The following is a 56585-nucleotide window of genomic DNA, read 5'->3' as shown; positions in this document are numbered from 1 at the left end:
AGTTGTCTTTTGTTTTCATTCGGTTATCAACAAAATAGATGACCGAGCCATACGTGATGACGATGATGATAATCCATCCCGTCCAATCCGGCAGCATCCCCGATTTGAACAGGGCAAAGGCGGGGATGAACACATAAGTTAGGTAGTCGATGATCAAATCTAACAGCACGCCGTCATAGGTGGGAAAGTTGGTTTTCACGTCATACCGGCGGGCAAGCGGGCCGTCTATGCCATCAACCACCAGCGCCACGACCAACCACCAAAACATCTCGCTCCAGTTGCCGTCAACGGCGGCAAGCATGGCCAGCATTGCCAAAACCGCGCCGGTTGCCGTGAACAGGTGGACCAAAAGGGCCTTGATTTTCAATGTCATAATGGGGGTTGCCTTACTGGTGATGGGGTCACGCGCGCGGGTGCGCCTTTGCGTATACTTCCATTAAACGGGCGGTATCAACCGCCGTATAGGTTTGGGTGGTCGATAGCGAGGCGTGGCCAAGCAGCTCTTGTATTGCACGCAAATCCCCGCCCGCGCTCAGCAAATGGGTCGCGAAGGAATGGCGCAGCGCATGGGGGGTGGCTGTGGCAGGCAGGCCAAGCTGGGCGCGCACCTTTTCCATCGCGGCCGAAATCAGGCGTGGGTTCAGTGCGCCGCCGCGCGCGCCGAAAAACAGCGGGCCGGTGGGGGAAATGTCATAGGGGCACAGGCGCATATACCGCGTCACAGCATCTTTGGCGGCGGGCAGAACCGGCACCAGTCGCTCTTTGCCGCCCTTGCCTGTGATGCGCAAAACATCGGGCAGGGGCACGGCGGCGCCGGTCAGGCCCAAGGCCTCGGATATCCGCAGGCCGCAGCCATACAGCAGCGTCACAACAGCGGTATCACGGGCAGCCACCCATTCTTCACGCGCGTTATCGCCAACGGTATCAAGTACTTGCATCGCAGCATCTTCGGCCAACGGCCTTGGCAGCTTGCGCCGGAATTTGGGTGCGCGGGTGGATAGGGCGGCGGTTGCATCCATGCCTTCACGGTCGGCCAACCACGCGGTAAAGCCTTTGACCGCCGACAAAGCCCGCGCCAAAGACCGTGCGCCAACACCGCGCCCGCGCTCATGCGCCATCCAAGCCCGCATGTCGGTTTGTGGCAGCGCGATCAGGCCGCGCAACCCCTCGGTTCCGCCACGATGCTGGGCAAGAAAGGCAAGGTAGCCTGAAATATCAGTGGCATAAGCCTTGAGCGTGTTTTCCGCCGCCCCATCCAAGGCGCGCAGATGGTCCAACCATTCCGCCAACGCGCTGCGGGCAGCGGGCGAAATGGCAAGGCTCATGACAGCCAGCGGCGCATTGTCCGCTCAAACACACCCGCGAAAAAGGCCAGAAGATCAGTGCCTTGCGTGGGTTTGAAATGATGCGGGTCTTCGGCCCCCATGACCAACATGCCCGGCAAACGGCCTTTGCCGAAATCCAGCCGCATCAGCGCCTCGGATCGGATCCAGCCCGCGCGTTCGCCGTAAAGCGCATCTGACACCGGCACGACTTGGCGCAAGGTCACGGCGCGTTGCGACACGTTGCGCCCGCCCGCGATATAGTCGGTGACAAAGCCCGGCTCGGCTACATATAGCACCTCGCCCAGTTTGCGCAGGGCAGGGTCATCCGCGCTTTGCACCGATTCCAACACCAAACGCACACAATCAACGCGCAGGGTTTCCATCACATCCGTGCTCAGGCTTTGCAGAAATTCCTGAAATGTCAGCGGGTCAAGCATTTGCAATATGGCGCGGTGTACCTGATTGGTACCGGCCAAGTTTTCATAGGCCGCAGCTATAACCGAGCGGTGCGTGTCCTCTAGCCGGTCAAGCCGCGACTCTAACCGTTCCATCGCAATGCCGCGCAGATCGACGATGTTTGACCCCATAGCGCGTTCATTCGCCGCAATCAGCGCGCGCATGACGTCTTGGTCGTCAAGAATTTTCTCGGGCTCGGCAAGCAGCCGGTCCCGTATGTCCTGTTCAATCATGTGACTGCCTCGTCATTTTTGCCGATGTATAGCAGGGCTAGGGCATGTTTTCCCTAAGTTTCTGGCGAACGGCTGCATTTCCTGCGGCCATTGGGGCAAATCTGCCATGAAACACATTGGGCCGGGGGCACAAATCCCCGGCCCATGATGATAATTCCCAAGGAATTAGAGAATCTTTTGACCGGTTTTCGCCCAGTCTTTCATGAACTGGTCAAGGCCTTTGTCGGTAAGAACATGACCGGCCAAGCTTTTGATAACGCTGGGTGGTGCGGTCATGACATCGGCACCGATCAGCGCGCATTGGGTCACATGGTTGGCCGTGCGGATCGAGGCCGCAAGGATTTGCGTGTCAAACCCGTAGTTGTCATAGATCGTGCGGATGTCGGCGATCAGGTCCAACCCGTCAAGGTTGATATCGTCGAGGCGGCCAATGAACGGGCTGATGAATGTGGCACCGGCTTTGGCCGCGAGCAGCGCTTGGTTGGCCGAGAAGCACAGTGTTACGTTAACCATATGGCCTTCGCCCGACAGCACTTTACAAGTTTTCAAACCGTCCCATGTCAGGGGGACTTTCACCGTGATATTTGGCGCGATTTTCGCCAGTTTGCGGCCTTCGGCGATCATCTCATCGGCGGTCAGTGCCACAACTTCGGCGGAAACGGGACCGGAAACGATGTCACAGATTTCCTTGGTAACTTCCAAAATGTCACGGCCGGATTTCAGGATCAGCGATGGATTTGTCGTAACCCCATCGACCATGCCAAGGTCGTTCAGTTCGCGGATTGCATCCACATCGGCGGTATCAACAAAGAATTTCATGGCGTGCGTCCTTTGGGTGTTGTTGCGGTGTCTGCGGGTGTAATAGCGCAAGTGACGGGCCAGCGAAAGAGAAGGGTTTCTCCGTGGAGAAAGTGTTTTGGCAAGCGGGAGAAGTGATCGGCGTGGCCGTGACTGAAAGCTTTGGCCGCAGCCTTGGGCCGTTGTTGGATTACAAAGCGCCCGAGGGTGGCTGTGGTTTGGGCGACTTTCTGGAATTGCCTTTGGGCCCGCGCAAGATTTTGGGCGTGGTCTGGGGGGCGGGTGTTGGCGGTGTTGATCCTGCCAAGCTGCGGGCGGCCTATCGCGTATTGGACGTGCCGCCGATGCGCGATGAGATGCGCAGCTTTCTGGCCCGCGCTGCTGACTATACGATGACCCCGCTGCAAGCGATGCTGCGGCTTGCCACCCGCGCGCCGGGGCTGGACAGCCCGCCTTCGACCCGCCGTGTGTACAGGCTGGGGGCGGGCGAGCCGGCCCGCGCCACCGATGCCCGCGCCAAGGTGCTAGAGGTACTGCGCGACTATGGCGGGCTGTCTTTTACCCTGTCGGAACTGGCTGCGCAGGCGGGTGTAACGGCCTCTGTGATTAAGGGCTTGGTCAAATCGGGCGTCGTGCTAGAGGAAGACGCCCCGCGCGATGTGCCCTACCCAAGGCTGGACCCCGAGGCGATGGTGGTGCGACTGGCGGGCGACCAGATTGCGGCGGGGGATGCCTTGGTGGCGTCGGTAGCGATGGGTGGCTATTCGGCGACCTTGCTAAAGGGTGTGACAGGTTCGGGCAAAACCGAGGTGTACCTAGAGGCCGTGGCCGAGTGTTTGCGCCAAGGGCGGCAGGCGTTGGTTTTACTGCCGGAAATCGCGCTGACATCGGAATTTATCAATCGGGTAGAGGTGCGCTTTGGGGCCCGCCCCGCCGAATGGCACTCGGGTGTCACGATGACCGAACGGCGGCGGCTGTGGCGAATGGCGGCGAATGGAGGTGCGCAATTTGTGGCCGGCGCGCGGTCGGCGCTGTTCTTGCCGTTTCAGGATTTGGGGCTGATCGTCGTCGATGAAGAGCACGACACCTCCTATAAGCAAGAGGAAGGTGTGCTGTATAATGCCCGCGATATGGCCGTGCTGCGGGCGGCGATTTGCGGGTCGGCGATCGTTCTGGCCTCGGCTACGCCCTCGTTGGAATCTTGGGTCAACGCAGCCTCGGGCAAATATGGGCGGCTGGATTTGGGCGCGCGGTTTGGCGTGGCCGAGATGCCGGATATGCGCGCGATCGATATGCGGGCCGAGAAACTGCCCTCAACCCGCTGGATCTCGCCCACCTTGGAAAAGGCGGTCAAGTCGCGGGTCGCTGCGGGTGAGCAATCGTTGATTTTCCTGAACCGGCGGGGCTATGCGCCGGTGACGCTGTGCCGTGCCTGTGGTGAGCAGGTTGGCTGCGATGATTGTGACGCGCGCATGGTCGAGCACCGGTTTTTGAACCGGCTGATGTGCCATCAATGTGGTGCTACGAAACCGATGCCCGATGTGTGCCCAAGCTGCCAAGTGGCAGGCAAAATGGCCCCCGTGGGGCCGGGGGTAGAGCGGCTGGCCGAGGAAGTGGTGGCGCTGTTCCCCGAGGCGCGGGTTGCGGTGCTGTCGTCGGATTTGTTCGGCTCTGCCCGCGCCTTGAAAGAGCAGATTGAGGCGATTGCGGCAGGTGCGGCGGATATTATCATCGGTACCCAGATCGTGGCCAAAGGGCATAACTTTCCGTTGCTGACGCTGGTCGGCGTGATTGATGCCGATCTGGGGCTGACGGGATCGGACCTGCGGGCCGCTGAGCGGACGTTTCAGCTGATGCGGCAGGTCGCGGGGCGTGCGGGTCGCGCCGATAAACCGGGGGTCGCGATGATGCAGACCTTTCAGCCCGAACACCCTGTGATCCGCGCAATCCTCGGCGGTGATGAAGAGGCGTTTTGGAAGGCCGAGGCGGATGAGCGCCGCATGGCAGGCGTGCCGCCTTATGGGCGCATGGCGGGGATTATTTTATCGGGGCCAGAGGTGGGGCCGGTGTTTGATGTAGGCGCGGAACTGGCGCGCCGCGATGGGCCGTTGCGCAAAATCGGCGCGCAGGTTTTCGGGCCCGCGCCCGCCCCGATCGCCCGCGTTCGGGGGCGGCATCGGGTGCGGTTGTTGGTAAAGGCTGAAAAAGGTGCTGCGATTCAGGCAGCGATATCAGAGTGGATTTCGCAGGTTCGGCTGCCCAATAACGTGCGGCTGGCGGTTGATATTGATCCGCAGAGTTTTTTATAAGCTCAGCTGCGCAATGCCCGCGCGGCCTAATTTTCCGCGGCGGGCAATTCTTTGGATGTAAATGCGACCGGACCAAGGTTTGTATCCCGGAACGCATCACGATGCTTCAGCCGCCCCCCTACGCGTACCGCTCTGCCGTCAGCCCATCGAACGAAATCTCGGGCGGCTTACCCAGCACCACATCGGCCACAGCGCGGCCTGATCCGCAGGCCATTGTCCAGCCCAGCGTGCCGTGGCCGGTGTTCAGGAACAGGTTGTCATAGCGGGACGCGCCAAGGACGGGGGTGCCGTCGGGGGTCATCGGGCGCAGGCCGGTCCAGCCTTCGGCGCGGCTCAGGTCGCCGCCCTTGGGGAACAGGTCTTCGATCACATGGCGCACGGTATCGGTGGCGTGGGGGCCGAGGCGGTTGGAATAGCCCGCGATCTCGGCGGTGCCTGCCACGCGGATACGGTCGCCGAGTCGGGTAATCGCGACTTTGTGGGTTTCGTCCATGATGGTGGATTGCGGGGCAAAGGCGTCATCGGTGACGGGCAGGGTGACCGAGTAGCCTTTGACCGGATAGACGGGCAAACGGATGCCTGTGGGTTTCAGCAATCCCGCCGCATAGCTACCGAGCGCGCAGACATAGGCATCACCAGTGATGCGGCCCGCCATTTCAGTCTCAATCCCTGCGACGCGGCCATTTTCCACCACGATTTCGCGGATGGACTGGCCGTATTGGAATTCGACCCCCATCTCGGCGCATTTTTCGGCGAGTTTGGTGGTAAAGATGCGGCAATCACCGGTGCGATCTGCCGTCATGCGCAGGCCACCGACGAATTTATTGCGAACCTCGGCCAGTGCCGGTTCCACAGCGATGCAGGCATCACGGCCAAGCACCTCAAACGGGCTGTCGTATTCGGTTAAAATGTCTTGGTCGGCCTTAGAGCCCTTCATCTGTTTGGCGGTGCGGAACAGTTGCAAGGTGCCTTGCTCGCGGCCATCGTATTCGATGCCAGTCTCTGCGATCAATTCCGGCATAACATCGCGGGAGTAGTTGGAAATGCGGACCATGCGGCCTTTGTTGATGCGGTAGCTTTCCTCATTACAGTTGCGTACCATGTCATAGCCCCATTTCCACATTGTCGGGCTTATGAGGGGCCAGATGAACAACGGGCGGCGCTTCATAAACAGCCATTTCACGGCTTTGACAGGGATGCCGGGGGCAGCCCAAGGCGAGGTCATGCCATAAGACAGCTCTCCCGCGTTGGCGTAAGAGGTTTCCAAGCCGGGGCCAAGTTGGCGGTCAAGCACGGTCACCTCGGCCCCTTGTTTGGCGAGGTAATAGGCGGTGGTCACACCAATAACGCCCGCACCCATCACGACAACTTTCATATCCGTCCCCTTTTTGTGTTTGGGGTAGGATGCGTCGGGTAGCTGCAGGTTTCAAGCCACCGCGCGTTGGCCGGCTTGGTCGACGATGAAATCGGTTAACATTGCGCCAATCCACATGCAAAAGAGTGCCAACCAAGCAGTTCCTGCAAAGATCGACCCGCCGGTGACGCCCGCACCAATGGCACAGCCGCCCGCGAGCATTGCGCCAAAGCCCATCAGGACGGCACCGATCATCGCGCGGCGCATGTTGCCTGCGGTATCAAACCCTTCAAACTTGAACTCTCGCCCCCAAAGCGAGGCCATGAATGCGCCGATTACAACGCCAGGCACAAGGCCAATGTCAAATTCCAGCACAGGGTTGGGGGTCAGGAAAAACATCAGCGTGTTGGCCGAAGGGCCGGAAAAGGTGGCCGAGGTGATAGAGACCGGCTCAAACGCCACCTGCGCGAGGGAATAGGTAAGCACCCAGCCCGTGGCGACCGCAAAGCCTACGCCAGAGGCAAAGATCAGCGTGCGGGCCGAGATTTTGTTTCTGTACGAGACGATAAGCGCGAGGGCTGCGAGGGCAAGGCCAAGCAGCAGCCCCGAGATTGCGGGCAAATGAAGCATGGCCAGCAGATCGACATTGCGCCCACCGGGGGTGACCCAAAGCCGGGCAAGGTAATCGCGTAGCGGCGCAAGCATACCGTGCAGTGACATCTGTGCGACCACGGCGAAAATCAGGCCCGAGACGATCGAGCGCAGGTTGCCCGTAGCGGCAAGAACGAGAAGGCGGCCAGAGCAGCCGCGCGCCAACACCATGCCGACGCCAAAGATCAGCCCGCCGATGACCGCGCCCGACCAAGACCCCGCAACCGCCATCATCCGCGCGTCATCGCTGTTGAACAGGCCGAAATGCCGTGCGCCTTGGACCCAGACGAGCGCGGTGGAAAAGGTTAGCAACCAAACCGCCACGCGTGGCCCCATCTGGCCACGGGCGAATTCGACGGTGGCGGCGCGCAGGCAAAACTTGCTGCGCTGGGCGGCGATGCCGAAAATCAGGCCGGTGATCAGGCCAAACAGCGCGGCGGTGGGGGATTCGCCGATACGGTCAATCAGGGGGATCAGATCCATGCGATGCTCCTTATGGTGGGTGCCATATAGAGTGGTTTGAATATGTGTAACATGATGCAGATCATATTGGTACAATTTCATGCTGGATCGGTTGCGAAAACCGGAATAAGGGAAAGGAATGCGCCTTACCTCGGTTCCCCTTTCCGCAACTGTTGGCCTGCCGTTTTGGCGGCGGCCGGTGTTTTTGCTGTGCCTGATGGCGGCGGCGATGCCCATTTCCTTTGCCACTTGGTCGGCGCTGCTGAACAATTTTGTCATTGAGGCGGCGGGCTTTACGGGCGTTGAGATTGGCTGGCTGCACACGGTGCGCGAGATTCCGGGCCTGTTGGCTGTGGGCGTGATCGCCGTGCTACTGGTGCTGCGTGAGTAGGTCTTGGCCGTGGTGATGCTGATACTGCTGGGGGTGGCCACGGCGGTGACGGCGTATTTCCCCAGCTTTGGCGGCTTGCTGATGGTGACAATGCTGTCATCCATCGGGTTTCATTACTATGAAACGGTGAACCAAAGCCTGCAATTGCAGTGGATTGATAAGAAGGTCGCACCACAAGTGATCGGCAAAATCTCGGCCGTGGGGGCGGGGGCGTCACTGGTGGCCTACGGGTTGATCGTGGTGACGTGGCATTGGTTGGATTTGTCGTATAACACGGTGTTTATGACGGCGGGCTTGGTGACAATTGCGATTGCGATTTATTGCGCGCTGGCATTCCCGCAATTTGCCGCCCCGAACCCTCAGAACAAATCGATGGTGCTGCGGCGGCGCTATTGGCTGTATTATCTGATGCAGTTTATGTCTGGCGCGCGGCGGCAAATTTTCGTGGTGTTTGCGGCCTTTATGATGGTTGAGCGGTATGGCATGGACGTGCGCGCGCTGACGGCGCTGTTTATGGTGACCTATCTGGCCAATATGCTGATCGCGCCGACGATTGGCCGCTGGATCGCGCATTATGGCGAACGGCGGATGCTGGTGGTCGAATATGCGGGGCTGACGGCGGTGTTTATCAGCTATGGCATGCTCTATGTCTATGCGTGGAGCTGGCATGTGGCGGCGGTGCTTTATGTGTTGAACCATCTGTTTTTCTCAATGGCTTTCGCGATTAAGACCTATTTCCAGAAAATCGCCGACCCTGCCGATATTGCGCCCACGGCGGCGGTAGCCTTTACCATCAACCATATTGCGGCGGTGTTTTTGCCCGCGGGGCTGGGGTATTTGTGGATCATATCGCCCAAAGCGGTGTTTGCGCTGGCGGCGGTGATGGCGCTGGTGTCGATGCTGCTGGCGCTGTTGGTGCCGGATGAGCCGGATGATGGAAATGAGACGATTTTTTCCAAGCGGAATTTGGCCAAGGCGCACGTGGCATTGGGCGAGGCATAGCGCGTGTCCCGGCGCGAGACTTGCCCCCATACTTGACGGCGCGCGGCGGCAGGGCTAGGCCGTTGGCAACTTATATGAGGTTTGACCATGCCCACCTATACAGCCCTGACCACCCTGATTGGCCAAGATGCCGCCGAAGCCCTTGCCGAGGCGATGGAGCGGATGGACCCCGAACCAACGGGCGTTGGCGTGTTTGAGATCGAAGACGATAGCGGGCTGTGGGAAGTGGGCGCCTATTTCCTCGAGGCGCCAGATCAGGTGACGCTTGAATTGCTGGCCGTGGCGTTTGAGGCAAAGTCTTTTGCCGTGTCGGAGCTGCCCGAGGTGGATTGGGTCGCCCATGTGCGGCGCGAGCTGTCACCCGTCGAGGCGGGCCGGTTCTTTGTCTATGGCAGCCATGACGCCGACAAGGTGCCAACCGAGCCGGGCCGCGTGCCGTTGCAGATTGAGGCCACAGTCGCCTTTGGCACCGGCCACCACGGCACGACCTTGGGCTGTTTGCGGGCGTTTGACAGGCTGATTGACCAAGGGTTTTCACCTGCACGCGTCGCAGATATTGGCTGCGGTACGGCGGTGTTGGCGCTTGCGGCGGCACGTGTGCTGCCCGATGCGCTGATCATTGCATCCGATATTGACCAAGTGGCGGTTGATGTCGCGCGGGCCAATATGGCGATTAACGAGCTGGACGGCCGTGTGGAATGCCTTGAGGCGGCAGGGTTTGACCACCCGCGCCTGCGTGAGGCGGCACCCTATGATTTGGTATTCGCCAATATTCTAAAGGGTCCGCTGGTCGAATTGGCCCCGCATATGGCGCGTCATATTGCCGAAGACGGGCTGTGCATTCTGTCGGGGCTGCTGGTGGTGCAGGCCGAGTCGATTGAAGCGGCCTATCACGCCGAAGGCTTTGTTTCCGTTGCCCGCGAAGATCTGGGCGAATGGTCGGCATTGGTTCTGCGCCGGAAATAATCGGTCAAATTGGGGCCAAAATAAGGCCATAAAGGGCCATTTTTCTACGAATTTATCTTATTTCCGCCTGATTCTAAGCGCTCCATGGTTTTTATGGGGCGTTTTTTTTGGTGGTAATTATGTTTGATCCAAATTTTAAGGATTTTAATGAACGCGTCGGCCGTCTGAAGGCCGTACATGCGCAAGGCCATGGGTTTGACGCTGCGGGCGTATTAGGGCGGGCACAGTTTCGCCGGTCGCAGCGCAAGAACCGTTTCAGATTAGTGATGCCGATTGTGTTGGTTTTGACTGCGGTTTTCGCGCTGAAAGGGTCTATTTATTATTTCGTCGGCGCAGGCCCTTATGAGACTCGGCTGGTGGCGTTGCAACAGGGTGAGGGCTTTGGTAAACTGGGGGCCTTGTTGATGGCACCTGATCGCGCGACGCTCTGGGTCTCGGAGGTATTGCGCCGCAGCTTGCAAAAACGCAGCTGAGTCGGGCGATACTTGCGACGATAAAATATCAAAAAGGCCGCACTCCCAGATGGAGGCGGCCTTTTTATTTAGGCACCGCAGGGGCGCAAGTTCTACCAATCATACAGGCCAGAAATCAAAAACGATTCTGTGCTGCGATGCTTGCGATGTCGCCGCGCGACAGGCCGATATCATCCAGTTCGCGGTCGGTCAGTTTGGCCAAAGCGTTGCGTGTAACGCGGGCATCATTCCAAGAGATTGCATCGCTGGCAATATTGCCGAAAAAGCGAACAATGTTGTATGTGGCGATTGCGCCAAACGGTGCGGCGCGGGTTGTTTCGAAAGCGGCCATTGCCGTAGTCCTTTTTGTAAACTGCTCAATTATGAAGCATTGTGTTTCCTTGACTGGCAGATAGGCCTGCTGCGACTGCAAAGCAATTGGTTGAAACCGCATGGCCGAATTGCAGTTTGCGCATGGCTGATTGCCGCAATTTCGCCATATTTCATTGTGGGTTGAAGAAAGCGTCGCTTTTGACGGGCAAAGTGTCGAATGTTGTGCGGTTGCAGCAATTTTGCGGGGCTCGGCGTGGGCAGCATGGGGGCTTGACGTGCGCGCGGAAACCACTTTGCGGATGTTCCCTATTCGTGCTATTCGCATTTTAACGAATAAAAAGAGGTTGGCATGCGGGTAATGGGCATTGATCCGGGGTTGCGAAACCTTGGTTGGGGGGTGATTGACGTCGCCGGATCGCGGTTAACCCATGTCGCCAACGGGATTTGCCATTCAGCGCCCAGTACCAAGGGGGGGGCTGAGTCGGGTGATCTGGCCGCGCGGTTGCTAAGCTTGCACAGCCAGTTGACCGAGGTGTTGCGCGAATTTGCCCCGGATGCGGCGGCGGTGGAAAATACCTTTGTGAACAAAGATGCGGTGGCGACGCTAAAGCTGGGCCAAGCGCGGGGCATCGCGTTGCTGGTGCCGGCGCAATTTGGTATTACGGTTGGCGAATATGCCCCCAATGCGGTGAAAAAGACGGTCGTCGGCGTCGGTCATGCAGCCAAGGCGCAGGTTGACCATATGGTGCGCATTCACTTGCCGGGGGTGGTGATTGCGGGACCCGATGCCGCCGATGCCTTGGCGATTGCGATTTGTCATGCGCATCATATGCAAAGTGCTGGCCGTTTGCAGGCCGCGTTGAAAAGGGCAGCAGGATGATTGGTAAGATTGCAGGGCGGCTGGAGTATCGCGGGGCCGACCATGTGTTGGTTGATGTGCGGGGGGTGGGGTATATCGTCTATGTCTCCGACCGGACGCTTGCCGCGATGCCGCGCGTAGGAGAGGCCGTGGCGTTGTTCACCGAGCTGCTGGTGCGCGAGGATTTGCTGCAACTGTTCGGCTTTCCGACGATGCTGGAAAAGGAATGGCACAAGCTGCTCGTGACCGTGCAAGGCGTGGGCGCCAAGGCGGCGATGGCGGTTCTGGGCACCTTGGGGCCAGAGGGCGTGGCGCGGGCGATTGCGTTGGGCGATGCCAAGGCCATTCAGGCCGCCCCCGGTGTTGGGCCTAAAATCGCGCAGCGGGTGGTGCTGGAGCTGAAATCCAAAGCGCCTGCGGTAATGGCGATGGGGGCTAATCCGGCCAGTATGGTGGGGGCGGTCGAGGATGATGTGATCGAACCTATGGCCGCGCCAAAAAGGGCAGCCAAGCCTGATGATGGTGCCAAAGCTGTGGCGGCCTCTGCGGCGGCAGGGCGGGCTGCGGCAAGCGCCGAGGCGCTTTCGGCCTTGATCAACCTTGGGTATCAGCATGGCGATGCGGCGCAGGCCGTGGCGCAGGCAGCGGGTGAGGCCCCCGAGGCGGGGACTGGCTTGCTGATTAAGGCGGCGCTGAAGCTGCTGGCGCCGAAGGGATAAGACATGGAGCCTGATCCCACTTTGCGCCCCGAGGGGCTGCCCGAAGATGCCGACCGCGCCTTGCGCCCGCAGGTGTTGGAGGAATTCGTTGGCCAAGCCGAGGCCCGTGCCAATCTGCGCGTTTTTATCGAATCGGCGAAAATTCGTGGCGAGGCGATGGACCACACGCTGTTTCACGGCCCGCCCGGTTTGGGCAAAACCACCCTTGCGCAGATTATGGCGCGGGAATTGGGGGTTGGGTTTCGCATGACCTCGGGGCCCGTTCTGGCCAAGGCGGGGGATTTGGCGGCGATTCTGACCAATCTTGAGCCGAATGACGTGCTGTTTATTGACGAGATCCATCGTCTGTCGCCAGTGGTTGAGGAAGTGCTCTATCCCGCGATGGAAGATTTCGCGCTGGATTTGGTGATTGGCGAAGGGCCTGCCGCGCGCACGGTGCGGATTGATTTGCAGCCGTTCACTTTGGTCGGTGCCACTACCCGTTTGGGCCTGCTTACTACGCCACTGCGTGACCGTTTCGGCATTCCAACACGGTTGGTGTTTTATACCGAAGACGAGCTGGACCTGATCGTCACCCGTGGCGCGCGGCTGATGGGAATTCCATCCGACCCCGAAGGCACGCGCGAGATTGCGAAACGCGCGCGCGGCACGCCAAGGATCGCGGGCCGGTTGCTGCGCCGCGTGGTGGATTTTGTGTTGGTTGAAGGTGACGGGCGGCTGACGCGGGCGATTGCCGACCGCGCGCTGACGCGGCTGGGGGTGGATCATCTGGGGTTGGATGGGGCCGATCGCCGCTATATGTTGTTGCTGGCCGAGCATTACGCCGGCGGGCCGGTGGGCGTGGAGACCATTTCGGCGGCACTAAGCGAGGCGCGCGATGCGCTGGAAGAGGTGATCGAGCCGTATCTGCTGCAGCAGGGGCTTATTCAGCGAACGCCGCGCGGACGCATGCTGGCGGCGCGGGCTTGGCGTCATTTGGGGCTGGACGCGCCAAGGCCGCCGGGGCAATCGGATTTGTTTGAGGCGAAATGAGGCGATGATGCAGGTGAATGAGGTTGAGGCGCTGTTCTCGCGCGGCGATGGTACGTATTTGTTTGCCCGCTGGGGGCGGCCGATTGTGCCGGTGGTGTTTGGCGTGTCTGAAGAGACACTGTCAGTGGTCAAGGGCGCGGTCGAGGCGGTCGTGGCACTGGCGGGACATAAGATGGCCGAGACCGACCCCGAGCTGGGCGCGAACCTTATGGTTTTCTTTTTCACCGATTGGGCCGAGCTGCGGGCGGTGCCGCGTTTGGGCGAGATGATCCCCGATTTGGACGCGCTGACGCACCGGCTGGAAGATGCGGGCGCAAATCAATACCGCAGTTTCAGGTTTGAGCCGAATGGCGCGATCAAGGCGGCGTTCGTATTTGTGCGCATGGATACCGAGTTGGCAGAAGTGCCGGCCGAAGTGCTGGCGCTGAACCAAGCGGCGCAGGTGATTTTGTTGTGGTCGGATGTGGCGTTCCGCGCGCAATCACCGCTGGCAAAGGCAGGGGATATGGTGGTGCTGCGGCCCGAAATTGGCGCGTTGATCCGCGCGGGCTATGACAAAACAATGCCCGCTGTCGCACAGGATGCCAGCCATGCGCTGCGGTTGTGGGCGCGGATTGGGGCGGATGCGGGCGCAGAACCGGAGGCTGCTCCACAATCTTAGCCGCGGCAGCCGTGCCTAGGTCAGGGTAAGTGTTGACGTCTTGGAATGGAATGGTTGGCGTGATGCCGCGGTGTGACAGGGTTTCGGCAGGAGGTTGCGATGGGACATCAGTTTGATTTGCGGGTTTATTATGAAGATACGGACCTTGCGGGTATCGTATATTATGCGAATTATTTGAAGTTTATCGAACGGGCGCGCAGCGAATGGGTGCGCACGCTTGGCGTTGACCAAGCTGCATTGAAGGCGCGTGACGGCGTGGTTTTCGCGGTGCGGCGGGTTGAGGCGGACTACCTGCAACCGGCTGTTTTCGATGATCTACTGCAGGTGCGGACGGTTTTGTTAGAATTAACAGCGGCGCGGCTGGTGATAGAGCAGGCCGTATATCGTGGAGATGTGCGCCTGTTTGAAGCGAAAGTGGTGCTGGTGTGTTTGGCAGGCACAGGGCGGCCTGTGCGGTTGCCAAAGGGCCTGCGCGAAAGGCTTATTTCGGGCTGACACAGTTGTGACTGCTGTTTTGGCGGGATTTTGCCCGCCCTCGCGATGATCTATTGGCATTCCCCTTAAAAAACGGGTAGAATCAACGATACCAAGGTCGGCAAACGGCCCAAATAAAAAAGAGCAGGCGATATGAACACGGAAACCCTTGCGGCGGCGCAGGAGATTGACTTCTCACTTTTGGCGCTTTTTGCGCGTGCGACGCTGACTGTTAAGATGGTCATGCTGATGCTTTTGGCCATGTCTTTTTGGTCTTGGGCAATCACGATCAAGAAACATATCGCCTTTCGGTTGGCGCGCAGCGAGTCTGCGGTGTTTGATCAGGCCTTCTGGTCGGGTGAGCCGCTGGATGAGCTGTTTGAACGTATCGGGTCCGAGCCTGTGGGCGCGTCTGAAAAGATTTTTGCCAGCGGGATGCTGGAATGGCGGCGCAGTCACCGCGATGATGGCGGGCTGATTGCCGGCGCGCAGGCGCGGATTGACCGCAGCATGGACGTAGCGATTGCCAAGCAAAGCGAGCGGTTGAACAACGGCCTGTCATTTTTGGCGACCACGGGGTCTACCGCGCCGTTTATCGGGTTGTTCGGTACGGTTTGGGGTATCAAGCACGCGTTTGAACAGATTGCTGTAAGTCAGAACACCAGCCTTGCCGTTGTGGCCCCCGGTATCGCCGAGGCGCTGCTGGCTACGGGTATTGGCCTGATGGCCGCTATTCCGGCGGTTGTGTTTTACAACAAGTTGAACGCTGATAGCGAACATATCATCGGTGGATACGAAGCCTTTGCCGATGAGTTTTCGACCATTCTGTCGCGCCAGTTGGACGCTTAGGCCATGGGCGCGGGTGTTATTGGAAAATCGGGCGGCGGAGGCGGGCGGCGCGGACGGCGGCGCGGCAAATCGGCTGCGATGTCGGAAATCAACGTGACGCCGTTTGTCGACGTTATGCTGGTGCTGATGATTATCTTTATGGTCGCAGCCCCGATGTTGACCGTGGGTGTGCCGATTGAGCTGCCGAAAACCGCAGCGACCGCCTTGCCTACAGAGCAAGAAGAACCGTTGACAATTACGATGACCGCCGATGGTCAGCTGATGATTCAGACCCAAGAGGTGGCCGAGGCCGATTTGATCCCTAAATTGCAAGCCGTTGCCGCCGAGCGAACCAGCGACAAGATTTTCTTGCGCGCCGATGGCGCGATTTCCTATGGTCGCGTGGCGCAGGTGATGGGCGCGCTGAATGCTGGTGGGTTCCGCAATATCGGCCTTGTGACCGACACGGACGGGCCTTCTTTTGGCGCGAGCGGCGGCTAGGCTGACGTGATGGACAAGGGCGTTCTTTATTCAGGTATCGGACATGTCGGCCTGATCTTGTGGGTGTTTATTGGCGGGTTTTTTATCCGCCATGATGACGCCCCCGAGATCGCGGTGACAGAAGTGTCGATGATGACCAGCGCCGAGTTTGAGGCGATGCAGGCTGCTGTGCCAACAGCACCGGCACCTGAAGCTGCGCAAACCGATCTTGCAACGCCCACCCCACCGACGCCGGTAGAAGAGCCGCCCGCGCCGGTCGAAGACGTTGTGCCGCCAACGCCCGAGCCCGAGCCTGTGCAATCGCCTGAGCCAGAAGCCTCGCCCGATGTAACGGAAGTGGCCCCTGCGCCTGTGCCGCAAGCGCCCGATGAGCCTGCCCCGCCCGCCCCTGTAGCAGTGGAAGAGCCGCCGGTTTTGGCGCCCAACGTAAGCGAGCGGCCGCGCGCTAAACCTGCACAGCGTGTAGCGCCCGTGCCGACCGAGGCGCCTGCGCCCGATGCTGTGACCGATGCCGCACCCACGCCCGCCGTGACGCCCGAAGCAGCCCCCGAAGCGGTTGTGATTGAGGAAGCCAAGCCCGAAGTCGCGCCTGAAGAGGCGGGGACCGAGCTTGCGACCGAGGCCAATAAGGCCGAGCCTTTGGCACCCTCTGCATCTTCGCGGCCCAAGCCAAAACCTGCACGCCGGACCGAGGCTGCCGTCAGCGACACACCTGCGCCACCCAAAACCACCGATGCCACGCAAAGTGCGATTGATGCGGCGATTGCGGCGGCGACCGGTGCGGCCTCGGGGGCGGCGGAAACCCCTGCGCCTGCGACCGCGCCAAGTGGGCCGCCGATGACGGCAGGCGAAAAAGACGGTTTGCGTGTGGCCGTTCAGGCCTGCTGGAACGTGGGTTCGCTGTCGTCCGAGGCGCTGTTGGTAACGGTGACCGTAGGGGCCGAGTTGGGCCAAGATGGCAAACCAGACGCGGCCTCGATTAAGATGCTAAACTATGAAGGCGGATCTGAAGCTGCTGCGCGACAAGCCTTTGAGGCTGGGCGGCGTGCGATTATCCGTTGCGGTGCAAATGGTTTCAAACTTCCCGCTGAAAAATACGAGCAGTGGCGTAGTTTGGAATTGGTATTCAACCCGGAGAGAATGAGGATCAAATGACCTATCAGAGCCCCTTCGGCCTATTACTTGCTATTGGATTGATGTTTGGCGGGCTGGCAGCAGCCCCTGCGGTGGCGCAAAATGGCCCACTGCGCATTGAAATTACCGAGGGCGTGATTGAGCCGCTACCCATCGCGGTGCCTAATTTCGTGGCCGAAAACAGTGCTGCGGGTGAATATGCCGCAAACCTGTCGCGGGTGATTGCCGCCGATTTGGCAGGCACGGGCCTGTTCCGCGAAATTCCATCCAGCGCCTTTGTTGGCCGGGTCGATAGTTTCGACGCGCCGATTGCCTATGCCGATTGGAAAGCGATCAACGCGCAGGCGTTGGTGACGGGGGCTGTCAGCGCCTCGGGTGACCGGATTGTCGTAAAATTCCGCCTGTTTGATATTTTCTCGGGTCAGCAAATGGGCGAGGGGCTGCAATTTGCAGGCACTACGCAAAGCTGGCGGCGCATGGCGCATAAGGTGGCCGATGCCGTTTACAGCCGGATCACAGGTGAGGGCGGGTATTTCGACAGCCGCGTGGTGTTTGTTTCCGAATCAGGGCCCAAGAATGACCGCGCCAAGCGTTTGGCTGTAATGGATTATGACGGCGCGAATGTGCAGTATTTGACCGATAGCGCCTCAATCGTGATTGCGCCTCGGTTCAGCCCGACGGGCGACCGGATTTTGTACACCTCGTATATTTCGGGCTTTCCCAAGATTTATCTGATGGATGTGGCATCAGTGCAGGCGCGCGCTTTGGCCGATCAGCCCGGCACCATGACCTTTGCGCCGCGTTTTGCCCCCGATGGCCGGACAGTGGTGTTCAGCCTAGAGCAAGGCGGCAACAGCGACCTTTACAGTGTTGATACTGCCTCGGGGGCATCAACGCGCCTGACCAATGCGCCGTCGATTGAAACCGCGCCGGATTACAGCCCCGATGGTAGCCAGATTGTGTTTGAGTCCGACCGTTCCGGCACGCAGCAGATCTATGTGATGTCGGCCGGTGGCGGCGAACCTCGGCGGATTTCGAACGGGGCAGGGCGCTATTCGACGCCGGTATGGAGCCCGCGTGGCGATTATATCGCCTTTACCAAGCAAAATCAGGGCCGGTTCCATATTGGCGTGATGCGCACTGACGGGTCCGAAGAGCGGCTGCTGACGGCGTCCTTCCTTGATGAAGGCCCGACATGGTCGCCGAATGGCCGTGTTATCATGTTCGCGCGCGAAACCGCTGGTGCTGGTGGGCAGTCGTCCTTGTACTCGGTCGATATTTCGGGCCGTAACTTGCGCCCCGTTGTGACCAATGGTGGTGCGTCTGACCCGTCATGGTCGCCCTTGCTGCCATAAGAAATTGTGATAAATGCCCGATTCACAGGGCGGAGAAAACCTGCTAGGCTGTGCTCAAGGGGCCGAAAGCCAAAGCTATTAACCAAAGGACGAACGGATGTCATATCTACCAAAGGCGATGCTGTTGATCGCTGTGCTGGGCCTCGCGGCCTGTAATAACCCTGACCGCTTTGGTGCTGGCAATGGCGCGAACGGTAACGGCGCAAACGGCATTGACAGTTCAAGCCTTGGCGGCGCGAATGATCCGCGTTCGGTTGCCTATTTCCAGCAGACCTTGGGCGACCGCGTCTTCTTTGCCGTGGACCAAAATACCCTGTCGGATGAAGCCCGCACAACACTTTCAGGTCAGGCGCAGTGGTTGAACACCAACACCGATTACGCGCTGATCGTCGAAGGTCACGCGGATGAGCAAGGCACACGCCAGTACAACCTTGCCTTGGGCGCACGTCGTGCCTCGGCTGCGCAAAACTTCCTTGTGTCGCAAGGGGTTGCAGCAAGCCGCATTCGCACCGTTTCTTACGGCAAAGAGCGTCCGGTAGAAGTATGTTCGACCGAGGATTGCTATAGCCGCAACCGCCGCGCTGTGACTGTGCTGTCTTTGGGCGCAGGTAGCTGATGATGATGCGCGCGGGCTTTATGGCGATCGTTCTGGCGGTGGTACCGCTGGCAGGGTTTGCGCAAGACCGCGCGCAATCTTTGGCCGATATTCGGCAGGAATTGACGATCTTGAACCAGTCAGTGCAGGGCCTTCGGTCTGAACTGGCGACGACCGGCGGGGCCAGCACGAACGGCTTTGGCGGCTCGCTTTTGGATCGGGTCGACGCGATTGAGGCGGCCTTGGCGCAGGTAACGGCCAAGACCGAAAACCTTGAGTTTCGGATCAATCAGGTGGTGTCTGATGGCACCAACCGGATTGGCGATTTGGAATTTCGTCTGACCGAGCTGGAAGGCGGCGACTTGGGCGCCGTTGGCCAGACCCCTACCTTGGGGGGCGGTACGGGTGCCGCTGTGCCGAGCCTCGCGCCAAGTGTGCCAACCGCTGGCGCATCGCTTGCAACCAATGAACAGACGGATTTTGACCGGGCCAAGGGGGTGCTCGGTCAAGGTGACTTTCGCGGCGCCGCGGACCTCTTTGCGACCTTTGCCCAGACCTATACGGGTGGTCCACTAACCGCGCAGGCGCATTATTATCGGGGTGAGGCGCTGTCGAGCCTTGGCGAAACATCCGAGGCCGCGCGCGCTTGGCTTGAGGCCTTTTCCGGCGATATGACCGGGCCCTTGGCACCAAGTGCTTTGCTGAAAGTCGGGCAAGCCTTGGCGACGTTGGGTCAAGCCCCCGAGGCCTGTGTGACCTTGCAAGAGGTTGGCGTGCGCTTTCCCAGCGATCCTGCCGCCGCCGAGGCAACGCTTGCCGCGTCGGGGCTGGGGTGTCAGTAGACAGCCTGCTTGCCGATGCGGAGCTGGAAGAGTTTCTGACGCTTTCGGCGCAATCCCCGTTTTTTCCCGAGACCAAACCCACCGGAGTCGCTGTTGCGGTTTCCGGTGGCTCCGATTCTGTGGCGGCGCTGCATTTGATGGTGCAGGTCGCGCAATTGCAAGGATTCGCACTGCATGCGGTGACGGTGGACCATGCGCTGCGGGCCGGATCAGCCGCAGAGGCGGCAGGGGTGGCGCAGATGTGCGCGGCCCTTGGTGTGCCACATCAGGTTTTGCGTTGGGAGCATGGTGAGGTTGAGGGCAATCTGATGGATGCCGCGCGGCGTGCGCGATACGGATTGATGGCAGATTGGGCGGCAGCGCAGGCGATTTCCCATATTGTTCTGGGGCATACGGCGGATGATCAGGCCGAGACGTTCTTGATGGGCCTTGCGCGAAAGGCCGGGATTGACGGTTTGGTAGGCATGCAAAGCCATTGGGATCAAGGCGGGGTTCGGTTTGTGCGGCCGTTCCTGAAAGTCGCGCGCAAGGATTTGCGCTGCTATCTGATGCAGCTGGGCGTTTCGTGGATTGATGACCCCAGCAACGACAATGACAGGTTTACGCGGGTGAAAGCCCGGCGCGCGTTAAAGGCTTTGAAACCTTTGGGGATCACAGTCGATGCACTTGGGCAGGTTATAGACAACTTGTTTTTGGCCCAAGGCGCTGTTGAGACAGCGACACGCGATGCAATGGAACGGGTGTGTCGTGAAGACGCTGGCGAGGTTGTTTTTGATATAAGGGAGTGGCGCAGAACGGGACAAGAAGAGCAGCGGCGGCTGCTGGTTGCCATATTGCGCAGGATTTCGGGCGCGGGCTATGCACCGCGCGGGTCTGGAGTGCTTCGGGTGATGCAAGCAATTAACCAAGGGCAGGACGCGACCTTGGCCGGTTGTCGGATTCGCGTTTCGGATAAATTGTTTCGGGTGGTGCGTGAGCCCCGCGCGGTGGCGGGGGTCGTTTCACGCCCTGATGCGCTGTGGGATGGGCGCTGGCAGGTTGACGGACCCTTTGCCGCGGGGCAGGTGGTGCGGGCCCTCGGCGCGGACGGCTTGCACCAGTGCAAGGATTGGAAAAGCACCGGCCATAGTCGCGATTCACTTCTCGTGTCGCCTGCGGTGTGGTACAATGATGTGTTGATTGCGGCCCCGTTGGCGGGTTTTGGTAGGGGATTTGACGCGCGCATTGTCGCGCCTTTCAATCTATTTGTACTATCGCATTGAACAGTTGAAACTTATGTCTATTTTAAGCGCAAAGCTGTGGCCCGTTCTGGCCCAGCGAGTGAAGGAGAATCTTCGTGGGAAATGCACGAAATATCGCATTTTGGGTCGTCCTGCTGGTCTTGATCCTAGCTTTGTTCAACCTGTTCGGTGGTGGACAAACGACTATGGCATCACGATCGGTGTCATATTCTGACTTTATTGGCCGGGTTGATGCCGGCGATGTCGCCAGTGTGACGCTGGACGGTGAGACAATTACCGCGCGTGGCAAAGACGGCAAAGATTTCACGGTTGTCAAACCCCAGGGCGAGAACGTGACTGACAAGTTGATCGCCGCCGAAGTGGAAGTTGTGGCCAAGCCACAAGAGCAATCGGGCTTCTTCAGCCTGCTGTCGCTGTGGTTGCCGTTCCTTGTACTGATCGGCATCTGGATTTTCTTTATGAACCGCATGCAAGGCGGCGGTAAGGGTGGTGCGATGGGCTTTGGCAAATCCAAGGCCAAGCTGTTGACCGAAAAGAATGGTCGCGTGACGTTTGATGACGTGGCGGGCATTGATGAGGCCAAAGAAGAGCTGGAAGAAATCGTTGAATTCCTGCGCAACCCGCAGAAATACAGCCGCCTTGGTGGTAAAATTCCAAAGGGCGCGTTGCTGGTGGGCCCTCCGGGTACGGGTAAAACCTTGCTGGCCCGCGCGATTGCGGGTGAGGCGGGCGTGCCGTTTTTCACCATCTCCGGTTCTGATTTCGTAGAAATGTTCGTGGGGGTTGGCGCAAGCCGCGTGCGCGATATGTTTGAACAGGCGAAAAAGAACGCGCCGTGTATCGTGTTTATCGATGAGATTGACGCTGTTGGCCGCGCACGTGGCGTTGGCATGGGCGGCGGCAATGATGAGCGTGAGCAGACGTTGAACCAGCTGCTGGTCGAGATGGACGGGTTTGAGGCGAACGAAGGTGTTATCATCGTCGCCGCGACCAACCGTAAAGACGTGCTCGACCCTGCGCTGCTGCGCCCCGGTCGTTTTGACCGCCAGATCCATGTGCCAAACCCTGATATCAAAGGCCGTGAGAAAATCTTGACCGTACATGCGCGCAAAGTGCCTGTTGGGCCGGATGTTGATTTGCGGATTATCGCACGCGGCACGCCAGGTTTCTCGGGTGCCGACCTTGCGAACCTTGTGAATGAAGCCGCGTTGATGGCTGCCCGTGTGGGCCGTCGCTTTGTAACGATGCTGGATTTCGAACAAGCCAAAGACAAGGTGATGATGGGGGCCGAGCGCCGCAGCATGGTGCTGACCGCCGAGCAAAAAGAGCATACCGCCTATCACGAATCTGGCCACGCGATTGTGGGCATGGCGCTGCCGAAATGTGACCCGGTCTATAAGGCTACGATCATTCCACGCGGCGCCGCGTTGGGTATGGTGATGAGCTTGCCCGAGATGGACCAGCTGAGCATGCACAAGGATCAGTGCAAGCAGCGGATCGCCATGACGATGGCCGGCAAAGCGGCCGAGATCATCAAATGGGGTGAAGAAGGTGTGTCGAACGGCCCGTCGGGTGACATCATGCAGGCCAGCAGTTTGGCCCGCGCGATGGTAATGCGCTGGGGCATGTCGGATAAAATCGGGAACATCGATTACGCCGAGGCGCATCAGGGCTATCAGGGGCAAACCGGTGGCTTCTCGGTTTCAGCCGAGACCAAGAACTTGATCGAGGAAGAGGTTAAGGCGCTTATCGACGATGGCTATGCGCTTGCCTATAAAATCTTGACCGAAAAGTCGGAAGAGTTTGAGCGTTTGGCCCAAGGCCTTTTGGAGTATGAAACCCTGACAGGGGATGAGATTAAGAAAGTCGTCGCTGGTGAAAAGCTGGGTGGCGATGATGATGGTGACAAACCTTCGGGTGGTGAGCCTGCGTCAGTTGTGGCTATCCCCAAGACCAAACCCAAAACGCCCAAAGGCGATTTGGAGCCGGAACCTTCGGCCTAAGCTGAGGGGCTAAACCCTGTTAAAAGATTGCTGATGCCGCGGGGAAACCTGCGGCATTTTGCTATTTGGCAACGCAGCCAGAGAAAGCTTGCCCATTTGATGCCCGTTTGGGGAAAGCATTTGCTTTGGCCGTGGCGGCGCGGGATAAGGTATGGGCAGTTTGCAGTGGAGCGTCTGGGATGAGTGGAAGCGATTGGAACCCCGAGCACTATGCCCAATTCAGGGGGTTGCGGTTGCGCCCGGCACTGGATTTGCTGGCGCAGGTACCTGTTTTGCCCGATGGCGCGGTGATTGATCTGTGCTGTGGCAATGGCGCGGTGGGGGCGGCGCTTGCCGCGCGGTTTACAGGGCGCGATGTGATCGGGGTTGATAGCTCGCCTGCGATGCTGGATGAGGCGCGCAAGACGGGGGCCTATAGCGGGCTGGTCGGCGCTGACATTAATGATTGGCAGCCAGAGGGTGGGCCTGCGTTGATCTTTTCTAACGCGGCGTTGCATTGGCTGGGCGATCACGCGGCTTTGATGCCAAGGCTTGCGGCGATGCTGGCACCGGGTGGTGTGTTAGCTGTGCAGATGCCACGGCAATGGGGGGCGGCTTCGCACCGCTTTATCCGCGATATTGCAGCATCTCTGTTTGCGGACCGCTTTGCCAATATGCCCGAGACGCCGGTTCTAAGTGCCGTGAAATATTGGGAAATGCTGGCACCCTTGGGCGAGGTGAGCACTTGGGAAAGCGAATATGTGCAGCGCCTGGAACCGCAGGCCGAGGGGCATCCTGTGCGCATGTTTACCCAAAGCACCGCGCTGCGACCCGTTTTGGCCAAACTGAACGCCGACGAGACTCGCGCGTTTTTGAACGCCTATGATGCCGCTTTGGGGGCTGCCTATCCGTTGTTGCCTGATGGCGCGGCGCTGATGCCGTTTCGACGGGTGTTTTTCACGCTGACGGTATAACGCGCGATGCCTGCGTTAAAGAAAGCCGGCTTTGTGGGGCGTCTGGTCTGGTTGGGGCGGGTGGCTGACAGGCATGCAGCACCAAGCAGTCCCTAAGCGCAATCGAGACGCTATTTTCAGGGACAATGAATGGGCGCAACAATAATTGCGGGTTTGCTCGATTCTACCCATCTGCTAACCCGGAAAAATGGCGGCGTGGTGTGACGGCTTGGGTAGAACGCGAAGGGATGTTTCGACTCGGCGACGAAATTACCCTGCACATTCCAGACCAGCGGGTGTGGAAAGGCGTCTAAAACCTGCTAATCTGCTTACAACAGGGATAGCACACCTGCAGATAGCAGCATTCCGATACCGAGTGCTGTGTTGAAGATAATGGCTATACGTGACGTTTGCATAATAGTCTCCTTGGCAGTGGATACCGTAGTAACGCGCCCCGAGGGGTTATAGTTTCGTTAAGGCAGCATTTTTTTATTGGCCCGTGCCTGAGTCTAAATCGTGAAAGCTTTTTTAGAATGCCAGAGATTGCGGTGTTGAGGTGCCGTACTGGCGAATTCGGTGTGGGATACGTCGGAAAAACCTATTCCGGGTGCGCTTGGTCTGACTACAGTTTTCCAAGGCCTGGGTGGGACGATTTCAACCAGGGAGAGGGATGTCATGGCATTTAAAACCGATATCGAGATCGCGCGCGAAGCGAAAAAGCGGCCGATCATGGAGATTGGCGAAAGCCTCGGGATTCCGGCTGCGCATCTGCTGCCTTATGGCCATGACAAAGCAAAGGTGAGCCAAGCGTTTATCGCGTCCCTAAGCGACCGTCCAAACGGCAAGCTGGTGCTGGTGACCGCGATCAACCCGACCCCTGCGGGCGAAGGCAAGACTACGACAACGGTGGGCCTTGGTGACGGTCTGAACCGCATCGGCAAAAAGGCGGTGATCTGTATTCGTGAGGCCAGCCTTGGCCCGAACTTTGGCATGAAAGGCGGTGCTGCGGGGGGCGGCTTTGCGCAAGTGGTGCCGATGGAGGACATGAACCTGCATTTCACCGGCGATTTCCATGCGGTTACATCGGCACATAACCTGCTGTCGGCGATGATTGATAACCATGTGTATTGGGGAAACGCGCTGGATATCGACATACGCCGCGTGGTTTGGCGGCGCGTGATGGATATGAACGATCGTGCCCTGCGCGATGTGGTGGTGAACCTTGGCGGCGTGGCAAACGGCTTTCCGCGTCAGACCGGCTTTGATATTTCTGTGGCGTCCGAGGTGATGGCGATTTTGTGCCTTGCCAATGACTTGGCCGATTTGGAACAGCGTTTGGGTGCTATCGTTGTTGCCTATCGCCGCGATAAATCGCCGGTCTATTGCCGCGATATCAAGGCCGACGGCGCGATGACCGTGCTGTTGAAAGATGCGATGCAGCCGAATTTGGTGCAGACCTTGGAAAACAACCCCGCCTTTGTACATGGCGGGCCGTTTGCCAATATCGCGCATGGTTGCAATTCGGTTATTGCCACCAAAACCGCGCTAAAGCTGGGCGATTATGTGGTGACCGAGGCGGGCTTTGGGGCCGATTTAGGCGCCGAAAAGTTTATGAACATCAAGTGCCGTAAGGCTGGCCTTGCGCCCGATGCGGTGGTCTTGGTGGCCACAGTGCGGGCGATGAAGATGAATGGCGGCGTGGCGCGGGCCGATTTGGGCGCGGAAAATGTGGATGCGGTGCAAAAGGGCTGCCCTAACCTTGGGCGGCATATCGACAACCTTAAATCATTTGGTGTGCCTGTGGTGGTGGCGATTAACCACTTTGTGTCGGATACGGATGCCGAAGTGCAGGCGGTCATGGACTTTGTGAAAACGCAAGGCTCGGATGCGATTTTGTGCAAGCACTGGGCGCATGGATCTGCGGGGATAGAGGATTTGGCGCATAAAGTGGTGCAACTGGCCGAAAGCGGTGCTGCCCATTTCGCGCCTTTGTACCCTGACGAGATGCCGCTGATGCAAAAGATCGAGACGATCGCCAAGCGGATTTACCATGCTGATGCCGTGCTGGCGGATAAATCGGTGCGCGCGCAGCTGACGGCGTGGGAAGCGGCAGGCTACGGGCATTTGCCGGTGTGCATGGCGAAAACGCAATATTCGTTCAGCACCGACCCCAACCTGCGCGGCGCGCCCACGGGCCATTCGGTGCCCGTGCGCGAGGTGCGTCTTAGCGCGGGGGCGGGGTTCATCGTGGTGATCTGCGGTGAGATTATGACCATGCCGGGCCTGCCGCGCGTGCCAAGCGCCGAGGTGATCCGGCTGAACCGGGACGGTGATATTGAGGGGTTGTTCTAATCATTTGGGGGCGTGATTGTGGCACCCCCTTTCGCTTAGTGGCATTGGCGCATAAGTTCGCCGCGGAACAAAAGCCAAAGTGAGGACGCGATGAAACGCCCTGAAGACTGTGAAACGATGCAAGATGTTCGGGCCGAAATTGACCGGCTGGATGCGGCGCTGGTCGGGCTTTTGGTGGAACGGGCGGGCTATATCGACCGCGCGGCGGTTGTGAAATCGGGTGTGGGCTGGCCTGCACGGATTGACGCACGGGTGGAACAAGTGGTGGCAAATGTGCGCGCCGAGGCGGCGGCGCAGGGGCTTGCCCCAGACTTGGCAGAGATGTTGTGGCGACAGTTGATCGACTGGTCGATCGCACGAGAAGAAACGGTATTAGGGGCCACTGGCCCAAAGGAGACGAGATGAGCGCTGTAATTATCGACGGCAAGGCCTTTGCGGCCAAAGTGCGGGGGCAAGTGGCGGGCCATGTGGCGCGGCTGGTCAGTGACCACGGCATCACGCCGGGGCTGGCTGTGGTGCTGGTGGGCAGCGACCCTGCATCAGAAGTTTATGTGAAATCCAAAGGCAAGATGACCCTTGAGGTCGGGATGCTGTCGGTTGAACACAAATTGCCTGCCGACTCCGCCGAGGCGGACTTGCTGGCGCTGATCGACAAGCTGAACGCAGACCCGAAAATTCACGGCATTCTGGTGCAACTGCCGCTGCCGGGGCATCTGAACTCGGAGCTGGTGATTAACAGCATTGATCCGGCCAAAGATGTGGACGGGTTTCATATTTCCAACGTGGGGCTGTTGGGAACGGGGCAGAAAAGCATGGTGCCTTGCACGCCCTTGGGGTGCTTGATGATGCTGCGTGACCACCACGGCAGCCTGTCAGGTTTGAATGCGGTTGTGGTTGGGCGCAGCAATATTGTCGGCAAGCCAATGGCGCAACTGTTGCTGGGCGATAGCTGCACGGTGACGATTGCCCATAGCCGGACCAAAGATTTGGCTGCCGTTTGTCGTGGCGCGGATATTTTGGTGGCAGCAGTTGGACGGCCCGAGATGATTACGGGCGACTACGTTAAACCGGGTGCGACAGTGATTGACGTGGGCATCAACCGGATTGAACGCGACGGCAAAACCAAGCTGGTCGGCGATGCCGAATTTGCCAGCTGCGCCGCGGTGGCGGGCGCGATTACGCCTGTGCCCGGCGGCGTAGGGCCGATGACGATTGCCTGCTTGTTGGCCAATACCGTAACCGCGTGTTGCCGCGCAAACGGGCTGCCCGAGCCTGAGGGCCTTACGGCCTAAGCGCAGAGCCGCAGCGAGATTGATAGATTGCCGATAGGACAACCTATCGGCAATCTTTGTTTTTTAGGGTGTTCAGCGCAGTACGTAGGGTTGCCACTGTTTGCCCATCCAAAACACCGCAAAAACTGCCAAGCGAGTATGAGCCGCAAGGCAAAGCGATTCCCAATCTTGGGATCAGCACATGAGGGTGCAGCAGGCTAACATTGGCAGCAGGGCGGTGCAAAGCACTAGTGCGGGGGGGATCTGATAGATCCATCAACACGGTGTCTTGCGAAGGGCTGGTTCGATCCGCCGCTTGGGCAAAGCCGCTTTCGATCAACTCAATTAGCCTGTCGCTTTGAACGTGATGCAGGCGCATATGGCCGCCGCCGCAAAAGCACATCAGGGTATCGATCTGTATCCCGTCAAAAGGTGTCCAGCGCGCATGGATATAGTCGTCATTCAACGCGATAGTTTGGGTGCCTTGGCGGGTAAGCCAATCAGCCCCCGCTATTTTGATGGCAAGCGTGTTATCAAAGGCGGCGTCTTTTGCGGTGATGTCATGTGCCTCGACGCAGAAACCCGCATGTGTTGAATAGCACAGTTTCGCGTATTTCTCGGCCCCATGGCGAAACATCGGCGCCATTTGCCCACCGCTAAGGGCTGTCACCGTGCCGTTTTGCGCCGCGATTAAAAAGCGTGGCGCGGTTTGGGCGGCAGGCGGCTGTGGGGGCAAAGGCATCTCATCACAGGTCCAAAACGGATGTTCCTCTGGCATGGCGAGCATAAGGAACGCCTTCATCGCCCAATAGGGCGAGCCGGCAGAGTTGTAATTCTCGGCCATTTGCGGGTTTGGGTAGGCGTAACCGATTGACAAAATGCCGTCACGGTCGGCGATGGGTTGGTCGGCCCACCAGCGCAAATTGCGCAGGATGAGGCCTTTCAGCACCCCCATCGGTAGCACCGGATCAGGGTCTGCCAAGGCATAGGCGGCAAAGAACGCGACCATGCCAAAACGGTAGGTCATAGATCGGCCAAAAGGCAGGCCACGGCCAGCCGCATCAAACCACCGCGCGAATTGCGGCGCGAATAGGCGGGCGCGGGCCAAATGGTCGCCGCTATCCGTTTCGGGTGCAAAGTGGTGCAGCAACAAGCCGTAAGTGTGAAAGGCAAAACCGTTGTAATGGTCAACACGGTGGCCCGGCCCATCACGGTACCAACCCTGACCCAGATAGAGCGCATCCAGCGCCGTGCGTTCAGCGTCGCCACTTGTCGGCGCGGGGCCATCCCCTGTGGCACGCAGGCCTGCATCTATCAACAGGCGAAAGAACATCCAGTTGTTGGGCGAAAAGCTCTTGCCGGTTGCGTGCAGCAGATAGTGGCGGATATTGGCTTTGGCCTCGGGCGGCAGCGGGTCAAAGATCTGGTCCTTGGCCACCAATAGGGCAAAGCCCACCGCCGCCAGTTCCACCAACCGCTGGTCGGTATTTTGCGGCGCACCCCAATATTCGGGGTGTGCAGGGTTGGTGCCATTGGCCAGCCCTTCGCGGTAGGGGTACCAATCGATTTGGCTGCCGCCCCTTTGGGCAGCGGCCAGCGCCCAAAGGGGCCGCGCAAAGCCCTCAATCTCGGCGGCAACATGGTCAAACACCGCGCCATAAGGTGATAGCTGAACGCGGGCAAAACCGGCTGAGCGGTGGCGATCCAGCGGGGCCAAAAGCTGCTGCATCGCATGGTCCAGATCGGCGCGGCTTTTCAACCGCAGACCATGCAAGGGGTTGGCGGCCAAGTAGGGCTGAAACGCAGAGCTTTCCACCCGACTTACAGCCCGAACAGATGCGGTATCGCCAAGGCCACCGCAGGCACAAAGGTCACGACCAGCAGGCCCAAAACTTGCAGCGCAAAGATTGGCAAAAGCGGGCCGATAACGCTGCCGATACGCTCGCCGCTAATCGAACAGGCGACGAAAAGCACCGTGCCAACCGGTGGCGTGACAACGCCAAGTGCAAGATTATACACAAGAATAACGCCGAAATGCACCGGATCCACGCCCATCGCCGTGACAACAGGGTAAAAGATAGGCGTAAAAATCAGCATCGCAGGCGACATATCCATGAACACGCCAACCACCAGCAAAACCACGTTGATCAATAGCAAAATGATGATCTTGTTGTCGCTGACTGAGGTGAGCAGCATCCCGATCGTATCGGGGATTGAGGCGAAGGTCATCGACCAACTCATCATTGTCGAGGCCGAGATCAGGAACAAAATCGCGCCGGTGATGAACGTGGTGTCGAGCAAAATACCGAACAGCTTGCGCGGGGTTAGGGCGCGATAGATCACGGCCAGTATCAGGCTGTAGACCACCGCGATGCCAGATCCCTCAATCGCGGTGAACGCGCCGCCAAGGATGCCTGCGATGACGATAACAACCAGCAACAGGCTGGGCGCAGCGCGCAGAAACAGGCGTAGCGCCTCGGGGAAGCCGCCTTCGACCTTTTCGGTTTTATAGCCGTGTTTGCGGGCATACCACCACGCGACGACCATCACCGACATCCCCATAATCAGCCCCGGCAAATACCCCGCCATAAACAGCGCGATAATAGACGCACTGCCGCCCGTGATCAGCGAATAGACGATCAGCGCGCCCGATGGCGGGATCAGCATACCCGAAGGGGCCGAGGCGGCATTAACGGCGGTGGTCATCGCCATGTCATAACCCTTTTCACGCGCAACGGGCGTGATGATGCCGCCAATCGCCGTGGCCGCCGCAATGCCTGACCCAGACAGCGTGCCAAACAACATATTCGCCAGCACGTTGGTTTGCCACAGACTGCCCGGAATCCGCCCGCCCAACAGCATCGCAAAGTCGATCAACCGCCGCGCCAGCCCTGTTGCGTTCATGATGTTGCCCGCAAGGATAAAGAACGGCAGCGCCAGAAACCCAAAACTATCCAAGCCGTTGAACATCGTCTCGCCCACCGTCGGCATCACCGAGGGCAGATCAAGCTGCAAGCCCAGCGTCAGCACGCCTGCAAAGGCAAGGCCAATGGCAATAGGGCTGCCCATAATCAGGAAAATCGCAAAGGTGGCGAAGAGCACGATGGTCGAGGTCAGCTCTAGATGATCGGCAACTTTGTCCAACATCCAAGCCGATTGCCACAGCGTTGTGACGGCGAAAACGGCAGCGATGACAATAGCGGTGGCCTTGATGAAGTGCGCCACGCTCGCCTCACCGCTTTGGATGCGGGCGGTCATCCGGGTTGCTTCGGCGCAGACGATCATCACGCCGCAAATCACCAGAACCGCCTGCAACCAGCCCACCGGAATTTGCGTCATCGCGGTTTTCATCATCGCATTGGCGGCGACGCTGGTGCAGCCGCCCCAAATCAGGATGGCCCCGAAAATCATCGATAGTTGTGAGTTGACGAATTCCAGCACGCGTTGCTTTGAGGGCGGAAGCATCTCTATCAGCAGCGGCAGGTTCATGTGCCGCCCGAGGATAAAGCAATAACCGGCAGAGAGCAGGCCAAGCCAGATCAGCGAAAACCGCAGGAATTCTTCGGAATACATGCTGGGGGCAGACAGCGCGTAGCGGGCAAAGACTTGCCACGCGATGGCAACGACCATCAACGCCAAAAGCGTGACCAGAAACACCTCAATGCCGCGAATGACGATGCCGCCAAGCCGCGCGAGCGGTGTTGTGGCGATTGCTTGATTGGTCATGGTGCCCCTCCCCAAAAGACGTGGTCCCGGCCGCGTTATGTGCGGCCCCGAACAGACGTGGTCCCGGCCGCGTTATGTGCGGCCGGGAAAGTGATTAGAAATCGCGACCTTCCAGTGCGAAGATGGCCTCGATCAGGGCTTTCTTATCGGCATCGGCAAGGGCGGCTTGGTACATCGGCTTTACAGCGTCGATGAAGGGGGCGGTGTCTACGTCAACAACTTCAACGCCCATCTCATCCACCGCTTTTTGCAGATCGCGCGCTTCGCCGTCGTCGGAAAATTCGATCGACTTCAGACTGATTTTTTCAAACTCTTCCTGAACGATTTTCAAATCTGCCGGGTCCAGCTTTTCCACAAAACGGTTCGAGGTGACAACAAAGTCAGTCAAACGGGTTTGATTGGTGCGCAGGGCGTATTTTGCAACTTCGCCAAATTTCGCCACATAAAGACCGGCTAGGCCGCCCTCGGCCCCGTCAACGATACCTTGCTGAAGGCCTGCGTAGAGCTCGCCAAAGGGCAGCGGCGTTGGCACGGCACCAAACAATGTCAGCATTTCCGTATAGGTCGGGCTGGCGATTGAGCGCAGCTTGCGGCCCTTCAGGTCTGCAAAACTGGCGGCTGGTTTGGTGGTATAGATGGAGCGGAAACCGGAAGAGATAAACCCGAGTGGCACAACGCTGTGCGCAGCAGTGGCCGCTTGCAGCACGTCACGCACGCCCGCATCGGTCATCACCTTGCCGTATTCCTCGGACGAGCGAAAAACATAGGGCAGGTTCATCACGCCAATTGCGGGCGCTACGTTTTCCAAAGTGCCCGAGTTGACCAGACCGGCATCAATCACGCCTTTTTGGATCTGTTGGAAATATTGCAACTGTTCGCCCAACACGCCGTTGTTGAACATCTTGAATTCGACACGGCCCTCGGTGCGCTCGGCCACAGCTTTGGCGAATTCACCAAGCAGTTGTCCTGCTGTGCTTTCGTCGGACACGTTGGTTGCCATCCGGTAGGTGGCGGCGGTGGCAGATGTTGCGGCCATGGCCACTAGAATAGCAGCACTGGCTGCAAGGCGGGTAAATGCTGACATGATCGTGTTCTCCTATTGATGGCGGCGATAGCGAAATTTTACGAAAGTTTCGTTAGTCGCCGCGCCCTCCCAAACGCTGGCTAGAGGCGTCAAATGCTATTTGAGTGCCCGTTGCTGTCTAAAACGCATAGGTTTGCCGATGCGTCTCGTCAAGAAATATTTTTCGTATTGACGAAAGTTTCTTAATTTGCGAAACATGTGGTGCCGAGGGGGAGGTAGCTTATGCAAAAGACGTCTTATTTTAACGGTGACGTGTCCGTTGCCGGAAAAGACAAGTATCAACAAACGCTTACCCGTTGTGTGGCGCGGCTGCGGGGGCTGCTGCCTGTTGCGGGTTTGCGCAATCCTAAAATCGGTACGGCCAATAACCAGTGGATCTGGTGTGATGGCCCTGATTGGGTGATGGGGTTTTTGTCGGGGCAATTGTGGCTGGCGCATCAACTGACCGCCGACCCGGTTTTCGCTGCTGCCGCCCGTGCCCGCCGCCCACAGTTTCGTGCGGTATTGGATAGCCGCAAGGCGCGTGACCATGACCTTGGGTTTATCTATTCGCTGCATTCGGTCGCTGAATGGTTAAGCACAGGCGACGCGGTTGCGCGTGCTATGGGTATTGAGGCCGCCCGTGCCCTTGTTGCCCGCTTTCGTGAGGATGGCGGCTATATTCAGGCTTGGAACCCCGTCGGCCCACATGACCGCGAGCAAGCTCGTTTCGCCAATGGCAGGATGATTGCAGATACAATTCAAAACCTTGCATTGCTGCATTGGGCACATCGCGAAACCGGGATTACAGATTTTCGTGAGGTGGCCGACCTGCACGAGGCGACCTCGCTGCGCCATTTGGTGCGCGATGATGATACGACATTTCACACCTTTCTGTTCGACACGGCGACGGGCGAACCGCTGCACGGCCAAACACACCAAGGCCATGCCGACGATTCGTGTTGGGCGCGCGGGCAGGCTTGGCTAATCCACGGTTTTGCCAATTGCCACCGTGCTACCGGAAACCCTGTGTCGCTTGATGCCGCGCGCAGGCTGGCCATCAAGGCCAAGGCGTTGATGGGCGAGACCCGTGTGCCGGTGTGGGATTACGCCCTGCCGGCAGACGGTAGCCACCCCATTGATAGTTCGGCTGCGGCGGTTATGGCTGCCGGTGTGTTGATGCTGGCGGATCTGGTTGATGCCGATGAGGCCGCCGAGTGGCGTGATTTTGGCCATTCCCTGCTGGATGCTCTGCTGGCCAAATGTGACCTGACGGATGACGCGGCCGCGCAAGGCATGTTGGCGCATGGGGCAGGGCATGTACCAGCAGGGCGCGCGGATGCGATGTTGCCCTATGGTGATTACTATTTCATGGAGGCGCTGATGCGGGCCCAAGGTCACAGCGATTTCTTCTGGTGAGCGTGTTTGATCGAAAATTGCAACTTTCGTTTGCAGGCTCATGTTTCGTGCAGGTATGCAGGGATAGTATGACACTACCGGAAGGGCCGACGGATATGACCACCCCAATCACGCTAAAAGATATTGCCGAGGCGGCAGGTGTTTCGGTCGCGGCGGTTTCAAAGGTGTTGAACAACCGCGACGGCGTGGGCGAGGTAACCCGCGTGCGTGTGCTGGGGATAATGGATGATCTGGGTTATCGCGGGCGATCTGGCCGCGCAGGGCAGGTCGAGGCGGTGCAACTGCTAACGCTTGAGCAATATGTCACGAATGATGCGTTTTACGGCGAGATTCTGGCGGCTATCACCGCGGCAAGCGGGCCGGTGGGCCTTGATATCGGCCTAACGGTGCACCGCAGTGTGGCCGATATTGCGGCTGCCGTGCGGGGCGGTGCTGTTGATGGGCCGGTTTTGTTGATGGGGGTTGATCACCCCGATATTGTTGACGCGCTGTGCGATCGCAAACTGCCCGCCGCCATTGTAAACGGCATGGACCGAACGATGCGCCTACCCAGCGTGTCGCCCGATTACCATTTCGGCGCTTGGGCCGCGACACGGCATTTAATCGAACTGGGGCATAGCAAAATCTTGCACGTCACCCACCCGTACCGCGAATCTATCCGCCGCCGTATCGACGGCTTTCGCAACGCGATGGAAGAGGCGGGGCTGGGATTTTCGGCGCAGGCGCATTTGCTGGACCTTGGCAATCCTGCAAATATCTCGCTTGCGGCCAAGGATGTTGTGCTGGCGCGATTGCAGCAAGGTGATCTGCCGACAGCGTTGTTTTGTATGAATGATATGGTTGCCGTTGGCGCCATGCAGGCCGTGCAATCTTTGGGCCTTTCGGTGCCGAATGATATTTCGATCATCGGGTTTGATGGCTTGCCGATTGGCAGTTACGCAACCCCTCAGCTGAGCTCGGTTCGGTCAGACAGGGCTGCATTGGGCCGCATTGGCGTGGCCTTGCTGGCCGAAAAGCTGGCAGGCCCCACCGCAGCAACCCAGCGCGTGACCGTAGGGGTTGAGCTTTTAAAACGTAAATCCACCGCCGCCCCGCGCCCCGAGCGCGGCCCCGAGCGCGGCAAAGCCGGGGCATAACCCCAAAAACACTGAAAAGGAAAATACAATGTCACATACCCCCGCAATCGGGCTGCGTCATGCTGTCCACCCCACCCAAGCCGAGGCGATGGGCACCCAAGATCTGCGCGACAATTTCTTGATCGAGCCGATCTTTACCCCCGGCCAAGTCACCGCCACTTACACGCATTACGACCGTCTGGTCGTGCTTGGCATCATGCCGACGGTCAGCGATTTGACCATTCCGGCCGAAGTTGTGCAAATGGTCGGGGCCAGAGCCTTGCTAGAACGCCGCGAACTAGGCCTTATTAACATCGGCGGGCCTGCCGTTGTCACTGCCGATGGTAAGACGTGCGCGTTAGACACGCATGACGCGCTGTATTTGGGTATGGGAATTGTCGAACTTGCCTTTACCTCGATTGATCCCGCCAACCCTGCGCGGCTTTACGGCAATTCGGCCCCCGCCCACGCCACGCACCCGTCGCGGGTGATCCGCCAATCCGAGGCGATTGAAAAGCGGATGGGCGCGCAGGAAACGTCGAACCAGCGCAGCTTGTTCCAGTATGTGCACCCCGATGTGCTGCCGACCTGTCAGCTGTTGATGGGCATGACGCGGCTGGCCAAGGGTAGTGTTTGGAACACCATGCCCGCCCATACCCATGACCGCCGGATGGAGGCCTATTTGTACTTTGACATGGCCCCCGATGCGATGGTGATGCACATGATGGGCCGCCCCGAGGCAACGCGGCACCTGATTATGCGAAATGAACAAGTGGCGATTTCGCCACCGTGGTCCATTCATTGCGGGGCAGGGACTGGCGCCTATAGCTTTATCTGGAGCATGGCCGGCGACAACCAGTCCTTTACCGATATGGACTTTGTCCCGATGGAAGCGTTGAAGTAAGCGCAACCGATGCACATAGTTTGGCGCGCCTTTGCGGGCGCGCCAAACGTTCAACGCCGCATTTTCAATAAGGTTTTGCACATGTCCCACCCGCTTGCCGCATCATCCGACGGGTCTTGGCTAAACGATCCAGCCCACCGCGCCTATCTTATCCGCGACGCACAGCGCCAGTTGGATTTCTTTGACGCAAGCCTTGGGCAAGATGGCGGCCTCGTGACGCTGGATTTTACCGGCACACCGTTGGCAGGCCCGCAAGAGTTGATCACAACAACGCGGCTGGTTCATTCCTATGCCTTGGCGCAGATAGCGGGCAGGCCCGACAACGCAGGAATTATTGACCGTGGGATGGCTGATTTATGGACCCGCCACCGCGATGCCCAGCACGGCGGATACGCTTGGGGCGTTGATGAAAACGGCATAACGGACGGGCTGAAACTGGCCTATGGCCATGCGTTTGTGCTGCTTGCGGCGGCAACTGCCAAGCAAGCAGGCCATCCGGGTGCCGACCGGTTGTTGGCGGATGTTTCTGACATCATCGACCGCCATTTCTGGGATGACAGCGTCGGCCTGATGCGCGATGAATTTACCCGTGATTGGCAGCCGTTTTCCACCTACCGCGGCATGAATGCCAACATGCACTCGGTTGAGGCGATGCTGACGGCCTATGAGGCCACTGGCGATATGCTCTACCTTACCCGCGCCAGCCGCATCCTTGATTTCTTTGTCGGGCGTATGGCTCCCGCTGAAAACTGGCGCTTGCCTGAACATTACACAGACACCTGGCAGATTGACCGCGCCTATGAGGGCAACCCGATGTTTCGCCCAGCAGGGTCTACGCCGGGCCATTCGTTCGAACTGGCACGGCTGCTGCTGCAAATGTGGGATGTGTCGGGGCGTGACGGGTCTGACGCATTGGTGCAGGCCCGCCAGTTGGTAGATCGGGCGTTGGATGATGCGTGGGACACCGCGCGCGGCGGGTTCATCTACACGCTGGCCGCAGATGGCAGCGTGGCGAGAGACGCCCGTTATTGGTGGCCGGTGACCGAGGCGATCGGCGTGCTTGCCGCGCTGATCAAGCTGGACCCGCAACCCCAAGATGAGGTTTGGTATCGCCGCCTGTGGGCCTTTGCCGACCAGCATTTGATCGACCATGCGCGCGGCGGATGGTTTCCCGAACTGGCCGCCGACAATTCCAAAGCGATGGATCAGTTCACCGGCAAGCCCGATATCTACCACGCCTTGCAAGCCGATCTGTTCCCGCTTGTGCCGACCCTAAGCCACTCTGCCAAGGCTTTGGCGGGCAAAAAGCCCTTGGCCGAACGCCTGCTTTGAAAATGAGCCGCGCCCCGCGTTACACTGGGGCGCGGAGCCGAATTTGGCAGGGGTCTTTGCCTTGGTTAGCGGCCCGTTCGGCAATTAGCCTTTGCCCAATCAATGATTAAAGATTTCGTATTTTCCGCAAAGGGCTGGCCTCATTAGGGTTGGGCAACGGCCATTCGGCCCTTGCTCTGCCAAGATTGGATCAGCATGTTACCTGACAAAACAGATACGGTTATTGTGGGCGGCGGTCAGGCCGGTTTGGCCATGAGCGAGCATTTGGCCAATAGCGGCATCGCGCATGTTGTGCTGGAACGCGCCCGCATCGCAGAACGCTGGCGGACTGAGCGCTGGGATAGTTTGGTGGCCAATGGCCCCGCGTGGCATGACCGCTTTCCAACCCTGCAGTTTTCCGACACGGGGCCAGATGCGTTTGCAACCAAAGACAGCGTGGCCCAATATTTCGAAACCTTTGCCAAACAGATCAACGCGCCCATTTATTGCGGCGTAGAGGTGCTGAACGCACGGCGCGATGAAAATGGTTTTGTGGTTGCGACATCGGCGGGGACGATCCAAGCAAACAACATTGTCGTCGCCACAGGGCCGTTCCAGAAGCCGGTTATCCCGCCGGTCTTGCCTGAGATTGCGGGGCTAACCCAAATGCATTCAACGGCTTACAAACACCCTGAGCAACTGGCGCAGGGCGCCGTCATGGTTGTTGGCGCTGGGTCATCGGGCACGCAAATCGCGACCGAGCTGCGCCGTGCGGGGCGAAAGGTCTACTTGTCCGTTGGCCCCCATGATCGCCCGCCACGCCGCTATCGGGGGCAAGATTTTTGCTGGTGGTTGGGGGTGTTGGGCAAGTGGCAAGCCAAAACGCCGCCTGTGGGCAAGGCGCATGTGACCATCGCTGTCAGCGGTGCGAATGGTGGCGAAACGGTTGATTTCCGCAGGCTTGCCGAAACGGGGATCACACTTGTGGGCCGCACGCGGGGTTTTGCCGATGGGGTCTTACAGTTCGGTCCTGATTTGGCGAAAAACATTGCCGATGGCGACGCGAATTACCTGTCTTTACTGGCCGAGTCGGATGCCTACATCGCACGCGAAGGCCTTGAATTCCCAGAAGAACCCGAAGCCCATATCATCCCGCCTGACCCAAGTTGCGTGATCGACCCGATCCTGTCGTTGAATCTGGCAAAGGCGGGCGTTACAACCGTGATCTGGGCCACGGGGTTTACCCAAGATTTTGGCTGGCTAAAGGTCGATGCGTTTGGGCAAGACGGCAAGCCACAGCATGATCGTGGTGTGTCCAAAGCCGAGGGCGTCTATTTTGTCGGGCTGCCGTGGCTTTCAATGCGGGGGTCTGCGTTTATTTGGGGCGCTTGGGTCGATGCCAAATACTTGGCCGAACAAATTGCGCAGAGGCAGGTTTTGAAAGGCGCGTAACGCTGGCTACAGCGGTACATGCATGCCAGGCAGGCCTTGGGTTTGCAGGTGGTCCTGAACATGCGTAAAGAACGCCTGAACGATGCCCGATCGGTGTGCGGATTGCTTGGTCGCCAGCCCCAAAACAACAGGCCGGACCGCACCTGTTAACGGCAGGATGACCAGCCGTTCGCCGTCTGGCGCGATATCGGACCGCGTGCGCATATTCACCAGCCCAAAGCCGAAACCATTGGCGACAAGGCTGCGCGCCATGAACATGTCGGCGGTACGCTCGGTAATATTCGGGCGAAAGCCTGCGTGTTGAAACATCGACAAAAAATACTCGCGGCTGATGGGCAGGTCGAGCAAGACCATCGGTTCGTCTTGCAAATCGGCCAAGGATAAAGATGCCTGCTTCGCCTTGGCGTGGTCGGCGGCCAACATGACATAAGGCGGCAATGACACCAGCGCTTCAAACGCAACATCTTTTGGAATTTCAATATCATAGGTGATGGCGACGTCGATTTCGGCTTGCCCCAACATGCGCAGCAAATCGGCCTGACTGCCTTCTTTCAGCGTCACCAAAGCATCGGGAAAACCCGCCTCAAAGCTGCGGCGCAGTTGGGCGCTGACAACGGGTGCCACGGTGGACAGTGCGCCAACCGAGATTGGCCCGCGCGCCGTTTCGACAATCGTGTTTGCAAGGTCGTTCAACCCGTTGGCGCTGAACAAAATTTGCTTTGCCTCGTTAAACACCCTGCGCCCGCCCGGTGTCAGCGTAAGGCCTTGCGCGTGGTGGCGCACGAACAGTTGCAGCCCCAAATCGGTTTCAAGCTGGCTGATCGCAGAGGAGATGGACGGGGATGAGACGTTCACCCGCTGTGCGGCCAGCGCAATAGTGCCGGCCTCGCCCACCGCGACCAAATATTCCAACTGTCTGAATGAAAAGCGTAAAGGCATGGGGAAATATGGCGCAGAGGATGCGGGGGAGCAAGCCCCTAAGCATCCCCCGGAACGCCATAAGACGGCGCCTCACGCGGGTCGAGCGCGCGTTGCACATAGGCGTCAAGCTGGGGTTTGTAGATGCCCCATGCCACGGCGACCGCCTCAATCGGGCAATCTTCGGTCCAGTCGCAGCGCAGGTCAGCCACGGGCCATTGCACCTTATCGCAAAGCTGCATGCCTGCCGAATGGATCGGCCCCGCTTCGCCGCCTGCGGCCAAACCGGCCCGCATTGCCGCGATAAGGCGGTCGCCCAAATGGCCCTTGGCCTGCACAAACCCGTCTACAATCGCCTGCGGCACATCAGCGTTTGCCAGCAGATTGCCCGCAGACACAACGTCTGGCCCTGACGCTTGTGTCCAGATGCCCAAAGAACGTGGCCCCGAATGAATGGCCGTGCGGCCCTGTGCGTCAATCGCCAGAACTTGCCGGTACTCAATGAACCGCCCTTGATGACGCACGCCCAAAATAGCTTCACTCGCTGACATGCCACCTTGCATCAGGTCAAGCGCAAATGGCCCCAGCGTCGGGTCGGTGATGTTCTGGCTGGACACCGCACCAACACCCGCGCGGGTATAAGAACAGCGCGCCGCAACTGCGGGCGAGGAGGATGCAATGGCCGTGCCAAACATGCCCGTATCGGCGCAGCGGGCGACAAGAGAAAATGTCATGCCGGTATCACCGCCGTCCCATCAATTTCAACAAGCCATTCTGGTCGCGCCAGCGCCTGCACCACCAAACCGGTAGAGACGGGGTGCACGCCTTTGATATATTCGCCCATCGTGCGATACACCGCCTCGCGGTGGCGCACATCGGTGATATAGACGACAACCTTTACCAAATCGGCCATTTCGCCACCGGCTTCTTCGATCAATTGTTTGATGTTTTGCATAACCTTATGGGTTTGCTCTACCGGATCATGGCTTTCGATATTTTTGAAATCATCAAGGTTTTGAGGGCATTGGCCGCGCAGATAAACGGTTTTTCCGCCTTGCGTGACGACAGCTTGGCACAGATCATTATCAAGGTTTTGCTCGGGGTAGGTGTCTTTGGTATTGAACTTGCGAAGGCGGGTGTGGGTCATGATTGGTCCTGTTTTTGGTCTGCGGCCTGAATGCGCGCGTTGATGTATTGCGCAAAATCATAGTTCGGGCGCTCTAGATGCGAAAGATGCCCAGGTTCGGCCGCCTGCGACCGCAGCCCACGATATACCTTTTCGGTGCAGCCTTTGTCTTCGACATTCACAGCATCCAGCAGGGTTTTCAACTGCTTGAAATTATCCTGTGCATCGGGGTCGTTCGCATAGTCGTTTGACATGCCACCACCAAACCCGATTTTCACTTGGCCCACCCCGTGCGGGTGCAGTGTGAGATACCAAAAATAGCCCGGCGTCAGCGTGATCAGCAAGCTGGGATAGATCGCCAACAGATAGGTCATGCGCCGCCGTTCGCCCTTTAACCGTGTGTTGCTGGGGTGGGCCAAGGCGATCCTTAGGGACTCATCTTTCAGGATGGTGTGATAGTTGAACGCGGCCTCGCCCGGTGGGCAGATCATCTCATTCAGCTTGGACAGGCCGCCGATTGTACCTGCATGGCACACTGGCAGGTGATAGCTTTCCATGAAATTCTCGGCCAAGACCTTCCAGTTTGTATCCCAAATATGGGTTTCAAAAAAGGACTCGGAATAGTTGGCCATGTTGTAATCGGCTACATGGTCCAGAACTTGGGCCAATTGTACGGCCACGGGCGGCACAGCGGGGTTCAGCGTCACGAAAACCCAACCTTGCCATTCTTCGCAGCGAATATCCGGCAGGCTGTAATCGGTTTTGCAAAAGCCCTCATTCTGGTCCATCGCAGGGGCGCCACGCAACGAGCCGTCGAGATTATACGTCCACGCATGATAGGGGCAGACGATGCTGCGGGTGTTGCCGCGCCCCTCTAGCAGCGTAGACATCCGGTGGCGGCATACGTTCGACATCGCCTTGAGCGCACCTTGTTTGTCGCGCAAAACGATGATCGGCTGATCGGCCAGATCAAGCGTGACATAATCACCCGCGTTCGCCAGCGCATCGGCCCGCCCAACGCAGAACCATTCATTGGCAAAGATCGACGACGTCTCAAGCGCCAGAAACGCCTCGGATGTATAAACCGATGGCGGCATTGCCCGCGCTTGCGTGAAAGGCAGCGCGGTGTTGTCTCGGAGCTCTTCGGCAGCGTCTTTCATTTAAGGTCCCTTTTAGGTGCAATGCCTGAGCCAAGTTTTGGCAAAGTTGAGCTGTCGCAAGGTGACAATGAACCGAAAAAACGAGGTTTGACAGAGTATCGTACCGCTTTTGGCCCAGCTGTTCCCGCGCGTTCAGAGTTTGACAAAAACCAAGCATAAATAAAGCAAACAGTTACATATGCTTGCTTTGGCTAAACCTAATCAATGAAATCTAGGCAGGGGCTATTCGCGACCATCCTATGCAGCGGGGGCCGCGACCCTGAACCCGCAATTTCCTGTAGAACTATCGGCATCGTTGCGCGTGCGCGAATGCACAAAATAGCGGTCACAATAGCTTTCGTGGCACAGATACGACCCACCACGTTGCACCTTTGCAATGCCTTGCGGCCGACCAACCGGGTCTAAAACAGGGGCGCGGTCGGGTGCGGGCAGGGGGCCAAAGCCATCACTTACCCATTCCCAAACATTGCCGGTCATGTTGAACATTCCAAAGCCGTTTGGCCTGAACGCATCTACAGGTGCGGTGCCGATCCAACCATCCTCGGCACTGTTGTGTGACGGGAAAACGCCTTGAAATGTGTTCATTTCATAGGCGCCGTTGGGCGTTTTTTCATTGCCCCAAGGGAACTTGCTATGGGTCAACCCACCCCGCGCTGCGCGTTCCCATTGGGCCTCGGTTGGCAGGGTCAGGCCCGCCCAGTTGCAATAGGCCAAGGCATCGTACCACGCAATATGCACGGCGGGGTGGGTTTCACGGCCTTGAAAGTTACTGCCCTTCCCCTCGGGCGCGGCCCAGTTTGCACCGTCAACACTGCGCCACCATGGCAAGCCGGGCGGGCTGATCGGGTGCTTGGCGGCATCGGGCAAAAGCAGGTGAAACACATAGCTCCAGCCTTCTGCCTCGGCCACGGTTTGATAGCCTGTTGCCGCGACAAATGCCGCGAAATCGGCATTGGTGACAGCATGGGGTGACATCAGAAACGGGCTTAGCTTTACCTTGCGCCTTGGGCTATCCAGATCGGCGGCAAACGTGGATTTGCGCGTACCCATGTCAAAAAAACCGCCGGGTATCTGGCGCAGCCGGTCGCGCAAAGCCGCCATCACAGCGGCAGAGGCGCGGCCAACATCTTGGGCCCGTTGCAGGTAGGTTTGGTCTGTATGCACAGGCCCCTTTTGCCGCGCACCAGCACAGCAGCCGATTTTTTGGGTCAAAGGTTCCATGTGCAGTCCTTGTCGTAGTCAAAGTGGGGCCTAGGCCTTACAGTTTAGACCAAATGATGCCGCTGTGCAGCCCGCATATCAGTTTCGGCCAATACATCCAGCAGCTTGCGCTTCATCTCGCGGCGTTTTCCCTTATGCGCGGGGTGGTCATAGAGGTTTTCCAGCTCGTCTGGGTCGGTCGCCAGATGGTACAGCTCACCTTCTGTGTCGCGCGCGGTGGCGGGCGCGCCATGCCAAAGGATTAGCTTCCAATCCGCATGGCGTAGCATTGTGGTGTGAATGGGCGGGTCCTCGGGCACACCGGAGTCGCGGTATTCGCAAATCGCCCAATCGCGCCAGCCTTGCGCTGTGCCTGTGGCAAGCGGGATAAGCGACGCCCCCTGCTGCTGGTCCATCGGGGCGGCCCCCGCCACATCAAGGCAGGTTGCCGACAAATCGACCCATTGCACAGGGTTTGGCACAATGCTTTGCGCCGGAATGCGGGCAGGCCAGCGCATCAACAGCGGCACATGTACGGCGACATCATACATCATCGGGCCTTTCATCAACTGCGCATGATCGCCCAGCATTTCGCCATGGTCTGAGGTAAAGATCACAAGCGTATTGTCGGCCTGACCACTGGCATCCAACGCCGCCAGAATGCGCCCGACCTCATCATCTATAAACATGATCATTGCGTAATAGATGGCGCGGATCTCGGCGATTTCCGCCGCACTGTAGTTTTGAAAGCCGACGGCCTTACTGCCGTAGGAGGTTTCTGAATAGCGCCGATGCGGGCTTGGTTTTTCATCCAGCTCGGCTATGCCGCCGATGGGTGGGGGGATTTTGCTGGCATCGATTTTGTCGCGGTACGCCTTTGGCACGCCAAACGGGTGATGCGGGTCAAAGAAATTGGCGACAAGGCAAAACGGTGTATCACGTGGGGTGTCGATGAAATCGATCGCACGTTCAGCCACCCAATGGGTGTAATGGCACTCGGGCGGCACCTCATCAATCGGGGTGCCAGTGCGCGATTGAATGGCGATATGGGTGTTTTGGTTGCCACCCTTTTCGGGGAAGGTGCGGGTATACACCTCGGGGTAATGCTGCCGCAACCAAGTGTGATAGGCGTTTTGCACCGAGCGGTGGTTTTTGCCATGCGACCATTCCCAAACGCGGTAGCCATCATCGCGGCGCGGCTCGGTTTGCCAGCTGTCGCAGGCGGCGAGGTGCTGTTTGCCAACCATGCCGCAATCATAGCCGACATCTGCCAAGCTGCGGGTGAACATCTTGCGGTCTTGCGGCAAGGCAACGCCATTGGCCCATTCCCCGTGGTGGCGGGCATACATGCCGGTGAACAGCGACGCGCGTGATGGCCCGCAAATCGGGTTTTGCACATAGCAGTTGTCAAACCGTGCGCCTTGGGCGGCCAGCCGGTCAAGGTTGGGCGTATGCGCACCAATCGCGCCATAACAGGTCAGGCTGTTCCAGCGTTGCTGATCGGTGCACAAAAACAAGATATTTGGACGGTGTGACATGCTGTTTTCCCTTAAAATCCGCCAAGCCGTGGCTGGCTGAGATCTTCCCGCGCGACAAGGGCTGACAGCAGCCGGTCTGTCATCGTCTCTATCCGGTCGGCATGTGCGGGGTCGCCCGCCAGATTGCTGCGCTCATCCGGGTCATGGCGCAGATCATAGAGTGCGGTCTGCCGGTTGGTATGGTCCAAGATCAAACGGTAGCCATCAACACTTATCGCGGTGTTGGCGCGGGTCAGGTGATCGTGGGTGCCATCACGCAGGGTTGTGATGTCGTCATGGGCCTGCGCCGCCTGCGCACCAAACAGCGAGCGGCCTTGGTGCCGTGCGCGCAGGGTCAGGCCCGCCGCGGCGCAAAGTGTGGGGGCAATATCAACCGGACTCGCATTTTTCGCCGTGGTGGCAGGCAAATGGCCAGGCCAATTTACGATGAACGGCACCGACAGGTCTGCGGCAGTGCGTGCCTCTCCGGTTGCGATGTCTGTGGTCAGCAGGATTAATGTATCGTCATGCAACGCGGGGGGCAGAGCCGCAACAAGCCGCGCCACACCTGCATTTAAATCGGCCAAAGTCGCCGCGTTATGCGCGCCAACAACCTGAAACCCCGCCACAAGGAACCAAGGCTGATGGGCGGGGCGGGGGGTGTTGATAAAGGCGAGAGAGCTGTCAGAAACCCAGCGGTTAAAGCCAAACTCTTCAGGCAAGGCGGCCAATGCGGCGACCAAAGCGGGGTCGGGGGCCGCCTCATCCGGATTGCCAGATTTGGCAAATAATTGGTCATGTATTTCGGGATGATGGGCCTTTAATGCCGCGATATAGGCGTTTTGCCGCGACCTATGGGCCGGGTCATGCGCCCAGTTCCAAACGCGAAACCCGTCATCATCGCGGCGGGCCTCGGTACGCCAACCGGCCACTGGTGCCAGATGGCTGGCGCCCACCAACCCGCAATCATAGCCCGCAGCGGCAAGCTGTTGTGAAACCAATTCTTCGCGCAGCGGCAAGGCCGCGCCATCAGCCCAAAGACCATGCGACAGCGGCCAGCGCCCTGTCATCATCGTGGCCCGCATCGGGCCAGAACGCGGATCTGGCAGAGTGCAATCAAAGCTTTGACCGGTTTCGGCCAGCGAAGACAAAGCGCTTGTCGCCTCTGGAAAATGCAGCAAATCCTGCGCAGACACCCCTTGGCAGAGGATCAAAAGCAGGTTTGGGCGGCTGATGGTCGGCATATCAAAATCCCGTAGCGAATGGATAAATTGCGTTTGGCACGTTCTGCCAAACGCCTTTTTACAGGGTCAAGTACGGCGGCTTTCGGTGCCGGCAATCACGTTCAGAAAGCGTTGGGTTCTAACATCGCTTTGAATCCGCCACCGCAAAATCCGGCTGATAAGCGCGTTCTTTTTGCCCGCGCAGTCGGGGTCGTCCCAGCGATTGCGCCGCTCGCCCGGGTCGGTTGCCAGATCGAACAGCTGGCCTTCATCACTGTCGACGAAATGGACTAGTTTCCAATCGTCGCACAGCACCATCGTCATAAACTCGGTACCTGTCAGGATCGCATCACGGGCATGTTCGGCAAACACACAGTCGCGGCGCGGTGGTGCGGTTTCGCCGAAATAGGGGCGCAACGATTGGGCCTCCATCCAGTCGGGCGGCGTCACCTCTGCAAATTCCAGAACCGTTGGCCCGATGTCCATCAAGGACACAAGGTCAGATACTTTTTTCCCTGCCGGAATGCCCTTGCCCCAGAAAATACAAGGCACATGGACCGATTGTTCAAACATGTTCCACTTTTGCGAATGGCCATGGTCATTCAGGCAATCGCCGTGATCTGACGCAAAGATAATGATGGTATTGTCCAACACGCCGCGTCGCTCCAGCGCGTCGATCACCAGCCCCACCTGTTCATCAATCATCGTGATATTGGCAAAGTAATGCGCGCGTTGGCGCTGGGTTTGCGCATCCGTCGGGTTTGCCAAATGCACCACGGCGTCATGATCATTGTCCAGATGGTTGCGGCGCAAGTCGCGCAGCGGTTTGGGCTGGCTGTCCAGATCATAATCGCGGATCGGCGCGGGGAATTCGCGGCCTTCATATTGGTCAAGATAGGGCTGCAACGGGTCATAGGGCGGGTGCGGGCCGGGAATGCCGATCTGCAAAAAGAACGGCTCGGCCCCGCTGTAACGGTCCAGCCACATGCAAGCCGATTGCGGCACAAACACATCAGGATGCAGGTTTTTCGGCAGCTCCCACGTGAACGACCCCAACCTGTCGGTATAATCGGGCAGGTGCTTTTGGTTCTGGCGGCTGGGCTTTTCAAACCCGCTGATCCAAATCGCCTTGTCCCAATTATCAAGGTAGAACGGCAGGTTAGGGTGCGCGCGATCCTTATTTTCGGTCACATGGCGTTCATGGAACCCAAAGGCCCCCTCAACCGGCCAAGTGTGCATTTTGCCGACATTCACGCAGCGATAGCCTGCTGTGTTCAAATCACTGACCCAGCAATAATTCCACGCCTCATCATTGCGAAACACGCCATTGGTATGCGGATAAGTGCCCGAAAACAGCGACGCCCGCGATGGGCTGCACGATGGCGCGGTGACATAGGTGCGATCAAAACTCGTGCCTTCCTTCACCAGCCGGTCAAGGTTGGGCGTATCCACATAGGGAAACCCCAGCGCGTTGATGGTGTCGTATCTTTGCTGGTCGGTCAGGATAAAAACGATATTCGGGCGGGTTCCCATTTTGGGTTATCCTTTCACAGCACCACTCAGCGAGTGGACGATATACTTGTTGGCAATGATCATCAGCGGGATCGTTGGCAATGTGACACAAATAGATGCCACAGCAATCGATCCCCAATCAACACTGTCGAACGAGATGAAGTTCATAATGGAAACCGGCGCGGTTACCGTCGCCCGCCGTGTGATGACCAGCGCATAGAAAAAGTCATTCCACGCGATCAAAAAGCTAAGGATCGCGGCCGCCACAGCACCGGGGCGGGCCGCGGGCAGAACGATCAGCAAAAGCGTTTGGCGCAGGGACGCCCCATCCATCAAGGCGCTTTCAATCAATTCATTGGGGATTTGTGAAAACGAATTCCACATCGACCAAACCACAAGCGGCAGCGTTAGCGTCATATAGGCAAAAGTTAGGCCGGCATAGGTATCGATCAGGCCGGTGTTCACATAGACCAAGAATAGCGGAATAACGAAGCCTACGGGCGGTGCCATCCGCAGCAACAGCAGCATCCATGACGCGCCAAATTTGCCGGCCATCCGGCTTTTGGCCAATGAGAACCCCGCGGGAATGCCGATCAACATTGACAGGGTTGTTGAGGCTGTGGCCGCGATAAAGCTGTTCATAAAGGCGCGCGGAAAGTCCGAGCGCAGGATAGATCCAAAGTTGTCAAAGCTCAGCTCTGACAGGGATTCCCAAAATGGATCAAACAGGGCGCTGGAGGGGCGCAGCGACAAGATCAGAACCCAAATCACCGGAATAAGGGCAAAGGCCAGAAAACTGAGCATCATCAGGACGCCAAAGGACTTTTTAGTCCGATAGGCAAGGCTGGTATCACGCATCGGAAATCCTCGCATTCAAACGGGCAACGTAAAAGCTGACGACGGCGGCAAAGACGAATAAGAACACCGCGATTGACGCACCGTAAGCGACGTTAGAGTTTTGGAACGTCTGCACATAGGCATAGAAATTCGTAACCTGGGTGGACCGTCCGGGCCCGCCTTTGGTCATCACGAAGATCAGCGGAAAGTGTTTTAACGAGTCGATAAAGCGAAACAAAGTCACCATCAGCAGGGCTGGCATCAACAGCGGCAGAGTAATGTAAATAAAGGTTTTTACCCGGTTGGCACCGTCGAGTGCGGCGGCCTCGTCAAGGTCGCTGGAAATGCCGTTCAATGCAGCCAAGATCAGCAACATGACAAACGGATAGGTCGCCCAAGTATCGGCAATCACAATCGCCGCAATAGCGCCGTTTTTGGTGGTTAGCATCGCCGGAACAGTGATGCCGAAGACCTCAAAAAATGAATTGATCGGCGACAGGGTGGGCGTGAACATTGACAGCCAGATCAACGCCACAGCGATATGCGGCACCGCGTATGGGACCAAGAAAAGCCCGCGTGCAATCTTCCAGTTTGCGACGATTTTTTGCAGGCCAACCGCCACAGCCGTGCCAATTATAACCTGAAACGTGACGCCAAACCCGCTGAGCGCCGCCAAAACATAGACCGAGTCGATAAACCGACGATCATCCATCAGCTTGAAAAAGTTGTGAAATCCGATCTTTCCGCTCCAACCCTCGACCAGATTGTAATCGGTCAAGGACAAAGCAAACATCCCAATCAATGGAATGATTGCAAAGACACCGACCGCGATGAGGGCGGGTATCAGCAATCGGACATAGTCGCGCTCCACGGTGGCCGTGGCATTTCTTGTAGTCGCCATGAGCTGTTCCTTAGGTGAAGGTTCGGGCAGCAGGCTGTGCCGCCCGAGAGGCAAAAGGGCTTAGAGACCCATGATGCTATTCATCTCATCTTGTGCGAGCTCCAGCGCTTCTTCGGGCGTGCTTAGCCCGTTCAATGCGCCGTTGACGTTTTCACCGACAGAAGAGCCAATCTCGCCCCATTTTGGCACCAGCGGGCGGTAGTGCCCAATGGCCAGATCCAGCGCATCGGCCTTCAGCTTTAGCAGGTCAGGCTGCGCCGCACCGTATTTTGCCATGACGTCTGTGTCGGTGGTCAGCGGTTTGTTGACGAAATCAATGAAGGGTTCGCTGAGGGTGATTTTGCGCACAGTTTCGGTGCTGGTCGCCCAGCTGATAAACTTGGCCGCCGCATCGGGGTTGCGCGAACTGGCCGGAATGCCCAAGCCGTGAACCGCAATCGCAGGTGAACGACCCACAGGCCCTTTAGGTGGCAAGGCAATGCCCATTTGCTCGGCAAACTTGCTCTTGCTTGGGTCGATCAGCTGGCTGACAATGCCCGTGCCCTCAACCGTCATTGCCAGTTTGCCCGCCTGCATACCGGCCACAATTTCAGCAAAGTTATAGGTGCCAACACCCTGTGGCCCAAAATCATTCAGCAGCTTGATATAAATCTTCAAAGCCTCAAGGTTTTCGGGCGAATTGATCGCGGGCGTCAGGTCGCCGTTGACATAATCGGCAAAGAACTTGCCGCCATAGGCGCGCATGATCATCGGGAAAATGAACATGTTGAAGCCTTGGCCGGGGGCTGCGCGCAAGGCAACAGCGGCAACATCATCCGAGTTCACGGCAGCGGCCACATCTAGCATATCTTCCCATGTGTCGGGCGCAGATTTACCGGCAGCGTCCAACAGGTCCTTGCGGTAGGTCATCAGGCCCGTGCCCGCGCCAAACGGCATCCCCCAGTTTTCGCCTTTTAGGCGGTAGGTATCAAGCGGGCCTGCCAGAATGTCATTGAGGCCAGCCATTTCGGGCAGGTAATTGGTCATAGGCAGCAACCAGCCAGCCGAGACCCATTTTTGGTACTGGATTGCCGGCGTGTGAACCACGTCGATTTCGCCGGTGCCGCCTGTAAAGGACAGGTTGATCCGGCTTTCAAAAACATCCTGACCGACCACATCGATATTGGCGCGAATGCCTGTTTGGGCCTCAAATTCGCCAGCCAGCTTTTGCAACCCGTTGTTATAAGGGTGCCCGAACAAGGCAACGTTGATTTCGCTGGTTTGGGCGAACAGTTTTGCCGGTGCCGCCAGCGCTGTTGTTGCGGCGACCATACCTTTTAAAGTGCTGCGTCGTGTAAAGTTCATGTCGTATTCCTCCCTCTGGTTGAACCGGGCCTCCTCGCCCGGCAAAATGCCAAACCTACATCGCTGTCGATCTGGCAAGACTCACGTATTTTTCGGAATGGTGGCCACCCTCATCGGCCACCCCGGTATCCAACCGCTCTTTGACCGCGCGCAAGCTGTCGACATAGCGCTGCGCCAGGGCCGCCTCGTCCTCATCGGGGCGAACCTTGTCGGCGATCGAAATCAGATGCATGAAATCGCCATTCGGCCGCGTCACAACCGCAGCAAAGCGACGAATGGCTTGGTGGTTCGGGGCCACATCCGCGGCCACATCGCTTTGCCCGGCATGGCGGATTTGTGCTGTGGCATCGCTTTCGCTCAGCATGACCATGCGGCGGGCGCCATCAAATTCCGTTTTGAAAAACCCTTCCAAAAAGAACCGATCCTTCAGTTCCGCTTTTGAAAGCCGTCCAAGATACAGCAACGACAGCGCATCCAGTTCATAAAGGCCCCGCCGAAACCCAACCTTGGCCCGTATGCGGACATCGGGGTCGGGGTGGGCCGAGCAATTTAGCCACAGCAGCTCTTGTCCGGCCACCACAACAACCTCGGCGGAAACGCCCAGATCCTGCGTTAGGGTTTTGATCTCCCGATCAAGAAGCGAAAGGTAACGCCCTGACATCGGAACATTCCGTTCCAGCCGGAAATTGGGGACGCAGTATTTTTCACTGGTGCGGAACAAATACCCGCGATCAGACAATGCCTGAATAATCCGGTTCAAGGTTGCAGGCGCGATCATGCAATCGCGCGCGATATCAACCTGCTTTACCGGCCGTGAACCGGCCGCCACCAAATATTCTAGAACCTGCAAGGTTCGCTCTGTCGGGACGGATGTCATGTTGCGCAATCCTCCATATATGGAATATATAATTACCATAAATGGAAGTTTCACGCAACGATTCATATTACTTTAAGTGGCGACAGCTTTGTGTCACGCAGTTTTCAAATCAAAAAATCGCGCTAAACCATTATAGTTAATGGCCTCGCGCGATTTCTTTGATCTTGGAGAATTTGTGGTGATTGCAGCTGGTACGCCCAGCTAGGCAGATGCCAAAGCTAAAGATATCGCAACATGCGTGCGTTAGTCTTCGTCGACCAACGCCGTGCTGCGCGTTTTTTGAAACGACGGAAGCAGGACCAAGCCAAGGGCTACGGCGGCCAAGATAAGCAAAGCCGCGCTAATCGGTTCACGGAAAAAGGTGAAAACATCACCGCGCGCGATCAGCAGGGCACGTTGCATATGCCCTTCCATCATCGGGCCCAAAATGAACCCCAAAATCATCGGCGCCGCTTCGCATTCCAGCTTTTTCAGGATGTATCCGAACACACCAAAGCCTGCCATTGTGGCCACGGCAACCGCGCTGTTGCCCATGCTGTAAACCCCGATGCAGGCAAATATAATCACGATGGGGAACAGGAACTTGTAAGGAATAGAGACGAGTTTCACCCACAGCCCAACAAGCGGAAGGTTAAGAACCAATAGCATCAGGTTCCCAACCCACATCGACGCGATGATGCCCCAAAACAGTTCGGGATGCTCGGAAATCACGGCTGGGCCGGGCTCGATGCCCTGAATGACAAGCGCGCTGATCATCAAGGCCATAACCGGATTGGACGGAATGCCCAAGGTTAGCATCGGGATAAACGAGGTTTGCGCGCCTGCGTTATTGGCGGCCTCGGGGGCTGCGACGCCCGCAATCGCCCCTTTACCGAATTGTTCGGGCGTGGCCGAGATTTTCTTTTCTAACGCGTAGGCGGCGAAGGACGCCAACAATGCGCCCCCACCCGGAAGAACCCCCAAGAAAGACCCCAGCATCGTGCCGCGCACCATTGGCTGGAAAATATCTTTTAAATCTTGACGGGTTGGCATCAGGCTTGTCACCTTGGAAACCTGCATAGATCCGCTTTTGACAGACTCTAAGTTGCGGATGATTTCACCCAGCCCGAACAGGCCCATGGCGATTGCGGCAACGCTTAAACCGTCTGCCAGTTCTGGAATGCCAAAGGTAAAGCGTTGCAATCCGGTTTGGCTATCGGTGCCGATAATGCCCAACAGAAGGCCCAGCACCATCATGCCAAAGGCCTTTACCAACGAGCCGCTTGCCAGCACAACCGACACGATCAACCCGCAGACCATAAGCGAGAAATACTCGGCGGGGCCGAACTGGAATGCAAGTTTTGCCAGCGGCGGGGCAAAAAGCCCGATGATGACCGTGGCCACGCAGCCCGCAAAGAAGGACGCGATGGCGGCGGTGGCCAGCGCCTTGCCGGCATGCCCCTGCTTCGCCATCTCGTGCCCGTCAAGCGTGGTCACAATCGAGGATGCCTCACCCGGCAGGTTGATCAAAATCGCGGTGGTCGAGCCGCCGTATTGCGCGCCATAAAAGATACCCGCCAGCATGATCATTGATGACACCGGATCAAGGGCAAAGGTGAATGGCAACAACACCGCGATCGCTACTAGAGGCCCGAGGCCGGGCAGCACCCCGATCAGCGTGCCCAGCAATACGCCAAAAAATGAATAGGTCAGGTTTTGAAAGGTCAGGACCGTCGTGAACCCTAGGCCGAGGTTGTTAATCAGTTCCATGCGCGTGTCCTTAGAATGACCAAAGGTCGATGGGGAGGCCGAGCAAACCAATGAACAAAACCGCGCTGAATCCGGCCAAGGCGGCAGCCGTTATCAGCCGTGCGGCCAACCCAAAGTTGGTCTTGGCCAAACTTGCAGTGATCGTGGTGGCAATCACCGAGGGGATAAGGCCAAAGCGATCAATCGACAGTGCAAAAATGACAACGGCGAGCGTGACATAGACGAACGGCCGCCAGCCGATTCTTGTATAGTTTACAACAGGCCTAAGCAGCCCGATCACCGACACGCCAAGCCCGATCAGGATGAGCAGCGTGGACAGGACTGTCGGAAAAAATCCGGGGCCGGGGCGTGCTGTGGCGCCAAAATCAAACTGAAGCGACAAGCCCAAGCCCAAAGCCCCCAAGGCCAAAAACATCAAGCCCGAGACCACATCTTTATCATAGAGGTGCTTCATCCCCCCATCTCCCGTTCAAATGTAATGATGCTGTGCAAAAAGCCTGCCGCAGTGCAACAGGCTCTTTGTTGTTAGGTTACTTTGCCAAAATTCCGGCCCAATCGGCAACTTCGGCTTTGATGACGGCGGCGAAATCTTCGGGGGTGCCGACGATTGGCTCTAGCCCCGCCTTGGCAAGCGCTTGTTGGAACGCAGGCGTTTGGCTTTGGCGCGTAATTTCGGCGTTCAGGCGATCGATAATGTCGCGCGGGGTGCCAGCAGGGGCGATGATGCCAAACCACGAATTATACTCATAGCCTGCGACGCCCAGATCGGCGATGGGGGCCAAATCTGGTGCGCCTGGATTGGGGGTAAGCCCAGTGACGCCCAAGGCTGTCAACTGCCCGTCTTTTACAAACTGCATCCCTTGGCCGGCAGACACGAACACCGTTGAAACGCGGCCCGCGACAACATCCAGCACGCCAAGGTTCAGCTTTTCATAGGGGATTGCCGTCATCTCGATACCGGTTTTTGTCTGGAACAGCTTTGCCGCAAGGTTGGCCGCGCTCGCCTCACCGGCTGTTGCAAAGGTCACCTCGCCCGGGTGGTCTGTGGCGTATTTGATGAACTCTGCCTCGGATGTGATGCCCAAGTCTTTGTTCACATAATGTACCATCGACGCACCGGCAACACGCACAACGGGGACAACATCGGTTTCTACATTATATGAAATTTGATACAGATAGGGCAGGGTTGTCAGGTTCGCAGGCACAAACCCAAGCGTATAGCCATCAGCCTCGGCGCTGGCGATTTGGCCAATGCCAATCGCCCCACCGGCACCGCCCACGTTTTTAACGATGACTTGCTGGCCCCACTGCTCGGTCATGCCTTCGCCGATCAGGCGCGCCAGAATATCGACGATGCTGCCCGGTCCTGTCGGGGCGATCATCGTGATCGCTTTGGTCGGGTAGTCTTGTGCGGTTGCCGACAGTGGCAATGACGCGATGCCAGCAGCCAAGGCCGCGGTAAACATCAGCTTTTGGATGAATTTGATGATAGGTGTCATGGTCTCTCCTCCCCATGTTTCGGTATGTTCGCAAGCGTTAGTAATATGTTACAGCTTCGATCCCCTTGCCGGCTGTTACGCAATCAACGGCCTTTCCAGATGCCAAATCAACACGGGTAAACAGCCCGCAATCGTGATTTGAGATAAGGGTGTGTTTGCCGTCTGCGGAAAACGCAATGCCTTGCGGGCCTTTGGCGATTGGGATCAACACGTGATCCGCCAGATTTTCGGCATCATGAATATGCATCACGCCCGACGCATAATTGGTGCTGACCAAATACTTTCCGTCAGGGGAATAGCGCAGCCGGATAAGGCGGCTGGTTTTAGGATTGCTAAGAACGGCACCTTTCAGCGCGATTGTTTCAACAATCTGATCCGTTGCGGTGTCGATCACCAACAGATCTTGGCGGGAATTTTCTGCCGCGACAAGCCGGTCGCCGTTCGGGCTGATGGCGATGCCTTCGGTGCCCTTTGGAACCGCAATCTGCGTTAGAACCTTGCGGCTTTGCGTGTCGAAAACGATGATGCTGCCCAGCTTGCAGGATACATAAATCTTGCGGCCATCGGGCGTGATTTCAATGAACGGCGGGCGGCCATTCTCTGCGCCGATTTCATAGGTTTGGACCAGTTCCATCTTTTGGGTGTCAACCAAACCCAACTCGCCCGTCTCTTCAAAGATCACCCAAAGATTGCCATCCAGATCAAAGCGCATGGCATGTGGGCCCTTGAATGGCGCCGTCGGAATACGGTGAATGATTTCCTGACGTGCCAGATCAAGCACCGAAATATGCATGCCGGATTCAATAAAGTTACCGGCGAAAAACTTACCGAACTCGGATGCGTAGGCATGTTTGTGGTCGGGTGAAATGGCCAGTTCATGGTGGTTTTTGTGCGGGATAACCTTTTGTTCGACAAGGGTTTCCGCGTCAAAAAATCGAATGGCATCCCCAAGCTTGTCAATACCGAGTATGCCGCTTGTCCCCGTCGGGTTATTTACGGCCCACAGGCCTTGTTGAACGCTCATGATCTAACCTTTGCACGGGGTGTTTCTGTCTTGGATGTCGAAAAACACTTGCAAAACGGTAATTCAAAAACAAACATATAAATTGCATACATTATTCGGAATGGGACTATCGATGCGATACTCGCTGATCCAAATACAATCGATTGTCGAGGTCGCCCGTTGCGGCTTTCATGTGTCCAAGGCGGCGCGCCGTTTGAATACATCACAATCGGTCGTCAGTAAGCATCTGAAATCCTTTGAAGATGTCTTTGGACGGCAGGTGTTTCGCCGCGCCGGCAAACGGCTTATTGGCCTGACGCCCGAGGGTGAAAAAATCATGGAATATGCCGAAAGGATCATTCGTGACCATGACAGCATCGGGAAAATCGGCGCTGAAGCCGACAGCACCCAACGCGAAAGCCTATCACTGGTAACGACCCCGACTTTGGCGCGCTATCTGCTTGCGGCTACGGTCAAAAAGTTCACACAAATGCACCCTTTGGTTCACCTCCACATCCAAGTGGAAGAGACTGACAAAGCTATTGAGGGGCTGCGACATGGCCTGTACGACTTTGCCATTGTGCCAATCGGAAAACTGCCGGTTGCCGATTTTATAGTGACCCCTCTAACCGACTGGCATCGCTCGTTGATTGGGTTGCCGGAATGCCCGTTGTTTGACGGGCGTGCGCTTACGTTGCAAAGCATTTCGGCCGAACCGATCATTGCTTTTAAAACACCTACAATTTCGCTGCATGATACATTTGAGAATGGCGGGGTTCAGATCAACACGACCCTGACCACAAGCAACCCCGAGGTTATGAAAGCCTATGCCAAGCTTGGCTTGGGTGTCGCCGTTGTCGCCAGTCCGACCTTCGACAAGGCCCAAGATGCCCCCCTCATTGCCCGTGATGTTTCGCATATATTTCCACCCGTCCGCATTGCAGCACTACAAACGCCTGCGGCGTATCAGAGTGTAATGCAGTCCAAGTTTCTGGACTATCTAAAGTTGAGTGTTCAAAGAACACCGTGACAATGTCGAGCTATGACTGAATCTGGTGTTTGGGCGGTTTGAAGGTTGGCGGCGTATCTGGTTGATTTGTTGTTGCGAGACAGCAGCCCAGCCAAAGGAGATACACCACCATGGAAACGACTAACATTGTTGATTTTGCGCGTCGAGACGGGATAACGGACGCGCTGA

At 57.9% G+C, this 56585-nt stretch carries 53 protein-coding genes and 2 pseudogenes (1 of these 55 running past the window's edge); 28 read left to right on the top strand and 27 right to left on the bottom strand.

The features are described from left to right. The 4 genes from ACEN2J_RS02905 to fsa all read right to left on the bottom strand — a co-directional run. Positions 1-373 carry the 5' portion of a CDP-alcohol phosphatidyltransferase family protein gene (locus ACEN2J_RS02905; protein WP_442103142.1) on the bottom strand. It extends 329 nt beyond the left edge of the window, so only the first 373 of its 702 coding nucleotides appear in the window; its start codon is at positions 371-373; its stop codon lies beyond the left edge, outside the window. Positions 374-401: 28 nt separating this feature from the next. Then, entirely contained in the window at positions 402-1325 is a 924-nt protein-coding gene (locus tag ACEN2J_RS02900) for a tyrosine recombinase XerC (RefSeq protein ID WP_442103140.1), read from the bottom strand. Next, entirely contained in the window at positions 1322-2014 is a 693-nt protein-coding gene (locus ACEN2J_RS02895) for a DUF484 family protein (RefSeq protein ID WP_442103138.1), read from the bottom strand. Before ACEN2J_RS02895 ends, ACEN2J_RS02900 begins: the two co-directional genes overlap by 4 nt. Positions 2015-2179: 165 nt before the next feature. Then, a complete protein-coding gene (gene fsa / locus ACEN2J_RS02890) occupies positions 2180-2833 on the bottom strand; it encodes a fructose-6-phosphate aldolase (protein WP_442103136.1) in 654 nt (217 codons plus the stop codon). A 116-nt stretch (positions 2834-2949) separates the two neighbouring features. Here fsa and ACEN2J_RS02885 point away from each other — a divergent pair, with 116 nt between their 5' ends. Then, complete coding sequence (locus tag ACEN2J_RS02885) at positions 2950-5121, top strand: primosomal protein N' (protein ID WP_442103335.1); 2172 nt, start codon at positions 2950-2952, stop codon at positions 5119-5121. Between the two features lie 118 nt (positions 5122-5239). Here ACEN2J_RS02885 and ACEN2J_RS02880 read toward each other — a convergent pair whose 3' ends face one another. Further along, positions 5240-6544: a D-amino acid dehydrogenase gene (locus ACEN2J_RS02880; protein WP_442103334.1), complete on the bottom strand. Its 1305-nt coding sequence runs from the start codon at positions 6542-6544 to the stop codon at positions 5240-5242. A gap of 3 nt (positions 6545-6547) precedes the next feature. Further along, positions 6548-7609 (bottom strand): YeeE/YedE family protein, encoded by a 1062-nt coding sequence (locus ACEN2J_RS02875; protein ID WP_442103134.1) that lies wholly within the window; start codon positions 7607-7609, stop codon positions 6548-6550. Between the two features lie 118 nt (positions 7610-7727). On the opposite strand from ACEN2J_RS02875, the pseudogene ACEN2J_RS02870 reads away from it, so the two are divergent. The 3 genes and pseudogenes from ACEN2J_RS02870 to ACEN2J_RS02860 all read left to right on the top strand — a co-directional run bounded on the left by ACEN2J_RS02870 (position 7728) and on the right by ACEN2J_RS02860 (position 10420). Then, positions 7728-8981, top strand: a pseudogene (locus ACEN2J_RS02870) (MFS transporter). A gap of 87 nt (positions 8982-9068) precedes the next feature. Next, positions 9069-9947 (top strand): 50S ribosomal protein L11 methyltransferase, encoded by an 879-nt coding sequence (locus tag ACEN2J_RS02865; RefSeq protein WP_442103132.1) that lies wholly within the window; start codon positions 9069-9071, stop codon positions 9945-9947. Between the two features lie 119 nt (positions 9948-10066). Continuing rightward, positions 10067-10420 carry a hypothetical protein gene (locus tag ACEN2J_RS02860; protein WP_442103130.1) on the top strand — a complete coding sequence of 118 codons (354 nt, stop codon included), beginning with the start codon at positions 10067-10069 and terminating at the stop codon, positions 10418-10420. Positions 10421-10535: 115 nt separating this feature from the next. On the opposite strand, the gene ACEN2J_RS02855 is transcribed toward ACEN2J_RS02860, so the two are convergent. After that, entirely contained in the window at positions 10536-10751 is a 216-nt protein-coding gene (locus ACEN2J_RS02855) for a DUF1127 domain-containing protein (RefSeq protein ID WP_442103128.1), read from the bottom strand. Between the two features lie 330 nt (positions 10752-11081). Between ACEN2J_RS02855 and ruvC the strand changes: the two genes are divergently transcribed. The 18 genes and pseudogenes from ruvC (at position 11082) to folD (ending at position 27552) form a co-directional block, all read left to right on the top strand. Further along, on the top strand, positions 11082-11612 hold the full coding sequence (ruvC, locus tag ACEN2J_RS02850) for a crossover junction endodeoxyribonuclease RuvC (protein WP_442103126.1): 531 nt from the start codon (positions 11082-11084) through the stop codon (positions 11610-11612). Then, positions 11609-12310 carry a Holliday junction branch migration protein RuvA gene (gene ruvA, locus ACEN2J_RS02845; RefSeq protein ID WP_442103124.1) on the top strand — a complete coding sequence of 234 codons (702 nt, stop codon included), beginning with the start codon at positions 11609-11611 and terminating at the stop codon, positions 12308-12310. The genes ruvC and ruvA overlap by 4 nt, the downstream gene beginning before the upstream one ends. Before the next feature lie 3 nt (positions 12311-12313). Beyond that, on the top strand, positions 12314-13342 hold the full coding sequence (gene ruvB / locus ACEN2J_RS02840; RefSeq protein WP_442103122.1) for a Holliday junction branch migration DNA helicase RuvB: 1029 nt from the start codon (positions 12314-12316) through the stop codon (positions 13340-13342). Between the two features lie 7 nt (positions 13343-13349). After that, the gene (locus ACEN2J_RS02835; RefSeq protein ID WP_442103120.1) at positions 13350-14003 is read left to right on the top strand and encodes a hypothetical protein; all 654 of its coding nucleotides are present in this window, start codon (positions 13350-13352) and stop codon (positions 14001-14003) included. Between the two features lie 99 nt (positions 14004-14102). Beyond that, positions 14103-14498: a tol-pal system-associated acyl-CoA thioesterase gene (ybgC, locus tag ACEN2J_RS02830; protein ID WP_442103118.1), complete on the top strand. Its 396-nt coding sequence runs from the start codon at positions 14103-14105 to the stop codon at positions 14496-14498. 132 nt (positions 14499-14630) lie between these two features. Next, entirely contained in the window at positions 14631-15326 is a 696-nt protein-coding gene (gene tolQ, locus ACEN2J_RS02825) for a protein TolQ (protein ID WP_442103116.1), read from the top strand. 3 nt (positions 15327-15329) lie between these two features. Further along, on the top strand, positions 15330-15806 hold the full coding sequence (gene tolR / locus ACEN2J_RS02820) for a protein TolR (protein ID WP_442103114.1): 477 nt from the start codon (positions 15330-15332) through the stop codon (positions 15804-15806). A gap of 9 nt (positions 15807-15815) precedes the next feature. Next, positions 15816-16961 carry a cell envelope biogenesis protein TolA gene (locus ACEN2J_RS02815; protein WP_442103112.1) on the top strand — a complete coding sequence of 382 codons (1146 nt, stop codon included), beginning with the start codon at positions 15816-15818 and terminating at the stop codon, positions 16959-16961. Next, positions 16958-18295, top strand: coding sequence for a Tol-Pal system beta propeller repeat protein TolB (gene tolB, locus ACEN2J_RS02810; protein ID WP_442103110.1), 1338 nt, complete (start codon positions 16958-16960; stop codon positions 18293-18295). The genes ACEN2J_RS02815 and tolB overlap by 4 nt, the downstream gene beginning before the upstream one ends. 97 nt (positions 18296-18392) lie before the next feature. Next, on the top strand, positions 18393-18911 hold the full coding sequence (pal, locus tag ACEN2J_RS02805) for a peptidoglycan-associated lipoprotein Pal (RefSeq protein ID WP_442103109.1): 519 nt from the start codon (positions 18393-18395) through the stop codon (positions 18909-18911). A 5-nt stretch (positions 18912-18916) separates the two neighbouring features. Next, positions 18917-19732: a tol-pal system protein YbgF gene (gene ybgF, locus ACEN2J_RS02800; RefSeq protein ID WP_442103332.1), complete on the top strand. Its 816-nt coding sequence runs from the start codon at positions 18917-18919 to the stop codon at positions 19730-19732. Further along, a complete protein-coding gene (gene tilS / locus ACEN2J_RS02795) occupies positions 19723-20994 on the top strand; it encodes a tRNA lysidine(34) synthetase TilS (RefSeq protein WP_442103107.1) in 1272 nt (423 codons plus the stop codon). The genes ybgF and tilS overlap by 10 nt, the downstream gene beginning before the upstream one ends. A gap of 74 nt (positions 20995-21068) precedes the next feature. Then, positions 21069-22976 (top strand): ATP-dependent zinc metalloprotease FtsH, encoded by a 1908-nt coding sequence (ftsH, locus tag ACEN2J_RS02790; protein WP_442103105.1) that lies wholly within the window; start codon positions 21069-21071, stop codon positions 22974-22976. A gap of 179 nt (positions 22977-23155) precedes the next feature. Continuing rightward, on the top strand, positions 23156-23929 hold the full coding sequence (locus ACEN2J_RS02785) for a methyltransferase domain-containing protein (RefSeq protein ID WP_442103103.1): 774 nt from the start codon (positions 23156-23158) through the stop codon (positions 23927-23929). Between the two features lie 185 nt (positions 23930-24114). Next, positions 24115-24222, top strand: a pseudogene (locus tag ACEN2J_RS02780) (MOSC domain-containing protein); the annotation flags it as partial. A 361-nt stretch (positions 24223-24583) separates the two neighbouring features. Continuing rightward, on the top strand, positions 24584-26260 hold the full coding sequence (locus ACEN2J_RS02775; protein WP_442103101.1) for a formate--tetrahydrofolate ligase: 1677 nt from the start codon (positions 24584-24586) through the stop codon (positions 26258-26260). Between the two features lie 90 nt (positions 26261-26350). Continuing rightward, positions 26351-26665, top strand: a complete 315-nt coding sequence (locus ACEN2J_RS02770; RefSeq protein WP_442103100.1) for a chorismate mutase — start codon at positions 26351-26353, stop codon at positions 26663-26665. Beyond that, positions 26662-27552 carry a bifunctional methylenetetrahydrofolate dehydrogenase/methenyltetrahydrofolate cyclohydrolase FolD gene (folD, locus tag ACEN2J_RS02765; RefSeq protein ID WP_442103098.1) on the top strand — a complete coding sequence of 297 codons (891 nt, stop codon included), beginning with the start codon at positions 26662-26664 and terminating at the stop codon, positions 27550-27552. Before ACEN2J_RS02770 ends, folD begins: the two co-directional genes overlap by 4 nt. Positions 27553-27595: 43 nt before the next feature. On the opposite strand, the gene ACEN2J_RS02760 is transcribed toward folD, so the two are convergent. The 3 genes from ACEN2J_RS02760 to dctP all read right to left on the bottom strand — a co-directional run bounded on the left by ACEN2J_RS02760 (position 27596) and on the right by dctP (position 32341). Beyond that, complete coding sequence (locus ACEN2J_RS02760; protein WP_442103096.1) at positions 27596-29347, bottom strand: DUF2264 domain-containing protein; 1752 nt, start codon at positions 29345-29347, stop codon at positions 27596-27598. 5 nt (positions 29348-29352) lie between these two features. After that, positions 29353-31257: a TRAP transporter large permease gene (locus ACEN2J_RS02755; protein ID WP_442103095.1), complete on the bottom strand. Its 1905-nt coding sequence runs from the start codon at positions 31255-31257 to the stop codon at positions 29353-29355. Between the two features lie 94 nt (positions 31258-31351). After that, positions 31352-32341: a TRAP transporter substrate-binding protein DctP gene (dctP, locus tag ACEN2J_RS02750; protein WP_442103093.1), complete on the bottom strand. Its 990-nt coding sequence runs from the start codon at positions 32339-32341 to the stop codon at positions 31352-31354. A gap of 222 nt (positions 32342-32563) precedes the next feature. On the opposite strand from dctP, the gene ACEN2J_RS02745 reads away from it, so the two are divergent. The 5 genes from ACEN2J_RS02745 (at position 32564) to ACEN2J_RS02725 (ending at position 38521) form a co-directional block, all read left to right on the top strand. Beyond that, the gene (locus tag ACEN2J_RS02745; RefSeq protein WP_442103092.1) at positions 32564-33739 is read left to right on the top strand and encodes a hypothetical protein; all 1176 of its coding nucleotides are present in this window, start codon (positions 32564-32566) and stop codon (positions 33737-33739) included. A gap of 95 nt (positions 33740-33834) precedes the next feature. After that, positions 33835-34875, top strand: coding sequence for a LacI family DNA-binding transcriptional regulator (locus ACEN2J_RS02740; RefSeq protein WP_442103090.1), 1041 nt, complete (start codon positions 33835-33837; stop codon positions 34873-34875). A gap of 28 nt (positions 34876-34903) precedes the next feature. After that, on the top strand, positions 34904-35758 hold the full coding sequence (gene kduI / locus ACEN2J_RS02735; RefSeq protein ID WP_442103088.1) for a 5-dehydro-4-deoxy-D-glucuronate isomerase: 855 nt from the start codon (positions 34904-34906) through the stop codon (positions 35756-35758). 81 nt (positions 35759-35839) lie between these two features. After that, positions 35840-37090: an AGE family epimerase/isomerase gene (locus ACEN2J_RS02730; RefSeq protein WP_442103086.1), complete on the top strand. Its 1251-nt coding sequence runs from the start codon at positions 35840-35842 to the stop codon at positions 37088-37090. A gap of 195 nt (positions 37091-37285) precedes the next feature. Then, a complete protein-coding gene (locus ACEN2J_RS02725) occupies positions 37286-38521 on the top strand; it encodes a flavin-containing monooxygenase (RefSeq protein WP_442103084.1) in 1236 nt (411 codons plus the stop codon). 6 nt (positions 38522-38527) lie between these two features. On the opposite strand, the gene ACEN2J_RS02720 is transcribed toward ACEN2J_RS02725, so the two are convergent. The 16 genes from ACEN2J_RS02720 to ACEN2J_RS02645 all read right to left on the bottom strand — a co-directional run bounded on the left by ACEN2J_RS02720 (position 38528) and on the right by ACEN2J_RS02645 (position 55408). Further along, complete coding sequence (locus ACEN2J_RS02720) at positions 38528-39460, bottom strand: LysR family transcriptional regulator (protein WP_442103082.1); 933 nt, start codon at positions 39458-39460, stop codon at positions 38528-38530. Between the two features lie 38 nt (positions 39461-39498). After that, positions 39499-40173 carry a DUF1028 domain-containing protein gene (locus ACEN2J_RS02715; RefSeq protein ID WP_442103080.1) on the bottom strand — a complete coding sequence of 225 codons (675 nt, stop codon included), beginning with the start codon at positions 40171-40173 and terminating at the stop codon, positions 39499-39501. Continuing rightward, positions 40170-40586 (bottom strand): RidA family protein, encoded by a 417-nt coding sequence (locus ACEN2J_RS02710; RefSeq protein WP_442103079.1) that lies wholly within the window; start codon positions 40584-40586, stop codon positions 40170-40172. The genes ACEN2J_RS02715 and ACEN2J_RS02710 overlap by 4 nt, the downstream gene beginning before the upstream one ends. Next, a complete protein-coding gene (locus ACEN2J_RS02705) occupies positions 40583-41725 on the bottom strand; it encodes an aromatic ring-hydroxylating oxygenase subunit alpha (protein WP_442103077.1) in 1143 nt (380 codons plus the stop codon). Before ACEN2J_RS02705 ends, ACEN2J_RS02710 begins: the two co-directional genes overlap by 4 nt. A 237-nt stretch (positions 41726-41962) precedes the next feature. Beyond that, a complete protein-coding gene (locus tag ACEN2J_RS02700; protein ID WP_442103075.1) occupies positions 41963-42946 on the bottom strand; it encodes a formylglycine-generating enzyme family protein in 984 nt (327 codons plus the stop codon). Between the two features lie 44 nt (positions 42947-42990). Next, on the bottom strand, positions 42991-44463 hold the full coding sequence (locus ACEN2J_RS02695; protein WP_442103073.1) for a sulfatase family protein: 1473 nt from the start codon (positions 44461-44463) through the stop codon (positions 42991-42993). A gap of 11 nt (positions 44464-44474) precedes the next feature. Beyond that, entirely contained in the window at positions 44475-45686 is a 1212-nt protein-coding gene (locus tag ACEN2J_RS02690) for a sulfatase-like hydrolase/transferase (protein WP_442103071.1), read from the bottom strand. 66 nt (positions 45687-45752) lie between these two features. After that, positions 45753-47198, bottom strand: coding sequence for a sulfatase family protein (locus ACEN2J_RS02685; protein ID WP_442103070.1), 1446 nt, complete (start codon positions 47196-47198; stop codon positions 45753-45755). 6 nt (positions 47199-47204) lie between these two features. Next, positions 47205-48035: a carbohydrate ABC transporter permease gene (locus ACEN2J_RS02680; RefSeq protein WP_442103069.1), complete on the bottom strand. Its 831-nt coding sequence runs from the start codon at positions 48033-48035 to the stop codon at positions 47205-47207. Beyond that, the gene (locus tag ACEN2J_RS02675) at positions 48028-48915 is read right to left on the bottom strand and encodes a carbohydrate ABC transporter permease (protein WP_442103067.1); all 888 of its coding nucleotides are present in this window, start codon (positions 48913-48915) and stop codon (positions 48028-48030) included. Before ACEN2J_RS02675 ends, ACEN2J_RS02680 begins: the two co-directional genes overlap by 8 nt. Positions 48916-48975: 60 nt before the next feature. Next, positions 48976-50259 carry an ABC transporter substrate-binding protein gene (locus ACEN2J_RS02670; RefSeq protein WP_442103066.1) on the bottom strand — a complete coding sequence of 428 codons (1284 nt, stop codon included), beginning with the start codon at positions 50257-50259 and terminating at the stop codon, positions 48976-48978. Between the two features lie 55 nt (positions 50260-50314). After that, positions 50315-51136, bottom strand: coding sequence for a helix-turn-helix domain-containing protein (locus ACEN2J_RS02665; RefSeq protein WP_442103064.1), 822 nt, complete (start codon positions 51134-51136; stop codon positions 50315-50317). 243 nt (positions 51137-51379) lie between these two features. Beyond that, positions 51380-52885, bottom strand: a complete 1506-nt coding sequence (locus ACEN2J_RS02660; protein WP_442103063.1) for a tripartite tricarboxylate transporter permease — start codon at positions 52883-52885, stop codon at positions 51380-51382. A 10-nt stretch (positions 52886-52895) separates the two neighbouring features. Then, entirely contained in the window at positions 52896-53339 is a 444-nt protein-coding gene (locus tag ACEN2J_RS02655; RefSeq protein WP_442103062.1) for a tripartite tricarboxylate transporter TctB family protein, read from the bottom strand. A gap of 76 nt (positions 53340-53415) precedes the next feature. After that, the gene (locus tag ACEN2J_RS02650; RefSeq protein WP_442103060.1) at positions 53416-54384 is read right to left on the bottom strand and encodes a Bug family tripartite tricarboxylate transporter substrate binding protein; all 969 of its coding nucleotides are present in this window, start codon (positions 54382-54384) and stop codon (positions 53416-53418) included. A gap of 37 nt (positions 54385-54421) precedes the next feature. Beyond that, positions 54422-55408 (bottom strand): YncE family protein, encoded by a 987-nt coding sequence (locus tag ACEN2J_RS02645; RefSeq protein WP_442103058.1) that lies wholly within the window; start codon positions 55406-55408, stop codon positions 54422-54424. Positions 55409-55520: 112 nt separating this feature from the next. On the opposite strand from ACEN2J_RS02645, the gene ACEN2J_RS02640 reads away from it, so the two are divergent. Continuing rightward, positions 55521-56417 (top strand): LysR substrate-binding domain-containing protein, encoded by an 897-nt coding sequence (locus ACEN2J_RS02640; protein WP_442103057.1) that lies wholly within the window; start codon positions 55521-55523, stop codon positions 56415-56417. Here the strand turns inward: ACEN2J_RS02640 and ACEN2J_RS02635 are convergent. Continuing rightward, on the bottom strand, positions 56402-56585 hold a 184-nt coding region (locus tag ACEN2J_RS02635), incomplete at its 5' end, for a hypothetical protein (protein WP_442103055.1). The genes ACEN2J_RS02640 and ACEN2J_RS02635 overlap by 16 nt on opposite strands.

The organism is Pseudorhodobacter sp. W20_MBD10_FR17 (assembly GCF_052119765.1).
In the GTDB taxonomy this organism is placed as follows: domain Bacteria; phylum Pseudomonadota; class Alphaproteobacteria; order Rhodobacterales; family Rhodobacteraceae; genus Pseudorhodobacter.
This window is presented reverse-complemented; position numbering and strand designations above follow the sequence as displayed.

Bases quoted from the DNA above. Each gene is read 5' to 3' on its own strand.
- ACEN2J_RS02900 (WP_442103140.1), bottom strand. From the start codon at position 1,325: ATGAGCCTTGCCATTTCGCCCGCTGCCCGCAGCGCGTTGGCGGAATGG.
- ACEN2J_RS02895 (WP_442103138.1), bottom strand. From the start codon at position 2,014: ATGATTGAACAGGACATACGGGACCGGCTGCTTGCCGAGCCCGAGAAA.
- fsa (WP_442103136.1), bottom strand. From the start codon at position 2,833: ATGAAATTCTTTGTTGATACCGCCGATGTGGATGCAATCCGCGAACTG.
- ACEN2J_RS02875 (WP_442103134.1), bottom strand. From the start codon at position 7,609: ATGGATCTGATCCCCCTGATTGACCGTATCGGCGAATCCCCCACCGCC.
- ACEN2J_RS02865 (WP_442103132.1), top strand. From the start codon at position 9,069: ATGCCCACCTATACAGCCCTGACCACCCTGATTGGCCAAGATGCCGCC.
- ACEN2J_RS02860 (WP_442103130.1), top strand. From the start codon at position 10,067: ATGTTTGATCCAAATTTTAAGGATTTTAATGAACGCGTCGGCCGTCTG.
- ACEN2J_RS02855 (WP_442103128.1), bottom strand. From the start codon at position 10,751: ATGGCCGCTTTCGAAACAACCCGCGCCGCACCGTTTGGCGCAATCGCC.
- ruvC (WP_442103126.1), top strand. From the start codon at position 11,082: ATGCGGGTAATGGGCATTGATCCGGGGTTGCGAAACCTTGGTTGGGGG.
- ruvA (WP_442103124.1), top strand. From the start codon at position 11,609: ATGATTGGTAAGATTGCAGGGCGGCTGGAGTATCGCGGGGCCGACCAT.
- ruvB (WP_442103122.1), top strand. From the start codon at position 12,314: ATGGAGCCTGATCCCACTTTGCGCCCCGAGGGGCTGCCCGAAGATGCC.
- ACEN2J_RS02835 (WP_442103120.1), top strand. From the start codon at position 13,350: ATGCAGGTGAATGAGGTTGAGGCGCTGTTCTCGCGCGGCGATGGTACG.
- ybgC (WP_442103118.1), top strand. From the start codon at position 14,103: ATGGGACATCAGTTTGATTTGCGGGTTTATTATGAAGATACGGACCTT.
- tolQ (WP_442103116.1), top strand. From the start codon at position 14,631: ATGAACACGGAAACCCTTGCGGCGGCGCAGGAGATTGACTTCTCACTT.
- tolR (WP_442103114.1), top strand. From the start codon at position 15,330: ATGGGCGCGGGTGTTATTGGAAAATCGGGCGGCGGAGGCGGGCGGCGC.
- ACEN2J_RS02815 (WP_442103112.1), top strand. From the start codon at position 15,816: ATGGACAAGGGCGTTCTTTATTCAGGTATCGGACATGTCGGCCTGATC.
- tolB (WP_442103110.1), top strand. From the start codon at position 16,958: ATGACCTATCAGAGCCCCTTCGGCCTATTACTTGCTATTGGATTGATG.
- pal (WP_442103109.1), top strand. From the start codon at position 18,393: ATGTCATATCTACCAAAGGCGATGCTGTTGATCGCTGTGCTGGGCCTC.
- ybgF (WP_442103332.1), top strand. From the start codon at position 18,917: ATGCGCGCGGGCTTTATGGCGATCGTTCTGGCGGTGGTACCGCTGGCA.
- ACEN2J_RS02785 (WP_442103103.1), top strand. From the start codon at position 23,156: ATGAGTGGAAGCGATTGGAACCCCGAGCACTATGCCCAATTCAGGGGG.
- ACEN2J_RS02775 (WP_442103101.1), top strand. From the start codon at position 24,584: ATGGCATTTAAAACCGATATCGAGATCGCGCGCGAAGCGAAAAAGCGG.
- ACEN2J_RS02770 (WP_442103100.1), top strand. From the start codon at position 26,351: ATGAAACGCCCTGAAGACTGTGAAACGATGCAAGATGTTCGGGCCGAA.
- folD (WP_442103098.1), top strand. From the start codon at position 26,662: ATGAGCGCTGTAATTATCGACGGCAAGGCCTTTGCGGCCAAAGTGCGG.
- ACEN2J_RS02755 (WP_442103095.1), bottom strand. From the start codon at position 31,257: ATGACCAATCAAGCAATCGCCACAACACCGCTCGCGCGGCTTGGCGGC.
- dctP (WP_442103093.1), bottom strand. From the start codon at position 32,341: ATGTCAGCATTTACCCGCCTTGCAGCCAGTGCTGCTATTCTAGTGGCC.
- ACEN2J_RS02745 (WP_442103092.1), top strand. From the start codon at position 32,564: ATGCAAAAGACGTCTTATTTTAACGGTGACGTGTCCGTTGCCGGAAAA.
- ACEN2J_RS02740 (WP_442103090.1), top strand. From the start codon at position 33,835: ATGACCACCCCAATCACGCTAAAAGATATTGCCGAGGCGGCAGGTGTT.
- kduI (WP_442103088.1), top strand. From the start codon at position 34,904: ATGTCACATACCCCCGCAATCGGGCTGCGTCATGCTGTCCACCCCACC.
- ACEN2J_RS02730 (WP_442103086.1), top strand. From the start codon at position 35,840: ATGTCCCACCCGCTTGCCGCATCATCCGACGGGTCTTGGCTAAACGAT.
- ACEN2J_RS02725 (WP_442103084.1), top strand. From the start codon at position 37,286: ATGTTACCTGACAAAACAGATACGGTTATTGTGGGCGGCGGTCAGGCC.
- ACEN2J_RS02720 (WP_442103082.1), bottom strand. From the start codon at position 39,460: ATGCCTTTACGCTTTTCATTCAGACAGTTGGAATATTTGGTCGCGGTG.
- ACEN2J_RS02715 (WP_442103080.1), bottom strand. From the start codon at position 40,173: ATGACATTTTCTCTTGTCGCCCGCTGCGCCGATACGGGCATGTTTGGC.
- ACEN2J_RS02710 (WP_442103079.1), bottom strand. From the start codon at position 40,586: ATGACCCACACCCGCCTTCGCAAGTTCAATACCAAAGACACCTACCCC.
- ACEN2J_RS02705 (WP_442103077.1), bottom strand. From the start codon at position 41,725: ATGAAAGACGCTGCCGAAGAGCTCCGAGACAACACCGCGCTGCCTTTC.
- ACEN2J_RS02700 (WP_442103075.1), bottom strand. From the start codon at position 42,946: ATGGAACCTTTGACCCAAAAAATCGGCTGCTGTGCTGGTGCGCGGCAA.
- ACEN2J_RS02695 (WP_442103073.1), bottom strand. From the start codon at position 44,463: ATGTCACACCGTCCAAATATCTTGTTTTTGTGCACCGATCAGCAACGC.
- ACEN2J_RS02690 (WP_442103071.1), bottom strand. From the start codon at position 45,686: ATGCCGACCATCAGCCGCCCAAACCTGCTTTTGATCCTCTGCCAAGGG.
- ACEN2J_RS02685 (WP_442103070.1), bottom strand. From the start codon at position 47,198: ATGGGAACCCGCCCGAATATCGTTTTTATCCTGACCGACCAGCAAAGA.
- ACEN2J_RS02680 (WP_442103069.1), bottom strand. From the start codon at position 48,035: ATGCGTGATACCAGCCTTGCCTATCGGACTAAAAAGTCCTTTGGCGTC.
- ACEN2J_RS02675 (WP_442103067.1), bottom strand. From the start codon at position 48,915: ATGGCGACTACAAGAAATGCCACGGCCACCGTGGAGCGCGACTATGTC.
- ACEN2J_RS02670 (WP_442103066.1), bottom strand. From the start codon at position 50,259: ATGAACTTTACACGACGCAGCACTTTAAAAGGTATGGTCGCCGCAACA.
- ACEN2J_RS02665 (WP_442103064.1), bottom strand. From the start codon at position 51,136: ATGACATCCGTCCCGACAGAGCGAACCTTGCAGGTTCTAGAATATTTG.
- ACEN2J_RS02660 (WP_442103063.1), bottom strand. From the start codon at position 52,885: ATGGAACTGATTAACAACCTCGGCCTAGGGTTCACGACGGTCCTGACC.
- ACEN2J_RS02655 (WP_442103062.1), bottom strand. From the start codon at position 53,339: ATGAAGCACCTCTATGATAAAGATGTGGTCTCGGGCTTGATGTTTTTG.
- ACEN2J_RS02650 (WP_442103060.1), bottom strand. From the start codon at position 54,384: ATGACACCTATCATCAAATTCATCCAAAAGCTGATGTTTACCGCGGCC.
- ACEN2J_RS02645 (WP_442103058.1), bottom strand. From the start codon at position 55,408: ATGAGCGTTCAACAAGGCCTGTGGGCCGTAAATAACCCGACGGGGACA.
- ACEN2J_RS02640 (WP_442103057.1), top strand. From the start codon at position 55,521: ATGCGATACTCGCTGATCCAAATACAATCGATTGTCGAGGTCGCCCGT.